The 55764-nt window shown below is 68.8% G+C and carries 55 protein-coding genes (2 of these 55 running past the window's edge); 22 read left to right on the top strand and 33 right to left on the bottom strand.

Translation table 11 applies throughout. The features are described 5' to 3' along the window. From DBV35_RS05725 to DBV35_RS05770, 10 genes are all read right to left on the bottom strand, one after another. Positions 1-966, bottom strand: the 5' portion of a protein-coding gene (locus DBV35_RS05725) for an ABC transporter permease (protein ID WP_108659241.1). The gene continues 150 nt to the left of window position 1, outside the view; 966 of the gene's 1116 nt are visible here — the first part of the coding sequence; it begins with the start codon at positions 964-966; its stop codon lies beyond the left edge, outside the window. Continuing rightward, positions 959-1882: an oligopeptide ABC transporter permease OppB gene (gene oppB, locus DBV35_RS05730; RefSeq protein ID WP_108659242.1), complete on the bottom strand. Its 924-nt coding sequence runs from the start codon at positions 1880-1882 to the stop codon at positions 959-961. The genes DBV35_RS05725 and oppB overlap by 8 nt, the downstream gene beginning before the upstream one ends. Positions 1883-1929: 47 nt before the next feature. Continuing rightward, positions 1930-3519 (bottom strand): peptide ABC transporter substrate-binding protein, encoded by a 1590-nt coding sequence (locus DBV35_RS05735; protein WP_108659243.1) that lies wholly within the window; start codon positions 3517-3519, stop codon positions 1930-1932. Between the two features lie 184 nt (positions 3520-3703). Then, positions 3704-5263, bottom strand: coding sequence for an EAL domain-containing protein (locus tag DBV35_RS05740; protein WP_157961591.1), 1560 nt, complete (start codon positions 5261-5263; stop codon positions 3704-3706). A gap of 421 nt (positions 5264-5684) precedes the next feature. Beyond that, positions 5685-6542: a bifunctional methylenetetrahydrofolate dehydrogenase/methenyltetrahydrofolate cyclohydrolase FolD gene (folD, locus tag DBV35_RS05745; protein WP_108660572.1), complete on the bottom strand. Its 858-nt coding sequence runs from the start codon at positions 6540-6542 to the stop codon at positions 5685-5687. 16 nt (positions 6543-6558) lie between these two features. Then, positions 6559-7407, bottom strand: coding sequence for a formyltetrahydrofolate deformylase (purU, locus tag DBV35_RS05750; RefSeq protein ID WP_108659245.1), 849 nt, complete (start codon positions 7405-7407; stop codon positions 6559-6561). A 140-nt stretch (positions 7408-7547) separates the two neighbouring features. Beyond that, positions 7548-8390 (bottom strand): ABC transporter permease, encoded by an 843-nt coding sequence (locus DBV35_RS05755; RefSeq protein WP_425428443.1) that lies wholly within the window; start codon positions 8388-8390, stop codon positions 7548-7550. Continuing rightward, entirely contained in the window at positions 8380-9150 is a 771-nt protein-coding gene (locus tag DBV35_RS05760) for an ABC transporter ATP-binding protein (RefSeq protein ID WP_108659246.1), read from the bottom strand. Before DBV35_RS05760 ends, DBV35_RS05755 begins: the two co-directional genes overlap by 11 nt. 3 nt (positions 9151-9153) lie before the next feature. Beyond that, entirely contained in the window at positions 9154-10188 is a 1035-nt protein-coding gene (locus DBV35_RS05765; RefSeq protein ID WP_108659247.1) for an ABC transporter substrate-binding protein, read from the bottom strand. 328 nt (positions 10189-10516) lie between these two features. Next, entirely contained in the window at positions 10517-11554 is a 1038-nt protein-coding gene (locus DBV35_RS05770; RefSeq protein WP_108659248.1) for a trans-3-hydroxy-L-proline dehydratase, read from the bottom strand. 183 nt (positions 11555-11737) lie between these two features. On the opposite strand from DBV35_RS05770, the gene DBV35_RS05775 reads away from it, so the two are divergent. Further along, positions 11738-12892 carry an MFS transporter gene (locus DBV35_RS05775; protein WP_108659249.1) on the top strand — a complete coding sequence of 385 codons (1155 nt, stop codon included), beginning with the start codon at positions 11738-11740 and terminating at the stop codon, positions 12890-12892. A 12-nt stretch (positions 12893-12904) separates the two neighbouring features. On the opposite strand, the gene DBV35_RS05780 is transcribed toward DBV35_RS05775, so the two are convergent. The 6 genes from DBV35_RS05780 to DBV35_RS05805 form a co-directional block, all read right to left on the bottom strand. Then, on the bottom strand, positions 12905-13618 hold the full coding sequence (locus DBV35_RS05780) for an amino acid ABC transporter ATP-binding protein (protein ID WP_108659250.1): 714 nt from the start codon (positions 13616-13618) through the stop codon (positions 12905-12907). Between the two features lie 10 nt (positions 13619-13628). After that, positions 13629-14720 (bottom strand): amino acid ABC transporter permease, encoded by a 1092-nt coding sequence (locus DBV35_RS05785; protein ID WP_205648479.1) that lies wholly within the window; start codon positions 14718-14720, stop codon positions 13629-13631. A 13-nt stretch (positions 14721-14733) separates the two neighbouring features. Beyond that, complete coding sequence (locus tag DBV35_RS05790) at positions 14734-15204, bottom strand: GNAT family N-acetyltransferase (protein WP_108659251.1); 471 nt, start codon at positions 15202-15204, stop codon at positions 14734-14736. Between the two features lie 70 nt (positions 15205-15274). After that, positions 15275-16408 carry an amino acid ABC transporter permease gene (locus DBV35_RS05795; RefSeq protein ID WP_108659252.1) on the bottom strand — a complete coding sequence of 378 codons (1134 nt, stop codon included), beginning with the start codon at positions 16406-16408 and terminating at the stop codon, positions 15275-15277. A gap of 20 nt (positions 16409-16428) precedes the next feature. After that, the gene (locus DBV35_RS05800; RefSeq protein WP_108659253.1) at positions 16429-17457 is read right to left on the bottom strand and encodes a transporter substrate-binding domain-containing protein; all 1029 of its coding nucleotides are present in this window, start codon (positions 17455-17457) and stop codon (positions 16429-16431) included. 38 nt (positions 17458-17495) lie between these two features. Further along, the gene (locus DBV35_RS05805; protein ID WP_108659254.1) at positions 17496-18413 is read right to left on the bottom strand and encodes an aminotransferase class IV; all 918 of its coding nucleotides are present in this window, start codon (positions 18411-18413) and stop codon (positions 17496-17498) included. Between the two features lie 199 nt (positions 18414-18612). Here DBV35_RS05805 and DBV35_RS05810 point away from each other — a divergent pair, with 199 nt between their 5' ends. From DBV35_RS05810 to DBV35_RS05820, 3 genes are all read left to right on the top strand, one after another. Next, entirely contained in the window at positions 18613-19863 is a 1251-nt protein-coding gene (locus tag DBV35_RS05810; RefSeq protein ID WP_108660575.1) for an NAD(P)/FAD-dependent oxidoreductase, read from the top strand. A 2-nt stretch (positions 19864-19865) separates the two neighbouring features. Then, positions 19866-20402 carry a DUF1697 domain-containing protein gene (locus DBV35_RS05815; protein WP_108659255.1) on the top strand — a complete coding sequence of 179 codons (537 nt, stop codon included), beginning with the start codon at positions 19866-19868 and terminating at the stop codon, positions 20400-20402. A gap of 75 nt (positions 20403-20477) precedes the next feature. After that, positions 20478-20747: a spike base protein, RCAP_Rcc01079 family gene (locus DBV35_RS05820; protein ID WP_108659256.1), complete on the top strand. Its 270-nt coding sequence runs from the start codon at positions 20478-20480 to the stop codon at positions 20745-20747. 44 nt (positions 20748-20791) lie between these two features. On the opposite strand, the gene DBV35_RS05825 is transcribed toward DBV35_RS05820, so the two are convergent. The 4 genes from DBV35_RS05825 to DBV35_RS05840 form a co-directional block, all read right to left on the bottom strand. Continuing rightward, entirely contained in the window at positions 20792-23092 is a 2301-nt protein-coding gene (locus DBV35_RS05825; RefSeq protein WP_108659257.1) for a xanthine dehydrogenase family protein molybdopterin-binding subunit, read from the bottom strand. Next, positions 23089-23574, bottom strand: a complete 486-nt coding sequence (locus DBV35_RS05830) for a (2Fe-2S)-binding protein (protein WP_108659258.1) — start codon at positions 23572-23574, stop codon at positions 23089-23091. Before DBV35_RS05830 ends, DBV35_RS05825 begins: the two co-directional genes overlap by 4 nt. A gap of 34 nt (positions 23575-23608) precedes the next feature. Continuing rightward, a complete protein-coding gene (locus DBV35_RS05835) occupies positions 23609-24466 on the bottom strand; it encodes an FAD binding domain-containing protein (protein ID WP_170134879.1) in 858 nt (285 codons plus the stop codon). Positions 24467-24614: 148 nt separating this feature from the next. After that, a complete protein-coding gene (locus DBV35_RS05840; protein ID WP_108659260.1) occupies positions 24615-25712 on the bottom strand; it encodes a GTP cyclohydrolase II in 1098 nt (365 codons plus the stop codon). Positions 25713-25937: 225 nt separating this feature from the next. On the opposite strand from DBV35_RS05840, the gene DBV35_RS05845 reads away from it, so the two are divergent. Further along, complete coding sequence (locus DBV35_RS05845) at positions 25938-27227, top strand: CaiB/BaiF CoA transferase family protein (protein ID WP_281262217.1); 1290 nt, start codon at positions 25938-25940, stop codon at positions 27225-27227. Continuing rightward, positions 27224-28837 carry a thiamine pyrophosphate-binding protein gene (locus DBV35_RS05850; protein WP_342752349.1) on the top strand — a complete coding sequence of 538 codons (1614 nt, stop codon included), beginning with the start codon at positions 27224-27226 and terminating at the stop codon, positions 28835-28837. The genes DBV35_RS05845 and DBV35_RS05850 overlap by 4 nt, the downstream gene beginning before the upstream one ends. 9 nt (positions 28838-28846) lie before the next feature. Here the strand turns inward: DBV35_RS05850 and DBV35_RS05855 are convergent, their stop codons facing one another. After that, positions 28847-29344 (bottom strand): DUF302 domain-containing protein, encoded by a 498-nt coding sequence (locus DBV35_RS05855; RefSeq protein ID WP_108659261.1) that lies wholly within the window; start codon positions 29342-29344, stop codon positions 28847-28849. Positions 29345-29425: 81 nt separating this feature from the next. Continuing rightward, positions 29426-30631, bottom strand: a complete 1206-nt coding sequence (locus DBV35_RS05860) for a YeeE/YedE family protein (RefSeq protein WP_108659262.1) — start codon at positions 30629-30631, stop codon at positions 29426-29428. Positions 30632-30808: 177 nt separating this feature from the next. Between DBV35_RS05860 and DBV35_RS05865 the strand changes: the two genes are divergently transcribed. The 4 genes from DBV35_RS05865 to DBV35_RS05880 all read left to right on the top strand — a co-directional run bounded on the left by DBV35_RS05865 (position 30809) and on the right by DBV35_RS05880 (position 34908). After that, positions 30809-32161, top strand: a complete 1353-nt coding sequence (locus DBV35_RS05865) for a tetratricopeptide repeat protein (protein ID WP_108659263.1) — start codon at positions 30809-30811, stop codon at positions 32159-32161. Positions 32162-32380: 219 nt separating this feature from the next. Then, the gene (locus DBV35_RS05870; protein WP_108659264.1) at positions 32381-33616 is read left to right on the top strand and encodes an OpgC family protein; all 1236 of its coding nucleotides are present in this window, start codon (positions 32381-32383) and stop codon (positions 33614-33616) included. 115 nt (positions 33617-33731) lie between these two features. Continuing rightward, positions 33732-34520: a 5'/3'-nucleotidase SurE gene (gene surE / locus DBV35_RS05875; RefSeq protein WP_108659265.1), complete on the top strand. Its 789-nt coding sequence runs from the start codon at positions 33732-33734 to the stop codon at positions 34518-34520. Positions 34521-34614: 94 nt separating this feature from the next. Beyond that, complete coding sequence (locus DBV35_RS05880; RefSeq protein WP_108659266.1) at positions 34615-34908, top strand: hypothetical protein; 294 nt, start codon at positions 34615-34617, stop codon at positions 34906-34908. Positions 34909-34926: 18 nt separating this feature from the next. Here DBV35_RS05880 and DBV35_RS05885 read toward each other — a convergent pair whose 3' ends face one another. The 4 genes from DBV35_RS05885 to DBV35_RS05900 form a co-directional block, all read right to left on the bottom strand. Continuing rightward, on the bottom strand, positions 34927-36009 hold the full coding sequence (locus DBV35_RS05885) for a tryptophan 2,3-dioxygenase family protein (protein ID WP_108659267.1): 1083 nt from the start codon (positions 36007-36009) through the stop codon (positions 34927-34929). Beyond that, positions 36006-38168 carry an anthranilate synthase component I gene (locus tag DBV35_RS05890; RefSeq protein WP_108659268.1) on the bottom strand — a complete coding sequence of 721 codons (2163 nt, stop codon included), beginning with the start codon at positions 38166-38168 and terminating at the stop codon, positions 36006-36008. The genes DBV35_RS05885 and DBV35_RS05890 overlap by 4 nt, the downstream gene beginning before the upstream one ends. 125 nt (positions 38169-38293) lie before the next feature. Beyond that, positions 38294-39148, bottom strand: coding sequence for a hypothetical protein (locus tag DBV35_RS05895; RefSeq protein WP_108659269.1), 855 nt, complete (start codon positions 39146-39148; stop codon positions 38294-38296). Between the two features lie 166 nt (positions 39149-39314). Further along, positions 39315-40586, bottom strand: a complete 1272-nt coding sequence (locus DBV35_RS05900; protein ID WP_108659270.1) for a YcaO-like family protein — start codon at positions 40584-40586, stop codon at positions 39315-39317. On the opposite strand from DBV35_RS05900, the gene DBV35_RS05905 reads away from it, so the two are divergent. Continuing rightward, the gene (locus DBV35_RS05905) at positions 40579-40980 is read left to right on the top strand and encodes a hypothetical protein (RefSeq protein ID WP_205648481.1); all 402 of its coding nucleotides are present in this window, start codon (positions 40579-40581) and stop codon (positions 40978-40980) included. The two genes, DBV35_RS05900 and DBV35_RS05905, sit on opposite strands and share 8 nt — an antisense overlap. Positions 40981-41017: 37 nt before the next feature. Here DBV35_RS05905 and DBV35_RS05910 read toward each other — a convergent pair whose 3' ends face one another. After that, entirely contained in the window at positions 41018-42880 is a 1863-nt protein-coding gene (locus DBV35_RS05910; RefSeq protein WP_157961593.1) for a bacterial transcriptional activator domain-containing protein, read from the bottom strand. A gap of 436 nt (positions 42881-43316) precedes the next feature. Here DBV35_RS05910 and DBV35_RS05915 point away from each other — a divergent pair, with 436 nt between their 5' ends. From DBV35_RS05915 to DBV35_RS05930, 4 genes are all read left to right on the top strand, one after another. Next, positions 43317-43568: a hypothetical protein gene (locus tag DBV35_RS05915; RefSeq protein ID WP_108659273.1), complete on the top strand. Its 252-nt coding sequence runs from the start codon at positions 43317-43319 to the stop codon at positions 43566-43568. Positions 43569-43766: 198 nt separating this feature from the next. Further along, positions 43767-44165, top strand: a complete 399-nt coding sequence (locus DBV35_RS05920) for a helix-turn-helix domain-containing protein (protein WP_108659274.1) — start codon at positions 43767-43769, stop codon at positions 44163-44165. 277 nt (positions 44166-44442) lie between these two features. Continuing rightward, complete coding sequence (locus tag DBV35_RS05925; protein ID WP_108659275.1) at positions 44443-44982, top strand: sigma-70 family RNA polymerase sigma factor; 540 nt, start codon at positions 44443-44445, stop codon at positions 44980-44982. Next, positions 44979-45674: an anti-sigma factor gene (locus tag DBV35_RS05930; protein WP_157961594.1), complete on the top strand. Its 696-nt coding sequence runs from the start codon at positions 44979-44981 to the stop codon at positions 45672-45674. The genes DBV35_RS05925 and DBV35_RS05930 overlap by 4 nt, the downstream gene beginning before the upstream one ends. 4 nt (positions 45675-45678) lie before the next feature. Here the strand turns inward: DBV35_RS05930 and DBV35_RS05935 are convergent, their stop codons facing one another. Continuing rightward, a complete protein-coding gene (locus tag DBV35_RS05935) occupies positions 45679-46440 on the bottom strand; it encodes a DUF502 domain-containing protein (RefSeq protein WP_108659277.1) in 762 nt (253 codons plus the stop codon). A gap of 239 nt (positions 46441-46679) precedes the next feature. Between DBV35_RS05935 and DBV35_RS05940 the strand changes: the two genes are divergently transcribed. Both DBV35_RS05940 and DBV35_RS05945 read left to right on the top strand, forming a co-directional pair. Beyond that, entirely contained in the window at positions 46680-47099 is a 420-nt protein-coding gene (locus tag DBV35_RS05940; protein WP_108659278.1) for an NADH:ubiquinone oxidoreductase subunit NDUFA12, read from the top strand. A 123-nt stretch (positions 47100-47222) separates the two neighbouring features. Continuing rightward, positions 47223-47621 (top strand): (R)-mandelonitrile lyase, encoded by a 399-nt coding sequence (locus DBV35_RS05945; RefSeq protein ID WP_108659279.1) that lies wholly within the window; start codon positions 47223-47225, stop codon positions 47619-47621. A gap of 68 nt (positions 47622-47689) precedes the next feature. On the opposite strand, the gene DBV35_RS05950 is transcribed toward DBV35_RS05945, so the two are convergent. From DBV35_RS05950 to DBV35_RS05970, 5 genes are all read right to left on the bottom strand, one after another. Beyond that, entirely contained in the window at positions 47690-48559 is an 870-nt protein-coding gene (locus tag DBV35_RS05950; protein ID WP_108659280.1) for an NAD(P)-dependent oxidoreductase, read from the bottom strand. 98 nt (positions 48560-48657) lie between these two features. Beyond that, on the bottom strand, positions 48658-49800 hold the full coding sequence (locus DBV35_RS05955; RefSeq protein WP_108659281.1) for a trans-sulfuration enzyme family protein: 1143 nt from the start codon (positions 49798-49800) through the stop codon (positions 48658-48660). Continuing rightward, the gene (locus DBV35_RS05960) at positions 49797-50543 is read right to left on the bottom strand and encodes an ABC transporter permease (RefSeq protein WP_108659282.1); all 747 of its coding nucleotides are present in this window, start codon (positions 50541-50543) and stop codon (positions 49797-49799) included. Before DBV35_RS05960 ends, DBV35_RS05955 begins: the two co-directional genes overlap by 4 nt. Further along, positions 50540-51250, bottom strand: a complete 711-nt coding sequence (locus DBV35_RS05965; RefSeq protein WP_108659283.1) for an ABC transporter permease — start codon at positions 51248-51250, stop codon at positions 50540-50542. The genes DBV35_RS05960 and DBV35_RS05965 overlap by 4 nt, the downstream gene beginning before the upstream one ends. 79 nt (positions 51251-51329) lie before the next feature. Next, entirely contained in the window at positions 51330-52100 is a 771-nt protein-coding gene (locus tag DBV35_RS05970) for a transporter substrate-binding domain-containing protein (RefSeq protein WP_108659284.1), read from the bottom strand. 281 nt (positions 52101-52381) lie between these two features. Here DBV35_RS05970 and rplU point away from each other — a divergent pair, with 281 nt between their 5' ends. From rplU to DBV35_RS05995, 5 genes are all read left to right on the top strand, one after another. After that, on the top strand, positions 52382-52699 hold the full coding sequence (rplU, locus tag DBV35_RS05975) for a 50S ribosomal protein L21 (protein ID WP_108659285.1): 318 nt from the start codon (positions 52382-52384) through the stop codon (positions 52697-52699). A gap of 22 nt (positions 52700-52721) precedes the next feature. Beyond that, on the top strand, positions 52722-53009 hold the full coding sequence (gene rpmA, locus DBV35_RS05980; protein WP_108659286.1) for a 50S ribosomal protein L27: 288 nt from the start codon (positions 52722-52724) through the stop codon (positions 53007-53009). A gap of 355 nt (positions 53010-53364) precedes the next feature. Then, a complete protein-coding gene (gene obgE / locus DBV35_RS05985) occupies positions 53365-54405 on the top strand; it encodes a GTPase ObgE (protein WP_108659287.1) in 1041 nt (346 codons plus the stop codon). Next, entirely contained in the window at positions 54393-55556 is a 1164-nt protein-coding gene (proB, locus tag DBV35_RS05990; RefSeq protein WP_108659288.1) for a glutamate 5-kinase, read from the top strand. Before obgE ends, proB begins: the two co-directional genes overlap by 13 nt. Beyond that, positions 55553-55764: the start of a glutamate-5-semialdehyde dehydrogenase gene (locus DBV35_RS05995; RefSeq protein WP_108659289.1), read on the top strand. Its footprint extends 1072 nt past the window's final position; the window shows 212 of its 1284 coding nt (coding positions 1-212); the start codon lies at positions 55553-55555; its stop codon lies off the right edge, out of view. Before proB ends, DBV35_RS05995 begins: the two co-directional genes overlap by 4 nt.

Consider the following 55764-nt stretch of genomic DNA (forward strand, 5'->3'; position numbering starts at 1 on the left):
GCTCGTCAGCGGCTCCTGCACGCCGAGCCCGAGGAAGGAGAGGAAGCTCTCGAGGAGGATCACCTTCGGGACGAGCAGCGTCATGAAGATGATCACCGGCCCCATCACGTTCGGGATGATGTGTCGACGCACGATCGCGGCGGGGCGCACGCCGAGCCCCTCGGCCGCGCGCACGAACTCGCGCCGGCGCAGCGACAGGGTCTGCCCGCGCACGATGCGCGCCATGTCGAGCCACTCGACCGCGCCGACCGCGATGAACATCAAGACCACGTTCCGCCCGAAGAAGACGACGAGCAGGATCACGAAGAAGATGAAGGGGAGCGAATAGAGGATGTCGACGACGCGCATCATCATGCTGTCGACACGGCCGCCGATGAAGCCGGCCGTCGCCCCGTAGAGGAGCCCGATGACGAGCGCGACCCCCGTAGCGAGCGCGCCGATGAGGAGCGAGATGCGGATCGAGACGAGGATGCGGGCGGCGAGGTCGCGCCCGTTGGAGTCCGTGCCGAAGATGAAGCGCAGCCGCGTGACGTCCGCCTCGATGGTGGCGGTGAGCTCGTCTGCGCCGATATTGGCGAGACGGGCGTTGGAGAACAGATCCGAGCGGTCGAGATAGCGGGTGATGCGCGGATCGATCGCGCGGGTGGAGGCGATGTCGACGAAGACGGTCCCGCCCTCGACGCGCGCGTCCTCCACGGTGACGCGTGCGCGGGCGAGCGCGCGCTCGATGCCGGGGACGATGGTGTCGGCGCGCGGGTAGGGGGTGAGGCTCGCTGGCACCTTCACGTAGTTCGAATAGACGGTCGCATAGTCGTGCGGCCACACCATCGGGCCGAAGATGCCGGCGAGGATGTAGAGGACGAGGACGACGAGGCTCGCCATCGCCGCGCGGTTGCGGCGCAGGCGCCTGAGCGCCATCGCCCAGAGCGAGCGGCGCGCGACGGGGATTGTGGTCGCGTCAGTCATAGCGCACGCGCGGGTCGATCGCGGCATAGAGGAGGTCGACCACGAGATTAAAGACCACCACGAAGACCGCGATGATGACGACCGTCCCCATCACCAGCGTGTAGTCGCGGTTGAGCGCGCCCTGGACGAAATAGCGGCCGACACCTGGGATGCCGAAGATCGTCTCCACCACCACCGACCCGGTGAGGAGGGCGGCCGCCGCCGGTCCCAGATAGGAGACGACCGGCAGCGAGGCGCCGCGCAGCGAATGGACGATCACGACGAGCCGCGCCGGCAGTCCGTAGGCGCGCGCCGTGCGCACATGGTCGGACCGCAGCGCCTCCAGCATCGCGCCGCGGATGAGGCGCGCGATGACGGCGATCTGCGGCAGGGCAAGCGTGATGACCGGCAGGATCATGTGCGCCGGGCTCGCCCCGTCCCAACCGCCCGCCGGCAGGAGGTTCAGCCAGACGCCGAAGGCGAGCGAGAGCACGGGCGCGACGACGAAGTTCGGGATGGTGATGCCGAAGGTCGCGACCGCGACGACGAGATAGTCGATCGGCGAATTCTGCTTCAGCGCCGCGATGATGCCGAGCGTGCCGCCGACGAGAAGGGCGAGGAGGAGGGCGCACCCGCCGAGGAGCATCGAGATCGGTAGTCCCGCCGCCAACAATTCGCCGACGGTGAAGTCACGATAGACGAAGCTCGGCCCGAGATCGCCGCGCATGAGATTGCCGAGATAGATCACGTATTGCTCGTAGACCGGCCGGTCGAGGTGGAAGGCCTTGCTGATGTTCGCCATCACCGTCGGCTCCAGCACCCGCTCGCGGTCGAACGGCCCCCCCGGCGCGATGCGCATCAGGAAGAAGGCGAGCGTGATGATGACGAAGATCGTCGGGATCGCGCCGAGGAGGCGCCGGAGGGCGTAGGCGAGCATCGGGGCGGGGCCGAAGGCTGCGGGCGGGCTGGCCCGCAGCCATCCTCTCACTCAGAGAGGCTGAGGAAGCGCGTCGGGTGGACGTGGCGCACATTGTCCACCCAGCCCCGGACCTTCGGCGAGACGAGGGCGGTGGAGGAGTAGAAGAGGAGCGGCACCTGCGGCAGGTCGCGCAGGAAGAGCGCCTCCGCCTCGGCGAGGATTTGCGCGCGGGCGGCGAGGTCCTTCTCCGCCGCCGCCTTCTCCATCAGCGCGTCATATTCGGGGCTCTTGTAGATCCCGTAGTTGAAGCCGTCATTGTCGGAGATGTTGAGGAAGAGGAAGTTCTGCGGGTCGGAATAGTCGCCGATCCATCCCGCGCGGGCGACGTCGTGGGTCTTCTCGTCCCGCAGCATCGCATAGTGGGCCGGCAGGTCACGCGCGTTGAAGGTCGCGTTGACGCCGAGCGGCTTCCACATGTCCGCGATCGCCGTCGCCGCGTTCCGGTGGTTCTCCGAGTTGTTGTAGGAGATCTCGAGCTCGATCGGGTTGTCCGGCCCGAAGCCCGCCTCGGTCATGAGCTCGATCGCCTTGTCCTCGCGGTCGAGCATGGAATCGTTGGCATAGGGCAGCGTCGGCCCTTCCTCGACATAGTTCGAGATGCCCGGCGGGACGAGCGCGTAGGCGGGCAGCATGGTGCCGGCGAAGATCTCCTCGGCGAGGAACTCGCGGTCGATCGCCATCGACAGCGCCTGGCGCACGTTCACATTGTCGAGCGGGGGATGGGTGGTGTTCAGCGCATAATAGTAGACGCCGAGATAGGGCACGACGTGGACCTGGTCGCCGAGCCGTTCGCGCAGCGAGGCGATCTGCTCGCTTGGCAGGTCGTGGCAGGAGTGGACCTCGCCGGCCTCGAAGCGGCGCACGCACGTCGCCCGCTCCTCGATCGGCAGGAATTCGACGCGGTCGATCGCGACGCTGTCGGCATCGTGGAAGGTCGGGCTCTTTTCGGCGACGAGCTTGTCGTTCGGGGTGAAGGAGACGAGCCTGTAGGGGCCGTTCGACACGATGTTCTGCGGCGAGACGAAGGCGGCGCCGAATTCCTCCACCGCCGGCGGATAGACCGGCAGCGCGGTCTGGTGCGTCAGCAACTCCAGGAAATATGGGGTGGGGGAGGCGAGCGTGATCTCGAGCGTCTTGTCGTCGACCGCCTTCACGCCGAGCGCGTCGGGCTGCATCTCGCCCTTGTTGATCGCCTCGGCGTTGAGGATCGGATAGAGGATGTTGGCGTATTTCGCGCCGGTCTCCGGGTTCATGATGCGGCGCAGGGAGTAGACGAAATCCTCCGCCGTCACGGGCTCCCCGTTCGACCATTTCGCGTCGTCGCGGAAGTTGAAGGTGTAGACGGTGCCGTCGTCGGAGAGCGTCCAGCTCTCGGCGACGCCGGGGGCGACCTTCGCGCTCGCATCGTCGATGACGAGGCCCTCATAGAGGTCGCGCAGGATGCGGGCTTCCACGACGGTCGACGTCTTGTGCTGGTCGAGCGTCTCGGGATCGCCGTCATTGCCGCGCACATAGGTCGTCTGCGCGAAGGCCGTGCCGGCCGTTGCCAAAATCAAGGCGCCTGCGAGAAGCGTCGTCCGCACATCCGTCATCATTCGCGAGTGGCCCATCGCCAATCCCTCCTTGAAGCCGCGCGGGCGGGGAGAGCGGGTTACGCGCCTAAGTGCTTGACACACATCGCGAATAGCAGGCGGCCTCGGTCCCGGTATCCTCGTCCTGTCGGGCTAAGGAGGCACACAATCGCAGGAGGTCGTCAACGGCCCGCGAATATCGGAGCGGTCAGCCGGCGTGCGACAAATCCAGCGCCGCCGTGCGCTCCACCGCGACGCCCCGGCCCCAGTCGCTGGTGGCGAGCCAGTCGGCGAGGCCCTGCGCCGGCATCGCGTCGGCGAACACCCATCCCTGTCCGCACTGGGCGCCGTGGCGCACGACGTAGGCGATCTGCTCCTCCGTCTCGAGCCCCTCGACGATCACGTCGAGCCCCAGCACCTTCGCGAGGTCGATGATCTGGGTGACGATGATGCTGCGCACCGACCCGGTGCCGATCATCTCCGTGAAGCTCTTGTCGATCTTCAGATAGTCGACCGGATGGTCGCGCAGATAGCCGAGATTGGAATAGCCGATGCCGAAATCGTCGATCGCCACCTTGTGGCCGGCGGCGCGGGCGCGGGTCAGCGTGCGCGTGAGGGCGGTGTTGTCGCCCGCCGTGTGCTCGGTCAGTTCGATCGTGACCTGGCGGGGCGCGATGCCGGCGGCGCCGAGCTGGGCGTGGAGCTCGTCGAGAAAGGTCTCGCGCGAGAGGTCCGTCGCGGAGAAGTTGATCGAGACGCGGAACCCGTCGCGCTGGTGCAGGATTTCGCCGAGCTCGTCGATGACATGCCGCACGACGAGCCGCGTCAGCTCACCGATGAAGCCGTTGGCCTCCGCCGCCTCCACCGCGACCTGCGGGGATTGGGGGACGCCGTGATCGTTCCAGCGCAGCAGCGCCTCGCAGCCGATGACGGTGCCTTCCACGAAGTTCACCTGCGGCTGATAGTGGACCTTCAGTTCGTCGCGCCGGATCGCCTTGCGCAGGCGCACCTTGAGCTGGCGGCCGCGCGCGTCGACCGCGACGAAGATAAGGCCCGACCCGATCGCCCCGAAGAGGGTGATGATCACGAGGAGGGGCCGCTCGCCGTCGAGAAGGACCGGCGCCGAGATCGCGTAGACCGGGCACAGGACCGACATCGGGTCGCATTCCTTGGCGAGGAACCAGTCGCCCGCGCGCACCATGTCGGTCGGCTCACGAATGAGGGTGCCGAGCCGGTCCGCCGTGAAGGGGCCCGACGTCTCGCTTGCGAAAAGGATCTGATCGTCCTTCTGGCCGACGAAAAGGAGCGTCGACTTGTAGACCCCGTGCATCAATTCGGTGAAGCGACGCTGGTCGAGGATGATGCTGGTGCGCTCGGTCGCGAGGATCAGCGCGCCGTCCCGCCCGGAGATCGAGAGCGGGGAATCGATGTACCAGCGGATACCGAAATCGTCCGTGTAGTCGGGTGCGCTCACCGGCACGGGCCGCGACAGCGCCCCGGTCAGCGTCGCGCACTGGAGGTGCCCGTCCTCAAGGCGCCCGATGCTCTTCACCTCGCTGGAATCGAAGACCAGCCGCCGCAGATAGGTGAGATCGTCCGCCGAGCAGGGCGTCGACTGCGAGTTCGCGGCGAGGGAGAGGGTGCGCAGCGCATTGGAGAGGTGGTCGAAGGTCCCCTGCGCAGCCTGGTGCAGCGTCGCCTGCATCGCCCGCTGATCGCGCTGCAGAAGGAGAAGGCTTGCGACCTGATGCGCAAGAAAACCGCCCATCGCGGCGCAGATCAGAAGCACAGTCGGACGGAAGCCACGGAGTTTATTAAGCAATGGATCACCAGGCTTCGCGAGGCGGTAGAGTCTCAAAACAATTCGACGCGACGGTCACAGCATACGCGCCAAGCGTCGATACCACCTCAACTCGATGTACATATCGCTTAAAGAGCATTTGTCCAAGAACTATTTTGGACAAGTCCGGACAGGTTTCTAATCTGCGTTTTTGAGAAGAATAGTTCCAAAGACTACTGCTTCTCAAATATCATACTTTATTGCGATCGAGCTTTCCGAACAGCCGAGACTGGAAATGCCCCGGCTTTTGCGCGCGGGCCGGGGTCGAAATGGAAGGCTGTTCGCGTGTTGAAGGAATCCTCTATGCGAACGAAGTGTGTCGTTATATTTCAATCCGGCCTGGATTCTGTCAAATTTTTTGCGCAGCGCGTCGCGCCGCGTCGAGAGTGTTCCGCATCAGCATCGCGATCGTCATCGGCCCGACGCCGCCCGGAACCGGGGTGATCGCGCCGGCATGGCCGGCCTCGTCGAAGGCCACGTCGCCGACGAGGCGCGAGCCCGACGCCTTCGTCGCGTCCGGGATGCGGTTGATGCCGATATCGATCACCGTCGCGCCCGGCTTGATCGCGCCCCCCTTCAGCATCTGCGGCCGGCCGACCGCCGCCGCGAGGATGTCCGCCCCCCGGCACACCGCGTCGAGGTCCTTCGTGCGGCTGTGGGCGATCGTCACCGTCGCGTTCGCCTGGGTGAGGAGGAGCGCGAGCGGCAGGCCGACGAGGCGCGAGCGGCCGACGACCACCGCGTTCAGCCCCGACAGGTCCGTCCCGCGCACCGTGCCGATGAGGTGCATCGAGCCGAGCGGCGTGCAGGGCACGATCGCGGCCGGATCCCCCACCGCGAGGCGCCCGGCGTTCACGACATGAAGCCCGTCGACGTCCTTGTCGGGGTCGATCGCGGCGATCACCGCGGCGGGGTCGAGATGGCGCGGAAGGGGGAGCTGGACGAGAATGCCGTGGATCGCGGGATCGGCGTTCAGCGCCGCGACGAGGGCGAGGAGCGCCTCCATGCTGGTGTCGGCCGGCAGCGTGTGCTGGACGGAGTGGAAGCCGCAGCGCTCGGCCGTGCGCGACTTGTTGCGCACATAGACCGCGCTCGCCGGATCGTCGCCAACGAGGACCACGGCAAGGCCCGGCACGAACGATGCCGCCGCGACTTCGGCGCCGATCGCCTCGGTGATCTTCGCCGCCTCCGCCTTGCCGTCGATCAGCGTGGGGCCGGCGTGTTCACTTGAAGACAATGGTCCGATCTCCGTTCAACAGGATGCGCCGCTCGAGGTGGTAGCGCACGGCGCGCGCGAGGACGCGGCTCTCGATGTCCCGGCCGGCGGCGACGAGGTCGTCCGGCGTCATGGTGTGGTCCACCCGCTCGGTGTCCTGCTCGATGATCGGCCCCTCATCGAGGTCGGGCGTCACATAGTGCGCCGTCGCACCGATGAGCTTTACCCCGCGCGCGTGCGCCTGGTGGTAGGGCATCGCGCCCTTGAAGCTCGGCAGGAAGGAGTGGTGGATGTTGATGACGCGCCCTTCGAGGCGCTTGGAGAGCTGGTCCGACAGGATCTGCATGTAGCGGGCGAGGATGATGAGCTCGACCCCCTCGCGCTCCACGAGGTCGAGCATCGCCGCCTCCTGCTCTGCCTTCGTCTCGGGGGTGATCGGCAGGTGGTGGAAGGGGATCCCCTCGCTCTCCACCCGCGTGCGCCAGTCCTCATGGTTGGAGGCGACGCCGACGAGGGCCATCGGAAGCTGCCCGATCCGCCAGCGATAGAGGAGGTCGTTGAGGCAGTGCCCGGTCTTGGAGACCATCACGAGGACGCGCGGGCGCGTCGCAAGGTCGGTGATCTCCGCGTCCATGTCGTAGGCGAGGAGGGTCGGGCGGAAGCCGGTGCGGAAGCGGTCCGGTGTCATGCCGTCGGGGGCCTGGAAGTGGACGCGCATGAAGAAGCGGCCGGAGGCGCGGTCGTAATATTGCGCGCTCTCCAGGATGTTGCAGTCCTGCGCGGCCATCGAGGAGCCGACCGCGCCGACGATGCCTTTGCGGTCGATGCAGGAAAGGGTGAGGACGAGTTCGGGCACGGTGTGATCTGGGTCTGAGAGGGCGCGGGGATGGTGGCGGTGCGCGACGTGCCGCGCGCCGCACCGGGGACGGGACACGCTCTAGACCAGATCGGCGCCGGTGAGAATTGCCCCCGCGCCGATCGTCCCCGCGCGGGGCCTCAGGTGCGCCAGTCGAGGAGCTTGCGCTCGGCCCGTCCGATCAGCCAGCCGACGAGGAGGCCGATCACCGACAGCATCGCGACGCCCGCGACGAGCTGGTCGAGGGCGAAGAGGGAGCCGGCCATCAGGATATAGGCGCCGAGCCCGTATTCCGCGCCGATCATCTCCGCCGCGATGAGGAGGATGATCGCGATCGAGGCCGAGATGCGCGCCCCCGACAGGATCGCCGGCAGCGCCCCCGGCAGGATGATCTTGCGCACGATCGACCACCAGGAGAGGCCGAAGGACTGGCCCATGCGGATGAGGCCCCGGTCGACATTGTCGACCCCGCTATAGGTGGCGATGACGGTGGGGAAGAAGGTGCCAAAGAGAAGGGTCGCGACCTTCGAGCCCTCGCCGATCCCGAACCAGATGATGAAGAGCGGCAGGAGCGCGATCTTCGGGATCGGGAAGAAGGCGGAGACGAGGGGGGAGAGGCCGGCGCGGGCGACCGAGAAGAGGCCGATTGCGAGACCGACGGTGACCCCGAGAAGCGTGCCGAACGTCCAGCCGAGGACGAGGCGGTAGAGGGAGGCGGAGAGGTGGCGCCAGAGCATCCCGGTTTCGACGAGATCGCCGAGCGCCCCGATTGCCTCCGACGGAGCGGGGAGCGCGATCGGGCTGATGAAGCCGGAGCGCGAGCCGAGCTCCCACAGGAGGATCAGCGTCAGGAAGACCAGCGGGCCGACATACCAGATCGGCTTGTGGCGGAAGCCGCCGCCGCGGAAGGGGACGGGCCGGCGCCCGTCCGCCTCGCGCGCGTCGTCGCGGACGCGTGCGCCCCTGTCGGCGTCAGTCAGCACGGACGAGCTCCCGGTCGGCGGCGCGCGCCTCGTCGCGCATCAGCTGCCACAGATGGCGCTGCGTGGTCTCGAGCTCGGCGAGCCGCCCCGGGCGCTCGGCGAGCGGCATGTCGATCTCGACCACCTCGCGGATCCGCCCCGGCCGGCGCGACAGGACGACGATGCGGTGGCCGAGCCGCACGGCCTCGGCAAGATTGTGCGTCACGTAGCAGGCCGAGAAGCGCTCCCGGCTCCATAGCTCGACGAGATCGTCCATCAGGAGCTCGCGCGTCTGGCTGTCGAGGGCCGACAACGGCTCGTCCATCAGCATCACCGCCGGGCGCACCGCGAGCGCGCGCGCGATCGCAACGCGCTGCTTCATCCCGCCGGAGAGCTGGCGCGGCCAGGCGGTGCGGAATTCGGTGAGCTTGGTGCGGGCGAGGACGTCGTCGACGATCTCCCGCGTCAGCGTCGCGCCGAGCGCATGGTCCTCGAGGACGAGGCGCACATTCCCCTCGACCGAGCGCCACGGCAGGAGCGCGAAATCCTGGAACACATAGGTGAGGGGGTTCAGCGAGCCTTCCGGCGCCTCCCCCTCGATCATCACCGCCCCGGAGGTGGGGCGCTCCAGCCCGCCGAGGAAGCGCAGCAATGTGGACTTGCCGCAGCCCGACGGGCCGATCACCGTCACGATCTCGCCCGAGCCGATGGTGATGTCGATGTCCGACATCACCTCCGTCGCCCCATAATGGTGCGAGATGCGCTCGGCGATCAGCTTCATCGCTCAGTCGGTCTCGACGAAGCTGGTGTCGACGAGCTGTTCCATCGTGGCGTCAGCCGGAACGAGCTTCTCCGACTTGAACCAGGCGAGCTGGTCCTCGACGCTCGCGACGTTGAGGCTCGCCCCCGGATTGATGCGCATCGCGCCGGCGCGGATACGCGGATCGGCCTTCTCGAGCGGCTGATCGTTGTAGACATATTGGTGGATCATCGCGACGATCGCGGCCGTGTCCGCCTCGCTCATCGTCTTGTCGACGAGGGCGGCATTGTAGTCATCGATCCCCTTGGAGAGGCCGGCGAGGAAGCGCTCCACGAGGTCGCGCTTCTCCTCGACATTGCGCGTCGAAGTGAACACCGTCGTCACCTGGTAGCCGGGGATGTAGTCGGCGACCTTGCCGATCTCGACGACTTCGGGCCCGCGCGTCAGCGCATCGGCGATGTTCGGCACGATCGACCAGGCGTCGATCTGGCCCGACTTCAGCGCCGCGATCACGGCCGGCACCTTCTGGAGCGGCACGATGTGGAGCGAGGCACGGTCGAAGCCCGCCCCGTCGGCGATCTTGTGGGCCATGTAGTGGAAGGAGGAGCCTGCGGTCGTCACCCCGAAGCGGCGGCCGGCGAGCGCCTTCGGCTCGGTCACACCGGCGTCATGGGCGGCCTTGGAGACGATGATCTTCTGCCCCTCGACGTCGTCGGTCTCCATCAGTGCGCCGCCGATCACCTTCACCGCGCCCTTCTGGGCGAGGCTGACGAGGCCGCCGGAGATCGCCGTCATGCCGAAATCGATGTCGCCGGAGGCGATCGCCACCGCCATCGGCTGCGCGGCCTGGAAGCTCACGAATTCGACGTCGATATCCTGGTCGGCGAAATAGTTCTTGCCGGCCGCGATGATGGAGGGGGAGTGCGAGGTGAGGCTGAGGATGCCGACCTTGACCTTGTCGGCCGCGAGGGCCCCGGTGGCGCCGCCCGCGACGAGGGCGAGCGCGACGGCGCCCGCACCCACGGCCTTCAGCATCGCCCGCTTGGAGCTTGCGATCATGGTCTCCTCCCTGAATGTCCTGTCATGCCGTCTCGGCGGCTTGTTGAATGTCTTACTGAATTCGAGGGGTTGCCGATAGCCGAGGGGGCCGCGTCGCCGCAACCCCTTCCGCCCGCTCCCCTCCCGTTCCACTGGAGAGTCGGGCCCTGTCATGTTCTCCGGGTCGTTCCACCGGAGCCGTCATGCGACCGCGACGGGCCGCGAGGCCCGCGCCGTCACCCGAAGGGCCGGAACGAGAGTGGAGGAGGGCGCAGCCCTTGACGGTGCGGGTCTCGCGGCCCAGCCTCGCCGCATGATGGACCCGGTCGCCGCGGGCACACGCCGCCGCTCATCGCGGCATCGCGGGCCATGTGTCGGTGAGGCGGTAGCCGCGCGGCCAGGGGTCCGACGGGTCGAGCATGTGCTGGTGGATCCCGGTGATCCAACCGCGCCCGGAGACCGTCGGGCGGATCGCGGGGCGGTCGCCGACGCGCGTCTCGGCCGCGATGCGCCCCTCGAAGGTGGAGCCGATGATCGATGTCGTGACGAGGCGATCGCCGGCGGCCATCGTGCCGCGCGCGTGAAGGCGGGCCATGTGGGCCGAGAGGGCGGTGCCGGTCGGCGAACGGTCGATCTTGCCGGGGCGGATCGCGATCGCGTTGGTGAGGGTAAAGGCGCCGTCTTCGGCGCGGCCGATGGGGCCGGTCAGCGCGCAGAAGGAGATGTGGCGCCAGGCCGGATTGTCCGGGTGGTGGAAGCCGAGCTGCTCGGTCGCGGCGGCGGTGATGCGCACGCCCGTCTCGGCGAGGTCGCGCGCCTCGTCGGCGCCGAGCGTGAAGCCGAGCGGGGCCGCGTCGACCATCACGAAGCTGTCCCCGCCATAGGCGGTGTCGACCTGAAGCGTGCCGAGCCCCGCCACCTCCAGCGTGGCGCCGAGGCGGTCGGCGAAGGAGGGCACGTTGGTGAGGGTGATGCGCTCGGCCTTCCCCTCGCGGCACTCGGCGACGATCTCGACGAGGCCGCCCGGCGCTTCCAGCGTCAGCCGGGTCTGCGGCTCCTCCATCGCGACGATGCCGGTGTCGAGGAGGACTGTCGCGACGCAGATCGTGTTCGAGCCCGACATCGGCGGCGTGTCCTCGGGCTCCATGATGATGAACCCCATCGCCGCGCGCGGGTCCTTCGGCGGCACGAGGAGGTTCACATGGCGGAAGACGCCGCCGCGCGGCTCGTTGAGGACGAAATCGCGCAACGTCCCGTCACGGGCGATGAAGTCGCGCTGGGCCCACAGCGTGTCGCCGGGCGGCGGCGCGACGCCGCCGACGATGACGTCCCCGACCTCGCCCTCCGCGTGGCAGCTCACCACGTGGATCGTCTTTTGCGCGCGCATCGCTCACTCCCGCTGCCGCCGGTGGCCCTGCCACCTTGAGGTCACGCCCGGCGCGCCGGTCAACCGACGGCTGGGGCGCCGCGGGTCGAATCCGGTGGTCCGGACAAATTCGCGGTCGGTTTCGGTTGATGTGCGCCCGCGCTCCTGCCAACTCTCTCACTTCGCTGTCCTTTGTCGACCTCCATGCCGCACTCACTTCAACGCGCCCAGACGATGGCGCTCTTCGCCGCCGTCCTCGTCGTCGGGGCGAACGCCTTCATCCTCAGTCCGATCCTGTCCGAGGTGGCGGGGAGCCTCGCGACCGAGCCGCACCGCATCGCCTGGTCGATCTCGTCATTCGGCGCGGCGACGGCGCTCTCCTCGCTCTTCCTGTCCTTCCTCGTCGACCGGACGGGGGCGCGCGTCTCGCTGACCGCTGCGGCGCTGCTTCTGGCATTCGCCCAGCTCGTCAGCGCCGCGAGCTGGAACTGGATGAGCCTTGCCGGCGCACAGGCGCTCGCCGGCATCTCGGTCGGCGTCCTCCTGCCGGGCGCGTACGCGACGACGGCCGCGACGGCGCCGACGGGCCGCGAGGCTGCGCGGCTCGGCTTCGTGCTGACGGGGTGGGCGATCTCGCTCGTCCTCGCGGTGCCGGCGGCGGCGCTCGTCACGGACTATTTCGGCTGGCGCGTCGTCTTTGCGGCGCTGGCCGCCATCTCGGCGCTGGTCGCGGCGGGGCTGTGGCGCGTGATGCCGGGCGGCTCGGTCGGCGCTGCGGTGCGCACCAACCCGCTCCACGTTCTGCGCATTCCGGGCGTCGCGTTCCTGCTCGCGATCGTCTTCGTCTTCATGACCGCCTTCTACGGCACCTTCTCCTTTTTCGGCGAAGGCATGCGCCGCGCCTTCGACCTGTCGGCGAAGGGGACGGGCCTCTTCGTCCTCGCCTACGGGATCGGCTTCGGCGGGGCCGGGCTCGTGATCGGCCGCCTCTCGGTGCGCATCTCGCGCCTCTACATGGTCGCGGTGTTCGGGGCGATCGCGACGGCCTATTTCGCCTGGCGCTTCGCGCTGGAGGCGGTGCCGGCGGCGCTCGTCGCCTCGACCGCGTGGGGCTTCATGAACCAGTTCGGCCTCAACACGCTCCTCGTCTCGCTAAACCTGCGGGCCGCGCACGCGCGCGGGGCGGTGATGGGCCTGAACAGCGCGATCGCCTACTCGGCCGTCTTCGTCGGCCCGATCCTGATGGGCGAAGTCTTCGCCGTGGCGGGCTTCACCGGCGTCACCACCCTCGCGGGCCTCTTCGTGACGATGGTCGCCATCGGCGTCTTCATCGCCGGGCGGACGGGGCCGAAGGCGTAGCGGGGCGGCGGCTCAGAGGATCTTCGCCAGGAACTGGCGGCTTTCCGGCGTCGCGGGCGCGTCGAAGAAGGTGTCCGGCGGGGCTGTCTCGACGATGCGGCCCTCGCTCATGAACACGATCCGGTCCGCCACCTGGCGCGCGAAGCCCATCTCGTGGGTGACGCACACCATCGTCATCCCCTCCCGCGCGAGGGCGCGCATCGCGTCGAGCACCTCGCCGATCATCTCCGGATCGAGGGCGGAGGTCGGCTCGTCGAACAGCATGATGCGCGGGGCCATCGTGAGCGCGCGCGCGATGGCGACGCGCTGGCGCTGGCCGCCGGAGAGCTCGTCCGGATATTTCTGCGCGTGATCCTCCATGTGGAGGCGCACGAGCTGTTCGCGCGCGAGGCGCTCGGCCTCCGCCCGGTCTAGGCCGCGCACGCGCATCGGCGCGATCGCGCAGTTCCGCAGGACGTTCATATGGGCGAAGAGGTTGAAGGACTGGAACACCATCCCGACCTCGCGCCGCACCTCGTCGATCGCGTCGATATCGTCGCTGAGCTCCACCCCCTCAACGAAGATGCGGCCGCCATCGTGGGTATCGAGCCCGTTGATGCAGCGGATGAGGGTCGACTTGCCGGAGCCGGACGGCCCGCACACGACCACCACCTCGCCCTCGGCGACGGTGAGCGAGACGTCCTTCAGCGCCTTGAAGCCGCCGAACGATTTGGAGACGCGCTCCATGCGGATCGCCTCAGCCACGGGTGAGCCTCGCGCGCCGCTCCAGATACGCGCCATAGCGCGAGAGGCCGAAGACGAAGACGAAATAGACGAGGGCGACGAAGACGTAGACCTCGACATAATAGGCGGCCCACTCGCCCCGCCCGACGGCGGCGCTCGCCGAGGCGGTGATCTCGAAGAAGCCGATGATGGTGACGATCGAGGTCTCCTTGAAGGTGATCACCACCTGGTTGATCGTCGCCGGCAGGCTCGCGCGGAAGGCCTGCGGGAGCACGATGTCGAAGACGCGCGAGCGGTAGCGCATCCCGAGCGCGGCGGCCGCCTCCTCCTGGCCGGTCGGCAGCGCCTGGATGCCGGCGCGGATGATCTCGGCCTGGTAGCAGGCATAGAAGAGCGCGAAGGCGACGATCACGCGGCTCAGCTTGTCGCCTTCGGCCCAGTCGGGGACGACGAAGGGCGCGACGACGGCCGCCGTGAAGAGGATCGTGAGGAGGGGGAGCGAGCGGACCGTATCGATGAGGAGGGCGGTAAGGAAGCGCACGACCGGGAGGTCCGAGCGCCGGGCGAGCGCCAACCCGACCGCGAGCGGCATCCCGATCACGAACACCGCGGCGAAGATGAACACGGTGAGGGAGAGGCCGCCCCACTTCTCGGTGGTGACGAGGGGGAGGCCGAAGACGCCGCCGCGCATCAGGAGGACGAAGAGCGCGAAGCCGCCGAGCCAGAGGGCCGGGAGCGTCTTCACGCCCCAGAAGCGCGGGATGCAGGAGAGGATCATCGTCGCGACGATGACGAGGCAGGCGAGCGCGGAGCGCCACTGCTCCTCGAACGGGTAGAGGCCGAAGAGGATCAGCCGCCCGCGCGCGTCGATCACCGCCCAGCACGCCCCCTCCGCGCCCTGGCAGAGCGCGCCGTCGGCGGTGCGCCAGACCGCGCGCAGGATCGCCCAGTCGAAGAGGGTGACGACGAGCCAGAACGTGAAGGCGAGCGCGGCGAGGGTGATGATCGTGTCGAGGACGCTCGCGAAGAGGCGCCGGCGCGCCCAGTCGATCGGGCCGGGCTTCGGCGGCGGGGCGAGGTCGGGGAGGGGGTGCGCCATCGTCATGGCGCGCCTCGTCTCAGGCGTCGAGGTCCTTCGCCATCGGGTAGCCGATGAGGGAATCCTCCATCACCTGCGGCTGCCCCTCGTCGTGCCAGCCGGCGGCCGAGTAGAAGCGGTGCGCGGTGACGGTGCTCGTCAACCGTGCGCACGTCGTCCCTTTCTGGCGCAGCGCCTCTTCCATGCGGCGCAGCAGTGCCTTGCTGTGGCCTTTGAACCGGTATTCGGGGGCGACATAGTTGAGATAGATCCGCCCCTCGCCGCAGGCGCCGACGCCGGCGACCTCGTCCCCCTCGCGCGAGACGAAGACGGTCGTCTTGGGGTTGGCGATCCAGGAGAGGGCCTGGTCGTGCGTCTTGCCGCCGGCCCAGCGGGCGATGAGGTCGCTGTTGTCGTGATGGTCCGCCGCGCAGAGGTCACTGATCGAGTCGCGCAGGACCCGCGCGACCGCGCTGGCATCGGCGAAGGTGGCCTCTTCAACGCGTGGCATCGCGGCTCCTCGCACTTCGGACTGGAAGAGCCGCGATCATACCACAATGCGGTCCCATCCCGGCCCGTCATCAGGTGCGGCCCTTGAGCGCGATGCGGGCATTGAGGACGTTGAGCGCCGTCCCCATGACCGTGTTGATGAGGAGAAAGCCGGCCATGAGGAGAAGAAGCAATTCGATCGTCTGGCCACTCTGGTTGATCGACGTTGAGACGACCATGAAATAGTCCGGGAAGCCGATCGCGATGCCGAGCGTCGTCGCTTTCATCAGCCAGATATACTGGTTCGACAGCGCCGGGAGGATGGCGCGGACCGCGAGCGGGATCCGCACGAAGCGGTTCACCTGGCCGGACTTGAGGCCGAGCGCCTCGGCCGCCTCGATCCGGCCGGGGTCGATCGCGAGGAAGCCGGCGCGCACGATCTCGCCCACATAGGCCCCGCCGAAGACGATGAGGCCGAAAAGGAGCGCGGTGAATTCGGGCTTGATGTCGAACCCGCCGACGAAGCGCAGGCCCTTCAATTCCGGCAGCGAGAAGGTGGGCATTCCGGGCGTGCGGAAGGTGAGGAGGCAGGCGAGGAAGAGGATGAGATAGAGCGCGAGCGCGCCCGCCGCGGCCTTCAGGGGCCCGGCATGGTCCGCGATCCGCACCGCGGCCATGAACACACCCACCGCGCCCACGATGAGGATCGCGAGATCGGCCGGCGAGAGGTCGAAGGCGGGCAGGATCAGGCCGCGATTGGTGAGGTAGACGACGCCGCCGAGATCGATCGCCTCGCGCGGCGAGGGCAGGTGCGTGAGGAGCGCGTACCAGAACACCACCTGCAGGATCAGCGGCACGTTGCGGAAGGTCTCCACGAAGACCGTGCCGATGAGGTTCAGCATGAAGTTCGAGGAGATGCGGGCAAGGCCGACGAGCACCCCCACCACCGTCGCGCCGAGGATGCCGAGCACGCCGACGAGGAGCGTGTTGAGGAAGCCGGCGAGCAGCATCTGCGCATAGGTCGACCGGTCGGTCACGTCGATCAGCGCGAAGTTGATCGGCCACCCGGTCGACCGCTCCAGGAAGCCGAAGCCCGTCGCGATGCCCTGGTTGAGGAGGTTGGCGCGGCCCGTCAGCACCACCGTCAGGACGATGACGATGGTGGCGAGGAGGGCGACCGCCTGGATCAGCCGTCCCCTGGTCTTGCGATGTCGGAGGAGCCGCACGGTGCGCCTGGCGCCCGTCCTCAGTCGAGCACGAGGGTGTAGAGGAGGCCCCCGTCAAACCAGAGCTTGTTCTTGCCGCGCGGCAGCTTGTAGGGTGAGCCCTCGCCGACGGTGCGCTCGTAGATCTCGGCGTAGTTCCCGACCGCCTTGATCACGTTGTAGGCCCAGTCGTCGGAGAGGCCGAGGCGCTCGCCATAGCCCGGCGACACGCCGAGGAAGCGCTCCACCGACGGAGAGGGCGGATTGGCGCGCACCTCGTCCACGTTCGCCTGGGTGATGCCGTTCTCCTCGGCGAAGAGGAGCGAGTTCACCATCCAGTTGATGACGTCGATGAAGTTGTCGTCGCCCTGGCGCGCGGCGATGGATTCGGGCTCCAGCGTCAGCACCTCCTCGAGGATCACCCATTCGTCGGGGTTGGGGGCGTTGAAGCGCGTCGCGGCGAGGAAGGGGCCGAACCCGGCGAGCACGTCGCACCGGCCGGCATAGAGGGCCGCGCGGAGCTCCTCGCCCTTCTCGAAGGTGAGGCTCTCATAGGAGATGCCCCTGGCGCCCATATAGTCGGCGACGATGCGCTCGATCGAGGAGCCGGCATTGATGCAGAAGACGCCGCCCTCGAGATCGGCCACCGTCTCCGCGCCGAGCTCCTTGCGCGTCAGGATCAGCGTCGGGCCGATGAAGTAGGGCCGCGCGAACTGGAGGCCGAGCTCGGTGTCGCGGCTCATCGTCCAGCCCGTCACCTTGATGATGACGTCGACATCGCCCGACTGGAGCGCCGGGAAGCGCTGCGCGAAGGAGACGGGGATCACCTGCACCGCGTCCGGCGAGCCGAGGATCGCGGTCGCGAGCGCCTTGCAGAACTCGATGTCGAAGCCGGACCAGCGGCCCTGATCGTCGACCTCGGCGAAGCCGAGATAGGAGCCGTTGTGCCCGGTGCACAGGAGCGACCCGCGATCCATGATCTGCTTCACGGTCGGACCGGGGTCGGCGGCGAGCGCCGGCGCAAGCGTCAGGCCGAGCGCTGCGGCTGCGGCGAGAATGGGTCTCAACATGGGTCGTCTCCTCGTGGGCTTTTGGGCTGCCGGTGCGGTCAGGTTCCCGCGCAGTGGCGGGCGATCAGGTCGCGATAGAGGGCGCTGATGCGCTGCGTCATCGGCCCCGGCGCGTTCTTCAGGGGACGGTGATCGATCGTGCCGACCGGGGTGAGTCCGCCGAACGAGCCCGTCATGAAGGCCTCGTCCGCGCCGTAGGTGTCGACGAGGGAATAGTTGCGCTCGAACACCGGGATGTCGTTCTCGCGGCAGAGCGAGATGACGTGGCCGCGCGTGATGCCGTTCATGCAATAGTCGCCGGTGGAGGTCCAAACCTCGCCCTTGCGCACGATGAAGAAGTTGCAGGCGTTCGTGGTGTTCACGAAGCCGAACGGGTCGAACATCAGTGCCTCGTCCGCGCCGGCCTTCTCGGCGGCGATGCAGGCGAGGATGCAGTTCAGCTTGGAGTGGGAGTTAAGCTTGGCGTCCTGCGTGAGCGGGAGCCCGCGATGGTGCGCGACGCTCGCAAGGCGGATCGGGCGCGGGATCGAGGGCTTCGAGTGCTCCATGATGATCGCGATCGTGGGGCCGGACTGGGAGAAGGCGGGGTGCTGGAAAGGTTTCACCTTCACGCCCCGCGTCACCATCAGCCGGGCGTGGCAGTCGGTGGTCATCCCGTTCGCGGCGGCGGTGTCGGCGAGCGCCTGCGTCAGCTCCTCGCGCGTCTTGCCGATGTCGAGATCGAGGGCGAGCGAGGCCTCGAACAGGCGGTCGAGATGCGCATCGAGAAAGGCCCACACGCCATTGTGGAGGCGCACGCCCTCCCAGATACCGTCGCCGAGCATGAAGCCGGAATCATAGATCGACACGACCGCTTCTGCCTTGGGGACAATTCGGCCGTTCACGTAGAGCTTGAGGTCGGCGTTGCGGGCGTCTTCGACGGCTTGGTGCGTGCTGATCGCGGTGTCGGTCGTCACGGGTGCGCCTTTTCGACTGAGGCGGTGGAAGGGAACACGCGCATGACTTTCTCCGACGCTTCGAATAGGGCTCGAATGTGACGCCACTCGAGCCGGGGATGCAAGGCACGGACCTGTGGCGGTCGCCGAATTCCTTTCGGCGCGCAGAATGCATGCATCCGCTCGACGTGGCGCTCCGGTGGGCTATTGGGGTCTCTTCATGACCGATGTTGACGTAATCGTTCTTGGCGCGGGAATGGTGGGTATCTCCACCGCGCTTCATCTTCTCGACCGAGGCCGTTCCGTCGCCCTCATCGACCGCCGGGAGCCGGCGGAGGAGACCTCCTACGGCAATGCCGGGCTGATCCAGTCCGAGGCCGTCATCCCCTACGCGCTGCCGCACGACATCAAGGCGATTCTCGGCGTTCTCACCGACACCAGCACCGCCGCGCGCATGCATTGGAAGGCGCTGCCGAAGATCGCGCCGTGGCTCATCGCCTATGCCCGCCAGTCGACCAAGGGCGCGATCGCGCGCACGGCGGCGGCGAACGTGCCGCTCGTGCGGCGCGCGCTTCCCGAGCACAAATCGCTGCTGGAGCGGGCGGACGCGACCGACCATCTGCGCGGCGGCGGCTATATCCGCATCTATCGCACCGGCGCGGAGATGGAGCACACCATCAAGGTCGACGAGATGGTGCGCGAGCGCTACGGCGTGCCGTTCGAGGTCTGGGACCGGGATCGCCTGCGCAAGGAAGAGCCGTTCCTGTCGAACTCGCTCGCCGGCGCGATTCACATGACCGAGCCGATGAGCGTCGACGACCCGTCCGAGGTCGGGAAGGCCTACGCCGCGCTCTTCCAGAGCGAGGGCGGGCGCTTCATCAAGGGCGATGCGATGACCCTCGTCCAGGACGGCACGGGCTGGCGCGTCACGGGTGCGGACGGGCCGGTGGCGGCGAAGGACGTCGTCGTGGCGCTCGGCCCGTGGTCGGGCGATCTCCTCGACGCGTTCGGCGTCCACGTCCCGCTCGGCGTCAAGCGCGGCTATCACATGCACTACAGCGTGATGGGCAATGCCGTCCTCAACCACCTTTTCGTCGACGAGGCGAACGGCTTCGTGCTGACGCCGAACAAGCGCGGCTATCGCCTGACGACGGGCGCGGAATTCACCTCGCGCGACGCCCCGCCGACCCCGGTGCAGCTTGAGCGGGCGGAGCCGAAGGCGCGGGCGCTCTTCCCCCTCGGCGACCGCCTGCAGCCGACGCCCTGGATGGGGGCGCGCCCGTCCTTGCCGGACCTGTTGCCGATGATCGGCAAGGTGCCGCGCCTGCCGGGCCTCTGGGCGAATTTCGGCCACCACCATCTCGGCTTCACGCTCGGCCCGGCGACGGGGCGGCTTCTGGCCGAAATGATCACCGGCGAGGCGACCTACACCGACCCCTCGCCCTATCGCGTCGACCGGCGCTTCCGCTAGCGATGGCGACCTTCATCGTCCTTCTGCGCGGCATCAATGTCGGCGGGCGCGGGACGCTGGCGATGAAGGATTTCCGCGCCCTCCTCGAAGGCCTCTCCTATGAGGGCGTCGCGACCTACATCCAGAGCGGCAACGCCGTCTTCGCCGCGAAGGGGAAGGCGGCGGCCGTCGAGCGCGCGGTGGGCGAGGCGATCGAGGCCGCGCACGGGTTCCGGCCCGATGTGATCGCGATGGAGCTCGGCGCGTTCGCGAAGGCGGCGGCGGCAAACCCCTATGGCGAGACGGATCCCGGCCGCGTCCACGCCTTCTTCCTCGCCGAGAAACCCAAAAACCCGGACCTTGCGGCGCTGGCGGCGCTCGCGGCGGGGGACGAGGCGTTCACGCTGACCGACCGGGTGTTCTTCCTGCATGCGCCGGGCGGGATCGGCCGCTCGAAGCTCGCCGCGAAGGCGGAGCGCGCGCTCGGCGTACCGACCACCGCGCGCAACATGAAGACCGTCGCGGCGATCCTCGCCCTTGCCGAGGGCGTTCCCGGCTGAAGGCGGCGACTTATCCCCGGCCTGGGCCGCGATGGTAGCGTTTGCGCGGTTCAGATGGGCAGGCGGGGACAGACGATGCCAGCGGAAGATCCTTTTAAATATCACCAGCGGAGCACCTCATCTCCGGCGATCGACGCGTTTGCGGTGACGCCGAATGACGGGGCCGACCTCACGATCGCGGCGCGCGCGCTCTATGTCGGCGGCGCGGGCGACCTCAATGTCGTGACGCTCGGCGGCACCACGGTGCTCTTCTCCGGCGTTTCGGGCGGTGCGGTGCTGCCGTGCGGCGTCTCGCGCGTGCTCGCGACGGACACGACGGCGACGGGGATCGTCGGCCTCGTCTGAGGCTCAGAAAGCGATCACCCCCGCTCGATGGAGCGGGGGAAATTCTAGCGCGCTTTGCCGGCCTTGCGGATGTGGGCCATCACTTTCGCGGGGGAGATCGGCAGGGCGGTGACGAAGCCCGGTGCGCCGAGCGCTTCGTCAACGGCAGCGGCGATGGCGGCGCCCATGCCCGTCATCCCGCAATCGGCCGCGCCCTTGATGCCGAGCGGGTTGAGCGGGCTCGGCGCGCTCTCGCTCAGCATGATCTCGATCTCCGGCAGGTCGGCGACGCCCGGCATCAGATAGTCGCCGAGGCTGATCCGCTTCGGATCGCCGGTCTCGGTGACCTCGAACCCGGTATAGAGGGCGTTGGCGATGCCCTCCGCCGCGCCGGCCGCGATCTCGCTCTCCATGAGCGCCGGATTGATGGCGTTCCCGACCTCGACCGCCACGAAGGCGCGCGGAACGCGGATCATCCCGGTCTGCCGGTCGATCTCCACCACCGCGACATGAAGGCCGTAGGGGAAGGTGAAGCCGACGCCCTCGGCCCACCCTTCGGCGACGAGCCCGCGCCCGGCGCGCCCGCCGAGCTCGCCGCCCGGCTCCAGCGCGGCGGCGACGTCGCCGAGGCTGAGAGCGTTCCCGAAATGGCGGTCGGCATAGCGGATGCGGCCGGACTGGATCGTCAGCCGGTCGCCGGGGTCTTCGAGCAGCGCCTGCGCGGCTTCGAGGATCGTGTCGCGCAGCTGTTCGGCCGCGAACTGGGTCGCGGTGATGACGGTCTCGTCGGACGGGACGAGGGGGCCGGACACCGGGTGGACGATGCGGCTCGTCTCCCCCGCCGTGACGCGCACCGTCTCGTAGTCGACGCCGACGATGTCGGCGATGATCTGGGCGAGGACGGTCCGGAGGCCGCCATTGAGGTCGGCGGCGGCGGTGACCGCCTCGATCGCGCCGGTCCGGTCGACGGTGAGCGTGACGTGCTCGCTCGCCGTCCCGCCCGCGACGTCGACGAAGACGGCCGTGCCGACGCCGACGAGCTCGCCCTTGTCGCGTCGATCCTCGGCGCGGCGGCGGATGAGGTCGAGCGAGACCTGGCGGCCCGCCTGGTCGACGAGGTCGCGATAGTTGCCAGAATCGTAGATCACCGGCTGGCCGGCGATGGTGAGGTGCCGGTCGGCCGGCATCTCGGTGCGCTCCAGCATGTTGCGGCGGCGCAGTTCCAGCGGGTCGATGCCGGTGCTGGCGGCGATGGCGTCCATCAGCCGCTCGCGGATGAAGGCGGCCTCCATGCGCCCGGCCGCGCGCATCGGGCCGGCGGGCGGGCGGTTGGTGATGCGCATGTGCGCGATCGCGCGCAGCGCCTTCATCCGGTAGGGGCCGGGCAGCATCGCGGTCAGCAATTCGGCGGGCAGCGTCCCGCACGGGCGGACATAGGCGCCCTGGTCGAGAAAGAGGTCGACATCGAGGCCGACGAGGGTGCCGTTCGCGGCGACGGCGGCGCGCGCCTTGGCGCTGATGCCGCGCCCCTGGTCGGCGGCGAGGAGGTTCTCGCGCCGGTCCTCGACCCAGTGGACCGGGCGCTGGAGGGCGTGCGCGGCGCGGGCGACGAGGATGTCCTCCACCGACGGCGCGTCGCGGCCGCCATTGCCGGCGGCGCTCGGCACGTGGACCGCGACGGCGGCGCGGGTCCGGCCGAGCGCGTCGGCGAGCGCGTCGCGGTAGGCGGCCGGGACCTTCGCCGCGACCCACACGTCGAGCACGTCGCGCGCCGGATCCCAGGCGGCGACGATGCTGCGCGGCTCGATCGGGACGGCGCCGTCGCGGGCGAGCTCGATGTTGATGTTCACGACGTGCGCTGCGCTCTGGAAGGCGCTGCCGAGGTCGCCGAAGGCCTTGCGCACCGTCGCCGCCTCGCTGGAGCGGAGCTGGTCGGTGAGGCCGGCGGCGGGGGCCGAGATCGCGAGCGAGGGCTCCATCGCCTCGATGTCGAGGACGATGAGCTCGGCCGCGTCGTCGGCCGCGCCCGCGCTGTCGGCGAACACGGCGGCAACCGGCTCGCCCACAAAGCGGACCGTCTCGCGCGCGAGGATCGGCTGGAGATAGGGGACGAGCGTCGAGGGGAGGGTGCGGGTGCCGGCCGGCGCGATGCCGGCGAGATCCTCCGCCGTCCAGATGGCGCGCACGCCCGGCACGGCGTGGGCGGCGCCGGTGTCGACCTGACGCAGCCGCCCGAGCGCCACCGGCGCGCGCACGACGCGCATGTGGAGCTGACCGGAGAGCGCGATGTCGGCGGCGAACCGCCCCCGCCCTGTGACACGCGCGAGTTCGTCGAGCCGCGCGAGCGAGCGTCCGGTATGCTTCATGACGGCTTCGACCGCATGGAGGCCTGCGCCGCCTTCATCGCCCGCACCACGCCATGATAGCCGGTGCAGCGGCAGACATTGGCGCCGAGGAGGCGCACGAGCGCGTCCTCGTCCATGTCCGGATCGCGCGTGAGGGCGCCGGCGGCGAGCATCAGGAGGCCGGGCGTGCAGTAGCCGCAGCCGGTCGCGTGATGGTCGATCAGCGCCTGCTGGAGCGGGTGGAGCCGCTCGCCGTCCGCGAGGCCCTCGATCGTCGTGATCCGCGCGCCGGACGCCTGCACCGCGAACATCAGGCAGGCGCGCACCGGCGCGCCGTCGAGGAGGATGGTGCACGCCCCGCACGCGCCTTCGCCGCAGTCCACATGGGTGCCGGTGAGCTGGCAGGCCTCGCGCAGCGCGTCGACCAGCGTGGTGCGCGGCTCGACCGTGAGCGTGCGGTCCTCGCCGTTGATCTCGAGGGTGATGTCCATCGTCGTCGTCATGCAGCGCGCGTGCCGCGCCGGGCCGGGCGGCGGCTCATTTGAGGGAGCTTTCGAGCGCGCGGAAGACGACGGCGCGGGTCAGCTCGCGCCGATAGTCGGCGTCGGCGTGGATGTCGCTGATCGGGTCGACGCTCTCGGCGATGGAGTCGGCGATATCGCGGAAGACGCTGCGCGAGGGGGCGCAATCCTCGAGCGCGCGCTCGGCCTTCTCGAAGCGGCGCGGCGTCGCCTCGACCCCGCCGACGCCGAGCCGGACCTTCGTCATCTCGTCCTCGTCTCGGTCATAGACGACGAGGCAGGAGGCGAGCGCGTAGTCGCCGGTGCGCCGGCTCACCTCGGCGAAGCCGTGGCGCGTCGTGGGGGTGAGGAGGGGGATCTGCACCTCGACGAGCATCTCGTCGTCGGCGATCGTCGTCGACAGCATGCTGTCGAAGAAGCTCGCGGCGGTGATGTTGCGCACGCCGCGCCGGTCGGACCGGACGAGCATCTCGGCCCCGAGGACGACGGTCGCGAGGCACCACTCGGCGGCGGGGTCCGCGTGGGCGAGGGCGCCGCAGAAGGTGCCGCGAAGCTGGATGGGCAGCGGGCCGACATGGCCCGCGAGTTCGGCGAGGAGGGGGCCGAGGGCGCCGCCGGTCTCGATCCGGGCGAAATCGGCGTGGCGCATCAGCGGGGGGATGCGCAGGCGCCCGGCAGAGAAGCCGGCCTTGCCGGCTTGCGGCAGGCGGTTGAGGTCGATGAGGATCGCCGGTCGCGCGAGGCGCGAGACGATCGCCGGCACGAGGCTTTGCCCCCCGGCAAGAAGGCGCGCCTCGTCTCCGTGTTCCGCGAGGAGGCGCACGGCCTCGTCGATCGAGCCCGGAGCCCGATACTCGAATGACGCTGCCTTCACCTTTTTCCTCGCTCGCGCATGCGCGAAACTGTGCGCAAACGCGGCGAGGGCGTGCAAGCCGCCGCAACGCCGCGACCGCGAGGCTTCACAGTTATCGACTTATTCCCCGCCCGATCCGCCATTCTCGGGCCGGAACGGGCGGCCGAGCTCAAAGGCGGTGGCCGCTGCGGTGGCGCTTCGTCGCGAGATAGTTGGCGTTCTGCGGCGTGACCGGACCGATGAGCGGCACCGGCGTCACCGAGACGCCGAACGATTCGAGCCCGGCCGCCTTCGCCGGGTTGTTCGTCATCAGCCGCACCTTGCCGAGGCCGAGATGCGACAGGACGACCGCCGCCGCCGCGTAGTCGCGCTCGTCGTCATGGTAGCCGAGGGCGATGTTGGCATCGACGGTGTCGAGCCCGGAATCCTGAAGCGAGTAGGCGCGCAGCTTGTTGACGAGGCCGATCCCGCGCCCCTCCTGGGCCGTGTAGAGGAGGACGCCGCCGTCGCTCGCGATCCGCTCCAGCGCGAGGCGGAGCTGGGCGCCGCAATCGCATTTCAGCGAGCCGAAGATGTCTCCGGTGACGCAGGAGGAGTGGACGCGCACCAGCGTGCCCGGCCGCGCATCACCGACCGCGACCGCGCTGACGCACCCGCCGATCGCGTTGCGGAAGGCGGTGACGTTGGCGGTGGCACCGGCCGCGAGCGGCACCGGCGCGCTCGCGACGGGCACATAGGTCGCGGCGAGGGTGCGGCGGAAGGAGAGGACATCGGCGGCGGCGACGGAGAGCGTCCCGGCCGGCGCGCTCGCGGCGTCGCCCACGGTCATCGCGGGCAGGCGCTCGGCGAGCTTGGCAAGCTCGGTCGCCGCGTTCGCGAGATCGCCGCCCTCGATCACCTCGGCGATCGAGAGGTCGGGCGTGCAGGCGGTGGCGATCAAGGTCAGCGTCGCGGGGTCCGCGCCGGTCACGCGCACGAAGGCCGGCCCGTCGGCGATGCCGACGAAGGTGGCGCGTGCGGCCGAGAGGGCGAGCGTGTCGCCGACGATCGGCCCGCCATCGAGCGGGGAGACGAGGATCTGACGGTCACCGTCGACGAGCACGACCGGACGCCCGGCTCCGATTTCGCCGACACAGCGGTGTGCGGCAATGAAACCCGCGCTCGCCACAGCGTCGACCACCGCCTCGCTCACCATGGCGCCGCCTCCGAGAGGGGAGACGGACCCGGCGCCGTGATGGCCGCAATCGTGGACGCTGTGGGTCGGCATGGTCTGAAATTCTTTCTCGGGGTCTCGATCCGCTTGCTCATGGTTCTGCCGTGGGGCTCAGCGCCGAAGATGCGTGGTCGCCCGTTGGCGGACGGTTGAGCCCACTTGACATGGCCTTCAAATCGCGGCGAGGCAAGCCGAGTAGGACATGACAGCCCCGCGCGCGCCCTTGCCGGGCCGGGCGGAGCCATTATCATCCGTGCCTCCGACGTGCTGGAGTTCCCCTTGGACAACGTCACCTCCGCCCCTTCTCCGTCCACGGGGCCGCTCGCCGGTCTCCTCGTGCTCGACATGTCCCGCATCCTCGCCGGACCCACGGCGACGCAGCTCCTTGGCGATCTCGGCGCCGAGATCGTCAAGATCGAGCGGTCCGGGGTCGGCGATGACACGCGCCGCTGGGGCCCGCCCTTCCTGAAGGACGCAGAGGGCAAGGACACCGCCGAAAGTGCGTACTACGTCGCCGCCAATCGCAACAAGCGTTCCCTTGCGCTCGACCTCGCCAAGCCCGAGGGACAGGAGATCTGCCGCCTGATCGCGGCGAAGGCGGATTTCGCGATCGAGAATTTCAAGGTCGGCGGGGCTGCGCGCCTCGGGCTCGACTATCCGGCGCTGTCGGCGATCAATCCGCGCATCATCTACGCCTCCATCACCGGCTTCGGGCAGACGGGCCCGCTCGCGAGCCGCGCCGGCTATGATTTCATGGCGCAGGGCCGCGGCGGCATCATGAGCGTGACCGGCGAGCGGGACGACAAGGGCGGCACGCCGCAGAAGGTCGGCGTCGGCATCGCGGACGTGATGACGGGCATGTACGCGACGGTCGCGATGCTCGCCGCGCTCCAGGCGCGCCACATCACCGGGCGCGGCCAATATATCGACGTGTCGCTGTTCGACAGCCAGCTCGCCTGGCTCGTGAATCAAGGCACGACCCACCTCATGACCGGCGAGGTTCCGACCCGCCTCGGCAACGGCCACCCGACGATCGTCCCCTACAACGCCTTCGAGGCGAAGGACGGGATGTTCATCCTCGCGATCGGCAATGACAGCCAGTTCGCGAAATTCTGCGCCGCGGCGGGCGAGCCGGAACTCGCCGCCGACCCGCGCTTCGCCACCAACTCGGCGCGGGTGAGAAACCGCGACGCGGTGGAGGAGAACGTCAACCGGCTGACGCGGCTGAAGACCTCGGCCGAATGGTCGGCGATCCTCGACCCGCTCGCGGTCCCGACCGGGCCGATCAACAACATCGCGCAGGCCTTCGCCGAGCCGCAGGCCGCGGCGCGCGGGGCGCGGGTCAGCCAGCCGCACCCGATCTCGGCGACCGGCACGGTCGAGACGATCGGCAACCCGATCAAATTCTCCGACACGCAGGTGACCTACCGCCGGCCGCCGCCGATGGTCGGCCAGCATTCGCGCGAGGTGCTGCGCGAGATCCTCGGCTTCGACGATGCGCGCATCGACGCGCTCGCCGAGAGCGGCGCCGTGGATCTCGGCCGCAGCGAGCGCGAGGCGGTGGCGTGAGCCTGCGCAACGCCGACATCATCGCCCAGAAGCTCGCCGCGACGGGCGCCTCCCACGCCTTCGGCCTGCCGGGCGGCGAGGTCCTGACGCTGATGGACGCGCTCGCGCGGGCCGGCATCCGCTTCACGCTGACGAAGCACGAGAATGTCGCCGGCTTCATGGCCGAGGGGACGTGGCACGCGACCGGCGCGCCCGGCATCCTCGTCGCGACCATCGGACCGGGTGTCGCGAACGCGGTGAACGTGATCGCCAACGCCTACCAGGACCGCGTGCCGCTGATCGTGTTGACCGGCTGCGTGGATGATGCGGACGCCGACACCTACACCCATCAGGTGTTCGACCACGGGGCGCTGCTCTCGACCATCGTGAAGGGCACGTTCAAGGCGAACGGCGGCAGCCTCAACCAGGTGATGGACAAGGCGCTGATGCTCGCCACCACCGGCCAGCCGGGGCCCGTCCACATCGACGTGCCGATCGCGGTGGCGGAGGCGGCGGCAACGGTGGAGGTCACGGCGCCCGCCCCGATCGGCGCCGGCTTTCGCCCCGTGAACGGGCCGGAGATGCAGCGCGCCCGCCGCTGGATCGCGGAGGCGGAGCGCCCGCTCGTGATCGCCGGGGTCGACGCGGTGAACGACGACGCGGCGGCGGCGATCCAGAAATTCGTCCTGCGTGCCGGTGCCTCGCTGATCACGACCTACAAGGCGAAGGGCCTCCTCAACGAGGACGACAAGCTCTCCCTCGGCGGGGCGGGTCTCTCGCCGCGCGCCGACCGCGAGCTCCTGCCGCTCCTCGCGGAGGCCGACTGCATCATTCTCGCCGGCTACGACCCGATCGAGATGCGCATCAACTGGCGCAATCCCTGGCCGGCCGACGCGCGGGTCATCGACATCACGCCGGTCGTGCGCACGCACGGGATGCACGATGTCGCGGTGACGCTGTTCGGCGGAGTGGCGGCGACGCTGGAGGATCTCGTCGACGGGGTCCACACGCCGCCGACGTGGCCCGGCAACGAGCCGCAGCGCCTGAAGGCGAAGATGCGGGAGATGTTCGCGCCCGAGGCGGAGGGGTGGGGGCCGTCGACCGTCTTCCACACGATGCGCGACGTGCTCCCGCGCGAGGCGGTGGTCACGGCCGACAGCGGCGCGCACCGCATTCTCCTCAGCCAGGTCTGGCGCTGCTTCACCCCGCGCACGATGCTGCAATCCTCCGCGCTCTGCACGATGGGCTGCGCCGTGCCGCTCGCGGCCGGGCACAAGCTCGCCAAGCCCGAGGTGCCCTCGGTCGCCTTCGTCGGCGATGCGGGGCTCGAGATGACGCTCGGCGATCTCGCGACGATCCGCGATCTCGACCTGTCGCTGCCGATCGTGGTGCTGATCGACGAGAGCCTCTCGCTGATCGAGTTGAAGCAGCGCGGCCAGCAGCTCGGCAATCTCGGCGTCGATTTCGCCGGGACCGACTTTCCGGCCGTCGCCGCCGCGCTCGGCGGTCACGGGGTGTGGATCGACGACGAGGCGACGCTGCGGGCCGAGGCGGAGGCCGCGCTCGAGCGGCCGACCTTCACGCTGCTGTGCGCCCGGATCGGCCGCCGCGCCTATGACGGGAAGTTCTGAGGCCGCCCGTCAGGGCGCTGTCGCCGCGTCCGCGATCGCGGCGAAGATCGTGTCGAGCTGGCCGGCGGCGGTCTTGAGCGACTCGCCGCCCTCTGCGGCATAGGGCGCGAAGACGGCGCTCGGCAGCTTGTAGGCGAGGGTGGCGGTGCCGTCCGCCTCCTCCATCACCATGAAGCGGATCGGGGCCTCGATCATCGCCGCCGGCGCGGCGCGGATGATCGTGACGGCGAAGTCGTTGCGGAAGACGCCGACGACGCGGTTGCCCGGAATGGTCTCCCCGCGCGAGGCCGCCATCTCGGTCGGTCCCGCCTCTGTGACGATGCCCATCTTCTGACCCGCCACCGCCGCCTTGAGGTCGGCGAGGAGGGTCGCGTACGGCTTCTCCGTCTCCACGACGCGCCACCCGTCCGGCGCGCCGAGCACGGTGTCGGCCGACGCGATCGCCGGGGCGAGGGAGAGGGCGAGGGTGAGGCTGAGGCTGAGGAGAAGGGCGATGAGGGTTCGCATGGCGCGCGCTCCTGTCCGTTAGGCTCGGAAGGCTAACGCGCGGCGGGCGGGCCGGACCACCGCGTCCGGCCTCACCTCATCTCACGATTGCGTGCCGAGGGCGGCGCGCGTGGCGGGGACGGGTGCGCGCGGCGGGTCCATGCCGATCGCCTCGCGCACGCGCACGCCGACGATGCTGCCGAGGAAGGCGAACAGGAACCAGCCCCAGCCGTGGAGGCTCCCCGAGGCGATCCCGGAGAGGAGCGCGCCGATATTGCAGCCGAACGCGATGCGCGCGCCGTAGCCCATCAGGAAGCCGCCGATGATGGCCGTCACGACGTCGCGGGCCGAGAGGTTCAGCTTCGGCGCGAAGCGGCCCGCGAGCGCCGCCGCGAGGCAGGCGCCGACGATGAGGCCGAGATTCATGACCGACGTGCCGCTCGCGAGGATCGAGGCCTCGACCTGGCCCATCGCGTAGGTCCAGTAGGGCCAGTCGACGATCGGCACACCGACGGCGTTCGCAATCTGCGCGCCCCACAGCGTGAGGCCGGAGGTGATCCCCCAGGGCCGGCCGAGGATGATGAGGGTGAGGACGCCGACGATGGTGAGCCCGATCGCCCCCGCCGTCAGCGACCACGGCCCGTAGAGGACCGAGCCCATCGCCTTGCCGTTGTCGAGGTCGCCATGACGCTCGCGCTCGATACGGGCGATCACGACATAGAGGATCGCGAGGGCCGCGAGGGTGAGCGCGATCGCCCCGATGGGCCCGAGCGGGGTGGAGGCGAAGCCGACCGGGGGCAGCGCCGGGAGGGACTGCCAGAAGTCCCAGTTGTAGGTCGCCGCGAGGCCGCCCGCGATGAAGAATGCGAGGGTGATCAGCATCCGCGTCGACCCGCCGCCGACGGTGAAGAGCGTGCCCGACCCGCAGCCGCCGCCGAGCTGCATCCCGAAGCCGAAGATGAAGGAGCCGGCGATCACCGCGAGGCCGAAGGGAAACACGAACCCGCCCGCCGCGATGCCGACCGCGCTGCCATATTGGATGATCGGGATCGCGAACACCGTCGTCATCGCGACGAGGACGAGCTGCATCCGGAGGCCGCCGCTGCGCCGCTCACGAATGAAGCGGCGCCAGCCGGCCGTGAAGCCGAAGGAGGCGTGATAGAGCGCGACCCCCGCGAGACCGCCGACGAGCGTCGCGAGGCCGAGCTTCGGTTCCTCCGTCACCGCCGACAGGATGGCGATCAGGAGGAGGACACATCCGGCGGCGATGGCGAGACGTATCTGGGGTGTGTCGCCGGTGGAAGGCATGGCGCGAACTCCAAGGGGTGGGGCGTTCATGTGGGGTTGTTTCCGCTCCGCCCATCATCAAGCGCCTGTGAGAAAGCGTCAGCTGACAAGCTCGCGGCCGAGGCGCACTTCATTAGCTGGCGCTGTCGCGCTTTTCGCCCGAACGGGCGATGCGTGCAATCGACGGAGAGTTGTTGGATGTATTTCCGGTCAGATCCGCCCGTCCCGAGTTCCCTCGCCCATGCCGACACCGCCTGGTGCGAATTCGTGTCGGCCTTCATGGCCCACTCCGCCACGATCCCCGAGCGGGTGAAGGCGTTGAGCGTCGCCGCGCCCGCCTCCGCCTCGGTGATGGCGGCGAAGGGGCTCGTCTTCCTCCTCCTCGGCCGGCGCGAGGCGGCTGAGGATGCCCGCGCGCTGTCGCGGGCGGCCGATGCCGCGCTCGACCCGTCCGACCCGCACGAGCGTCTCCTCGTGACGGCGCTGCGCGAATGGGTGGCGGGGCGGCCCTCACAGGCCGCCGCCGCGTGCGACGCGATCCTGGAGCACTACCCGGCCGACGGGTTCGCGATGAAGATGGCCCAGGCCATCCGCTTCCTCTACGGCGACAGCCAGGGGATGCTCCGCTCGGCCGCTTCGGCGATCGGCGCGTTCGGGAGCGACCATCCCCACGCCGGCTACGCCTCCGGCTGCTTCGCCTTTGCCTCGGAAGAGTTCGGCGACTATGCGGGCGCGGAGGCGGCCGGCCGCCGCGCGCTCGAGCTCGCCCCCGACGACGCGTGGGCGCTCCACGCGGTCGCCCATGTCCACGAGATGCGCGGCCACGCCGAGAAGGGCCGTCAGTGGCTCGCGGATCGCGGCGCGGTCTTCGCCGGGTGCAACAATTTCCGGAACCATGTCTGGTGGCACTACGCGCTGTTCGAGCTGGAGCTCGGCAATATCGAGCGCGTCCTCGCCCTCTATGACGCCGAGATCCGGCGCGAGCAGACCGACGATTATCGCGACATCGCGAACGCCGTCTCGCTCCTCGCCCGGCTCGAGGCGGACGGGATCGATGTCGGCCCGCGCTGGGACGAGTTGTCCGTCCACGCCGAGCGGCGGATCGACGATGCCTGCATCGTCTTTGCCGACCTCCATTATCTCCTGGCACTCCTCAGCACCGGCCGTCACGCGGCGGCCGACCGTCTGATCGAACGCCTCGCCCATTCCGGCGACGGATCGGAGTTCGGCGCGGTCGCGGTGGAGGCGGGGCGGCCGACGGCGGGCGGGCTCGCCGCGCTCGCGCGCGGCCGCCATGACGAGGCGCTGCGCGGCCTTCTCGGCGCGCGCGCCATGCTGAAGCGGATCGGCGGCAGCCACGCCCAGCGCGACGTCTTCGAGCGGCTGACGATCGAGGCGGCGCTCCGGGCGGGGCGGGCCGAGCAGGCCCGCGCGCTCATCGAGGAGCGGGCCGAGCGGCGCGGCGCTTGGGACCGGTTCGGCCTGGAGCGGCTCGTGCGGTGCGGGGCGCGGCATATTGACGGTCCGCCCGCGATCGCCCCGGCCTTCTGAGACGGAGCGCTACGGCACATGGTCGCAAGAACGCGGGACGGGCGGGCGGTTGTGCGTTGGTTCATGGAACGCGGGCCAGCCTTTGCGACGAGCCGGGCGCCGTCTGCGTCGGCTGTCGAAATCGCGCCCGCCGTCTCGCCTTTCATGGACGATCAGGCTATGCGCGGCCTGTTCGGAGGATAAGATGCCGTTTCAGAAAATTCGAGCGATCATCGGGGCATGAACGTTCAAGCTCCCGCCCGCCGCCCACGGGATCTGCGGCTCGATTTCTTCCGTGGGCTCGGGATGTTCATCATCTTCATCGCGCACGTTCCGTTCAACTACTGGAACGACTGGATCCCGGCGCGTTTCGGCGCGTCGGACGCGACGGAGATCTTCGTCTTCTGCTCCGGCATGGCCTCGGCGATCGCCTTCGGTGCGATCTTCCGCGACCGCTCCTTCTGGCTCGGCGCCGCGCGCACGGCCCATCGCGTGTGGCAGGTCTACTGGGCGCACATCGCGCTCTTCATGGTCACGGTGGCGATGCTCGCCTGGTTCGACCAGTGGACGCCGGAGAATTATTACACCAACCGCCTCTATGTGCGGCCGTTCTTCGAAATGACGGGCGACCACATACTCGGCCTGATGACGCTCCAATACGTCCCGAACTATTTCGACATCCTGCCGATGTACATGGTCATCCTGGTGATGATGCCGTTCATCGCCTATCTCGGCCTGCGCAACCGGTGGCTCGCCTTCGCCGCGATCGGCCTCATCTGGTTCCTCGCGCAGTTCGACATCCTCCAGTTCAGCGCCGAGGTGCGGCCGGACGAGGAGCGCGAGTGGTTCTTCAACCCGTTCGGCTGGCAGCTCGTCTTCTTCACCGGCTTCGCGTTCATGATGGGCTGGCTGAAGGCGCCGCCGATCAAGGCCGGGCTCGTCCTCCTCGCGATCGCCGTGCTCGCGCTCAACGTCGTCGTCGCCTCGCGCTTCGGGTGGGACAATCTCTCCTGGGTGATCCCGTTGCGCGACGTGACCTGGAAGCTCTTCGAGAAGACCGATTTCGGCCTGATGCGCTACGTCCACTTCCTGGCGCTCGCCTATCTCGCCTACGCGCTGGTGGGCGACGGGGGGCGTCGCCTCGCGGGGGCGGGGGTGTGGGGCCGTTTCGTCCACATCGTGCGCAAGGTCGGCCAGCAGTCGCTCGCCGTGTTCCTGTCGAGCATGGTGCTCGCCCAGTTCTTCGGAATGGTGCTCGACCTCACCGGGCGCACGACGCTGACGGTCTCGCTCGTGAACCTCACCGGCTTCGCGTTGCTGGTCGCGGTCGCCTACCTCGTCGCCTGGTTCAAGAAGCAGCCCTGGCGCGCCCCTCCGCCGGCCGCGCGCCACGCCCCGCCGGTTGAGGCGCAGACGCCCGCGCCCGGCCGCCCGCATGGGGCGAGCGTCGCCGAGCGGGTGCGCGAGCCCGCCTGAGCGACCCCGGCGGCTTGTCCCCCGTCCGGGCTCGGGGTAGAGCGGGGGGAGGCGCCGAACGCGCCTCCCGCTTCGATCCGCGCCCGTCCGGCGCACCCACCTCAATCAGGTCGCCATGCGAATTCTCATCACCAATGACGATGGCGCGCGCGCCGACGGGATCAAACTCCTCGAGGAGATCGCGCTCAGCTTCACCGACGATGTGTGGGTCGTGGCGCCCGAGTTCGACCAGTCCGGCGTCAGCCACGCGATCAGCCTGCACGAGCCGCTGCGCGTCCATCAGGCCGGCGAGAAGCGCTATTTCGTGAAGGGCACGCCGGCCGATTGCGTCGTCCTCGCGGTCGAGCACCTGATGGACAGGAAGCCAGACCTCGTCCTCTCCGGCGTCAATCGCGGCGGCAACATGGCCGACTCGATCGCCTATTCGGGCACCGTCGGCGCGGCGATGACGGCGCTCGCGGTGGGCGTGCCGGCGATTGCGCTCAGCCAGATGTTCCGCGGCGTCGACATCCACTGGGAAACCGCGCGCACCTTCGCAAAGCCGCTCATCGAGCGTCTCCTCGCGATCGAGTGGCCGCGCCCGGTGGCCCCCAACATCAACTTCCCGGCCTGCCCGCCGGAAGAGGTGACGGGCGTCTCGATCTGCCGGCCGGGGCACGGCCTCATCGAGGGCGTCAACGTCACCGAGCGGGTCGATGTGCGTGGCGGCTCCTACTATTGGCTCCAGTTCCGCCGCGCGAAGGAGGTCGTCGAGGATCGCGAGTGCGATTACGGCCAGCTCCTGGAGAACAAGATCACCATCACCCCGCTGCGGCCGGACCGGCATTCCGAAGGCGACTGGGAGGATTTCCGCGCCGAATATGCCGATGCGCTCGCGGTCGCCCCGCTCCCGAAGCTCGGCTGACGGAAGGGCGGCGCGTCCGCCCCACCCGCGACATTTTGCGCCGCACCCGGTCTCGGGCTAACCTTCCCGCGTCAGATGATGACGGGAGGTCTCGATGGGGCGTTGCTGTGTCATCCACGTTGTCGCGGCGGTGCTGGTCTTCGCTGGTGCCACGGCCTCGGCCGTCGCCGAACCCGGCCAGATCGTCGCCGGCCGCTTCGTACCGCCCGCGCCGAAGAGCGGCTACTCCTATCCGGACTGCTATTGCCGGGACAGCGGCGGCCAGCGCGTGGAACTCGGCGAGCGGGCCTGCCTCAAGATCGGCCCGCGCGAGGTGATGGCGCGCTGCGACATGTCCCAGAATATCCCGATCTGGCGCACCGAGCAGGAAGGCTGCCCGGTCAGCTAGAGCCGACGGGGGCGCGCCTCAGGCGCTCTCGGGCGTCGCGTAGACGAAGCCCATGCGCCGCTCGATCTCGGGCGGGATCGGCGGCAGCGAGTCGCGCGGGATGAGGTAGGTCGACAGGCGGAAAAGGTCGGCGAAGACGCGGTGCTCGCGCGCCGTGCGGGCGAGATATTCGTGTCCCGACGAACCGCCCGTCCCGGACCGCATCCCGATCATCCGCTCCACCATCAGCGCGTGGCGCGTGCGCCAGAGCGCCATCGCCTCGTCGATGTCCATCAGCGAGGAGAGGAGGGAGGCCGGCATGTGGAGGGCCGGCTTGTCGCGATAGACGGTGATGAAAAGCGCGGCCTCCACGGCCTTGCCCGACATCGTCCATCCGGCCTTGGGATCGGGCTCGAAGATCGCCTCGAACGCCTTCGCGGCCCGTTCGATCGCGGCCGCCTCGTCGACCTGGTCGACATTGTCGGCGAAGTCGCGCTCGCGCCGCAGCATCGCCATCACCGCCTCGCGATAGGCGCTGCGGAAGGCGTAGCGCTCGCCGGTCACGAAGGGCGTGCGCACGAGCCAGGCTTCGAGCTGGTCGCGCAGCGTCGGGGCCGCCTCGGCGGCGTGGTAGGCGGTGCGCTCGGCCTCGCTCATGTCGGCGTCGACGGTCTTCCCCTCATAGAGAAGCCGCCGCGCGCTGCCGAGGCCGAGCCGCGTCTCGACGAGGCGGAACTGGAGCGACTGGAAGCCGGAGGAGGTGGAGAGGAGCCCCCGGAAGTCGAGGAAGTCCTGCGGGGTCATCGTCTCGAGGACGTCGATCTGCTGGACGCCGAGCTTCAGGATCTGCGTGATCCGGCGCAGCGCATGGACCATCCGGCCGAGGCGCCAGTCGTCGACCGGGCTCTCGGCGAAGTCGGCCTGCACGCGGTCGAGCTCGTGCAGGATCTGCTTGAACCAGAGCTCGTAGGTCTGGTGGACGATGATGAAGAGGAGTTCGTCGTGCGCGTCGACGCCGAGGCGCGCGCTCTCCGGCCGCTGCGCGCCGAGGATCTCGTCGAGCGCCAGATAGCTCGAATAGGTGATCTCGCCGGGCCCGGCCGGCTTGACGCCTCGCCTCATGCTGCCGCCTCGCTGGACGCCGGGGGCGCGAGAAGCGCGCCGACCGCATTCTCGATGATGTGGATGCCGACATTGCCGCCGAGCGACATGATGCTCTCGGGGTGGAACTGGACGGCGAGCATCGGGGCGTGGCGATGCTCGATCGCCATGATCGCGCCGTCGTCGCTGCGCGCGGTGACGCGGAAGGCGGCGGGGAGGTGCGCGGGGTCGGCGACCAGCGAGTGGTAGCGGCCGACGACGAACGGCCCGTCATGCCCCGCGAAGAGCTTGGAGTTCTTCTCCACCGTGAGGGGGGAGGGCTTGCCGTGCATCGGGATGTCGAGCTGGGAGAGACGCCCGCCGGCCGCCTCCACCATCGCCTGCAGGCCGAGGCAGACGCCGAAGATCGGGAGCCCGGCCGCCTCGGCGAGGCGGATCGAGCCGGTGCAGTCGAAGTCGGACGGGGTGCCGGGGCCGGGGGAGAGGACGATGAGGTCCGGCCCGAAGCGGTCGAGCATCGCCCGCGTCAGCGGCGCGCGCACGGTGGTGATCTCGAGCCCGGCCCGGCGCAGATAGCCGCCGAGCGTGTGGACGAAGCTGTCGTCATGGTCGACGAGGAGGGCGCGCTTGCCGGCGCCCGGCAGCGGCGGCTTCACCGTCGCGACGTCCGCCTTGCCGGCGCCGCGGATCGCGGCCCGCATCGCGGACGCCTTGAGGACGGTCTCGCGCTCCTCCTCGGCAGCGTCGGAATCGGCGAGCACGGTCGCGCCCGCCCGCACCTCGGCGACGCCGTCGCGGATGTGGACCGTGCGCAGCGTCAGCCCGGTGTTGAGGTCGCCGTTGAAATGGACGAGGCCGACCGCGCCGCCATACCAGGCGCGGGGGCTCCTCTCATGCGCCTCGATGAAGGCCATCGCCCGGCGCTTCGGCGCGCCCGTCACGGTGACGGCCCAGGCGTGGGAGAGGAAGGCGTCCAGCGCATCGCGCCCGTCGAGGAGCGTGCCCTCGATATGGTCCACCGTGTGGATCAGGCGCGAGTACATCTCGATCTGCCGCCGGCCGAGCACGCGCACCGACGCCGGCTCGCACACGCGGCTCTTGTCGTTGCGGTCGACGTCGGAGCACATCGTCAGCTCCGTCTCGTCCTTCTTGGAGTTGAGGAGCTTGCGCACCTGCGCCTCGTCCTCGATCGCGTCGCGACCGCGGGCGATGGTGCCGGAGATCGGGCACGTCTCGACGCGCCGGCCGGTGACGCGCACGAACATCTCCGGCGACGCGCCGACGAGATATTCGCACTGTCCGAGATTGATGAAGAAGCCGTAGGGGGACGGGTTGATCGCAGAGAGGCGGCGCATGATCTGCGACGGCGTCCCGCTCAGCGGGTCGCGGAAGGTCTGGCTCGGCACAACCTCGAAGAGGTCGCCCCGCGCGAAATGCGGGAAGGCCTTGCGCACCGTCTCTGCATATTCGCCGGGCTCGTGGTCGTCGCTCGCGTGGTTGCGGGCGACCGGCATCGGCGCCGGCTGCGGCACGCGGGCGATCCCCTCGCTGGTCTCGCCGGCGAAGGCGAACTCGTAGGAGGCGACGGTCGCGCGCTTGGAATAGTGGTCGACGGCGAGGATCTCGTCCGGAAGATAGAGGACGAGGTCGCGCTGGCTTTCGGGCCGTTCGAGGTGCAGTTCGATCGGGTCGAACTGGAAGGCGAGGTCGTAGCCGAACGCGCCGGCGAGGCCGAGCTGGCCGTCCGCCTCGCTGGCGAAAAAGTCGCGCATGACGCGGAGAGCGGTGAAGGCGGAGGGCCGGCGGCTGCGGTCCTCCTCGGTGAGGAGGCTGTCGTCGGGCTCCGGCACCTCGGTGACGATCGCCTCGCCCTCGTGGCGCACGGAGAGGCCCGCCCCCTCGAACGCGGCCTTCGCGGCGGCGAGCAGCGGTGCGCCGCGCGCGTTGAGGGCGCGCACGGTCACGACGCGCCCGCGCGCCTCCAGCGCCAGCGGCGGGTCGGCGAGGGCGAAATCCCAGCGGGTGTAGCGGCCCGGAAACTCATAGCTCGACGAGAAGACGCAGCCGCGCTCGCGATCCAGCCGGTCGATCCAGCGCGACAGGGCACCTTCATAATCGATGCCGCGATCGGTGCGGGTGACGTGAACGCCCCCTGCGGTTTCGAATGATTGTGTGCTCATGCCGGGTCCGTCGTTGCGCTCGCGGTCCGGCCAATCATGCCGCGACCCCGAGATTTCGGGGACGCTGGCGCGGTGGGCCGGGGCTGTCAACGCTAGATATTGGACGACGGGCCCGTCCGCGAGGGTCAGAGCTTCGGGATGAGGATGTCGAGGATCGCCTTTTGCGTCGCCGCGTCGCCGTGCGCGGCCTCGACATTGGCATAAGCGAGGCCGTTCGCGACGGCGTAGTGGGAGAGCGAGCAGTCGGTGTTCGAAAGGTCCACTGTCTCGACGAGCACGTTGACGCCGGCCGCGTTCAGCGCCTCGGTGAGGCGGCGGGTGCGCCCGTCATTCGGCCCGCCCCGGCTCGCGAGGATCACCATCGCGTCCTCGCTCGCAAGGCCGCCGGAGGCGTTCGGCGCCGGGAAGGCGGTGGCGCCGGCATAGGGCGCGCGGATCGAGATCGAGCCCGACCCGCCGCTTTTGGCCGAGCCGCGCGCGTTGGTGTGGAGGGCGATCACGGGGCGGCCGCCGGGCGCGAGCATCGCCTTCACGAATTGCGGGCTGCGGCCGGGCTTGCCGCAGTTCAGCGACCCGGCGTCGAAATTGCGGTTGGGGTCGATGCGTCCGTTGAAGCGCCGCCCACCGGTCTCCACCACGCTCACCGCCCCGCCATAGCGGCCGAGCGCGTAGGCGGCGGTCTGGAGCGCGGCGTTCTCGTCGTCGTGCGGGAGGACGAAGAGGGGGCCGGAGCGGCCGCTGTCGAAGGTCTGGATGGTCCAGCTCTCGCCGCCTTCGATGAAGGTGGTCTCGCGCGCGCAGGTGCCTGCGAAAGCGGCGAGCGAGTCGTCCCGGTCGCCGAGGTCGGCGGCGGTGCGGCACCCGCTGGCGGCGACGAGGCTCGGCGGGCCGCCATCGTCGCCTCCGGTGCAGGCGGCGACGAGCATCGTCGCGGCGAGACCCATCGCGGCGCTTGCGAGGCGCATGATGTGTCGGGTCATCCAACTCTCCTATATGCGCCCGCACGGGTCGGGCCGGCGCGCCCGCGCCGGATTGGATTTGTGCGCGGCCGGCGGCCGGCCCGCGTCCGGACGCGTGTCGCTACCACCGGCGGCGACGCCTGAACAGCGCGACCCGGCATCGCGCGTGCTGAGCCGCCCGCGCGTGTCAGATCACGAACGGGACCGGGTTGAGATCGGCCTCCGGAGTCGCCATTTCGCGCATTCCGAGTGCGACCGGCACGTCATAGAGGCGGCCCGGTCCGAAGCGTGGGAGCCAGTCGCGAAGGTGAGGCGAGACAGCCTTCGCCGCCGGCACGCCCAGTTCCGGCCGGGTGACGTTCGCAATATAAATGTCGATCCCGGCCCGGTCGAAGAAGGTCTTCAGCGCATCAAATGAGATGGCGGGACCCAACGCGGCAGTTCCATCACCGGAAAGAAAACCACTAGCCAGAGCATTCGTCTCCGCCGACCATTGGAGAAGGGAGGGTATCGGCGGTGGCTCGTCCCAGTCTTGCGCGGCAGCCATTTGGGCAAGAGCGATTTCGCCCTGGAGCATCTCGAGCGTTGCGGAGCGGATCGCGTCGGCCGGGTCGAGCGCGGCGGCGGCCCCGATTGCGGGTCCCGAACCGTCCGGTTCAGCCGACAGACAGACGATTGCGGGTATCGGCAGGTCGGTTGCAATGCTGAGATGCCACGCAACACGCTTGCGTTGGCGCAACCAAAGCGCGAGAGGTTGTGGGAGTGCGTTGTTCACCGCCGCCTCTGAGATCCGCGGCGGCGTGAGCCGATTGTACCACCAGATGGCAACTGCGTCCCGCTCCACGAGTTCGAGGACGGCGTGGGACGTGGCGCCTGCGAACGTATCGCGGACAGCCGCGCCGCTCGATGACGAAAAGATGGGGGGAAGGCCGAGTCGCTCGTCTTCCCCCAGCAAAACGCTGCTTGCAGGCAGCCTGGCCGCGGTGCCGCGGGTGAGGTGGTGGGCTTTAACCCACAACTCATCCACTCCTTTTCCACAATTATAACGTGCAGTAAACCGCATGTTTGCACGAATTTCGCGCAGCTGTTCTGCACTATATTGCCAGAGATCTTCAGGTGTCACCGCGTCCTCCACCGCGGGATAATTTCGCGTCAAGCGGGTGTCTTCGTCCCCTGACGTGAAGAGACTCGCGCGCTCAATCGCCTCGCAAACGGCCGAAAATTTTGCCGCCTGTCCGGAAACGCCTCGTCCCGCCGCCGCACGCCATGCGGTCATCCAGACCGGGTCTTCGGGTTGATTCGCCGCAAAAGCGATGAAGAAGTAGGCAGGGCAGTTGTGGATAACAGTTTGAAGTATTCGCAAGTGGAGCTCTTTCCCATCGTCCAAATGCAGTGGTACTTCTACGTCACCGCCGGGCGAGATCCGGACGTCGATTGAATAAAGCGGGGCTTTGATCATGTTCTACGAAGCTAAGATCGACTGCGATGCCTTTGATGTGTCTGAACATCTTGAAGGTTTGGTTAAGCGCGATTTGAGGGGCAAGCAGATGGCTCGTATCGGTGTGAAGCGTTCGGCGATCCCGCAGATCGGCAAAGCGTTCGGCGAAGCCGCCAACGACCCCGCGAAGCGCGAAGCCTTCCGCAATGACCCGATCGCCTACCTGCAGTCCGCCGGCGTGTCCGCCGACGAGCTCGAAGGCCTCAACATCGTCCTGCACGAGGACGACGACAACACGGTGCATGTGGTTCTGCCGCAGGTCGTGGACGCCGGGCGTCTGCGCGCGAACGACCACGAATACCTGAAGATGCTGGGCACGATGGCGGTTCTCGGCTGCCACCGCCCGCTGAGCTAAGCCGACCCGCGATCAGCCCCTGGTGGCGCGGCCGGACCTAGATGGTCGGGCCGCCCACCTGGACGGTCGGGCCACCCACCTGGACGGTTGGGCTGCCCACCTGGACGCCGGCAAGCTCGAGAGAGTTGAACAGACGCCGTCGGGTCGCCTGATCCCGCGTCATGTTCGACCAGACGATCCAGCGCGAAAGCGCGTCACCGTCGACCGTCGCAAACGGTTGATTGCGGCGCACTTCGCGCTCGAACGAGACTCGGGCGGTTGAGGCGGAGACCAGGTCCCCGCGCTCCTGATGCGCCGCGATGGCGAGCAGGGACGAGTGGACGTTCTCCGGCGCACGGCGAAGATGGGTCACGCATTGCTCGAGGTCGCCCGCGAGGTACGCGATATTCGCCAGGTACCCGTGGAACCAAGGCGGAATGTAGCGGCCGGCCAGGTTCAGCGCCTGGTTGGAGAGGCTCCGTGCGCGCTCGATCTGACCGCAATAGGCGTTGGCCTCTGCGGCGGCGATGAGCGTGCGACTCGAATAGGGATTCAGCGCCAGCGCGTCGTCGAACGCGAGCAGCGCACGGTCATGGTCGTTGGATTGAACGCGCAGCCAGCCGAGAATCACGTGGTTGAACGGCTCGAGATCGTCCAGTCGAAGGGCGTGATCGATGCAGTCGCGCGCGCGGTCGAGCCCGGTGTTCGCATTCGTCGTCCCGATCGGAACCATGAGCCGCTGGATCATCAGGATCGAGCTGATCGAGGAGTGGACGAGGCTGAGCTGCCGTCCCTGCTCGTCGCCGGCGAGATCCTCGAGGATTGCGAGCGCCTGCCGGTCGGAGGAGTGGGTCCACTGGGTGAGGAGCTTGTAGGCTTCGAGCCAGCGGCCGAAGACCGACCCGCGCGTCGCCCCCTTGTCGTTCAGGATGTCCTGCTCGAGGCTGTTGACCGCGGACGCGATCATGACCTCGGCCTGGTTGCGGTCGGCGAGCGCCTCATAGTCGAGACGCACGCACGAGACCGTGTCCTGCCGCCGCGCATTCACGCAGCGCAGATAAATCGACTTCGCCGCCGGCTCGTCCCACAGGAGCAGGCGATAATCGTGGTCGACGGCGTCGCTCAGCTTCACCCGGCTGATGAGGCTCGCGCTCGTCTCCGCCTCGGGCTCCTTGTCGCGCTCGAAGCAGCGCATCGAGCGGAAGCGCGCGAGCTGGAACATGACCTCGGAGTGGGCGAACGAGAAGAGGTCCGGCGTCGGCCGCATGCCGTTGGGGCGGACGAGAGCGACGGTCGGCCGTTCGCGATGCGCTTCGATGGAGACGTCGCGCGGACCGTCCCAGGCGGAGCGCTGCGGCGGCTGGGCCTGGAGCGTTGGCGCGAGGGGGAACGATTGCGGAGTGGGCGCCGGCTGGGACGCGCTGAGCGAGCTCACGAAATCGGCGAGAGCGCGCGGCACGTTCACGTCGAGCTCGGCGAGCGCCGCGCCATAGTTGCGGAAGCGCTTCGTCGCGGCGGCGGTGTCGCCATGGACGGCGAGCGTGCGCACGAGCGTCTCGTTCGCCTCGGTATCGGTCGGCTCGATGCGCACGATGAGTTCGCAGAGCGCGATGACCAATCCGGGCGGCACGTCCTTGCCGCGCATGTCCTTCAACCGGTCGGACAGGTGGCGGTGGGTGACGCCGACCATGTCGGAACGGAAAGTGGAGACCCATTCGTCGAAGGACGGATCGCCGAGCTCGAGCCCGTGCAGCGGGTCGCCGCGCCAAAGGGCGAGCGCCTCGCGATAGGCGCGTTCGGTGCCGGTGTTGAGGCAGTGATTGAAGAGGGCGAGGTCCGACTGGGCGGGATCGCCCGCGAACCAGACGTGCGCCCGGTCCTTGCCCAGAAGGGGCTTGGCGGTCGACATCGCCGTGAGCATGGACAAAGCCTTGCGCAGCGACGCGCGCGCAAGTTCTGTCTCCGAATTGCTCCAGAGCAAGCCGCTCAGGCGCGCGCGCTCGATCCGGCGGTTCGCATGAGCCGCCAGAAAAATGCACAACGCTGCCGCCTTACGCGTCGGGAACTCCAGGCCCCGCCCGTTCACCATAATGCATGGCGCACCAAGCAGCTTGACCTGCAGATCATTGCGGCCGGTCGTCACAAGGCACCCTCCACTCCGTGACGTGGTCAAACTCTCTTTCGCATATTCTGCCGTCAACGGGATAGAAATTTACGCGTGGTTGTAGCGTGAGGGCGCATTGGCCGAGTTGAGTGTGGCCCGCGATCCTACATCAGGTCTACATTTCACGATGAAATCACGCTGACACATTATTGCTGGGCTGTCACTCATCGTTCCCGCACGGATCGAGGAATATATGACGGCCCCGATTGCCGACCTGCGTTTCATTAGGATGGAATCCCTTGATATGGGCGACCGAGAAGTCCTCGGCCGCCTCATCGCGTATGCGCGCTCCGAAGCCGAGCGGGCAGGCGAGGGATTGTGCTCTGAGCTTCTTTCCGCCGCACTTTTGGCGCTGAACGGCAGATCTGCCGCGGCCTCGCCGGATTTTGAACACGATCCGGACATCCTGCGTTGGCCGACCGAGATGCGACATTTTGTCGCTTAACGACGCCTCGGGCCCTCTTGCGGCCTCTCGTTCCGCCGTGTGCGGGGCCGAAGCGCTGATGTGCAACGTCGCTGGCGGTCTCTTCGCCGTGACCGATTCGATGGATCGGTGCTCGTCGGATTGGAAGAGGGCAGGTTTATCTCGCGAAGCCGAGATGCCTAAATGCCGCTGGCAGCAAACAGATTGTCGTAAGCCGCTATGACACATTCGGCCACTTTCGAGACATCCCATGAGCCGGCCGACGCGTTCCTGGCGACGGTCGGGCAACGCGTGCGCCAGCGCCGCAACATGAACCGCATCTCCCGGCGGGTGCTGTCGGAGCGCAGCGGAATATCCGAGCGTTTCCTCGCCGAGCTCGAATACGGGAAGGGCAACATCTCGATCGTCCGCCTGAAGGCGATCGCCGATGCCCTCGACGTCGCGCTCGAGGACCTGGTGCGCGAAACACCGTGCGACCGCCCCGCGCGGCCCGCCCCGAATGACTGGCGCGCCCATCCCGGCGCCATCGCGGATCTCTTCCGCCATGCCGGGGCGAGCGAGCAGGAGGCGGTCGTGAAGCTGCTGGTCTCCGCCATGCGGGGCCGTCGCGTCGCCTGAGACGCACCGCCCCGCCGTCGTGATGCGCGCGGGCGTGCCGGACCGCAGTGTGCCGCCTGTTGAGACGCGGTTCCTATTGCCCGCTGCCCTCACGCCGGGCCCCGCGCCCACGTTCCCCGCGCGCGGGACGTTCGCGACACCTCGGGCGACCTTCCTCGCAGCGTCAATCCCCGCCCACCGCACGACTTTTTTCCGTGAATGGGCCCCGTGCAATTGTCTCACGCATCACGCGCCGCTATCCATGCCGACGCGCGAACGCTGACGGGCGGAGACATTGATGGCCGAGGCCGACCTCGAAGACCTCCTCGCCAAGACGGCGCTCGGCGACCGCCGCGCCTTCCGCCGCCTCTATGAGCGATCGAGCGGGCGGCTCTTCGCGGTGTGCGTGCGCATCCTCCATGACCGGGCCGAGGCCGAGGACGTCGTGCAGGACGCCTATGTCAAAATCTGGCGCTACGCGGAGCGTTTTTCGGCATCTCGCGCCCGCGCGATGACCTGGATGATCGCCATCGCGCGCAATCTCGCGATCGACAAATTGCGCGCCAGGAAGACCCCCGTCGCCGCGCTGGAGCTTGCCGAGAAGGTCGCCGACAACGCGATGCGGCCCGACGAGCGGGCGATGGCCTCGTCCGAGGCGAAGCGGCTGATCGCCTGCATCAAGTCGCTCGAGGATCAGGATGCGCGGCTCGTGCGCATCGCGTATTTTGGCGGCGTGACCTACGCCGCATTGGCGGAGAGGGACGGCACGCCCCTCGGCACGGTGAAAAGTCGAATGAGACGGGCGCTCTCGATGTTGCGAGGATGTCTTTCCCAATGAGCATGGCTGAGGACAGCGACGACATCCAGGCGCTCGAATATGCGCTCGGCCTTCTCGACGAAGACGCCCGCCGCGCGTTCGAGGCCGCGCTTCTCGACGATCGCGAGCTGGCCACCAAGGTCTGGGCCTGGGAGGATCAGCTCCTCCCGCTCGCCGAGGCGGTGAAGCCGCGCCCGCTCGGGCCGCGCGTCCTGCGCGAGGTGGAGCGGCGGATCTTCGGCAAGGAGGTCGAGGAGCGCCGGGCCGACAAGCGCGCCATCAGCTTCTGGCGCCGCTCCTTCTCCCTCGCGAGCGTCGTGGCTCTCATCGCGCTTGGCGCGATCGCCACCATCGCGCTGCGGCCGGAGCTGGTGGTCGAGCCGCAGCCCCAATGGGTCGCCGCGATCATCTACGAGAACGGCTCGGTCACGCTCGCGCGACTGCGCGAGGACGGGACGCTCGTCGCGGAGGCGGCGCGCCCGCTCACCGGCAACGGGAGCCAGGAATTGTGGATCGTGCCGGCCGGCGGCCCGCCGCTGTCGCTGGGGCTGATGCCGGAGGAAGCGTCCGGCGAGATGCACCTCACCCGCGAGGCCGACCTGCAGTTCGCGCCGGGGTCGGAGCTGCGCATCACGCTGGAGCCGGTGGGCGGCTCGCCGACGGGCGCGCCGACCGGCCCGCTCGTCGCCTCCGGACCGCTGTCCTACATCTGATCCGTCAGGGGACGTCGTGGTCGGCGATCGGGGGGACGAGCACAGGCGGCTTGCCCTCCGGCTGGATCACCTGGGCCGGTCCCTTCTTGGCCTTGCGGATGGCGCCCATATAGTCCGGTGCCGTCACCCCCATTGAGACATAGATGTTGGTGAGCCCCTCGACGCCGAAGGCGGCCGGGCGCACCCACTCCTGCGGCAGGAAGAAGAGGCCGCCGCCGAAGGGGACGGGCGCCGTCGGCACCATCACGATGCGATAGACGTGCCCCTCGATCTCCACCGGCTCGTCTGAGGGCATCAGGCCGAGGACGGCGGTGCGCCGCTCGTCCGAGAAGAAGCACCAGACCGGGCTCATCGATTTCACGTCCACATCGTCGCGCCGCTCCAGGAGCTGCACGAAACGGGTGATCGTCTTGTAGATCGTGCCGACGAGGGGGATGCGCCCCACCGTCTCGTTGAAGAATGTGTTCCAGATGTTCCGGAGGCGCGACTGGACGACGAGGCCGATCACGTAGAGGCCGGCAAGGGCGATCGCCGCGCCGATGACGTAGGCGAAATTTTCGTTGAGGACGGCGCCGACGCTCGCGAGGAGGGCGCCGATCGTGCTGTCGGGGCCGAGATAGTAGCGCACATAGTCCGCGACCCAGCCGATCAGCATGAAGGTCAGGATGATCGGCAGGACGGCGAGGAGGCCGGTGATCATCGGCCGGATGATCGCGATCAGCGGCCGCAGCCAGCTCCGCTTCTCCGGCGGGGGTGTCGTCGACATGGCATCCTGGTCCTTCGCGTCTGTCGGTCAGGCGCCCCCGAGAATCGGGGGATGCTCGCGAAAGGCAAGCCGAAGGCCGACTTTTCCCGCCTGTTTCGCGCGGATTTGCGCATTTTGGGGCGGCTGCGGCGCGCCGCTGGGGATCGCCGGCGCCGGGCTGAAATCGCGCTGTCCATGGGCATGGCCGAGCGGGCCGAATTGCTTTACTTCCGATGGCCGAGTGACTACGGGTTTTGGCCATGGCACAGACTTTCCGCGACCGCTTCATCCAGGTCTTCTCGTGGTGGCAGGGCACCACCTTCGGGACGTCGTTCACCACGTGGCTGCGCGGTGAATTCGTCGGGGAAGACGAGTACGGCAACCGCTATTTCCGCAGCAAAGACGGCAAGATCGACCCCGTCCTCGGGTTCGAGAGGCGCTGGGTCATCTACAAGGGCGTGGCCGATTCCACCATGATCCCGCCCGGCTGGTACGGGTGGATGCATCACCTGCGCGACGTGGCGCCGGTGAACGACACCTACCGCCCGAAAGAATGGCAGAAGCCGCACCAGCCGAACCTGACCGGCACCCCGCAGGCCCACCGCCCGCTCGGCTCGATCCTGCGCCCCGATCCCGAGGCGAAGATCTCCGCCGGCTACGACGCCTGGTCACCCGAATAGAGACGCGCGCCGCCGCCGGCCGCGCCATCGGCGCCTGATCCGGCGGACGGCTCGACTTCGGCCCCGCGCCACGCCTCCGCCCGGAGGCGCGCAGAGAGGGCCAACACGAGGAGACGTGCCATCATGAAGATTGTCCGCAGCGGCGAAGTCCCGTCCGTCAAGGCGTCGCCCCAGAGTTTCACCGGCACCGTCTGGCAGATCCCGATCATCCGGGCCGAGGATCCGGCCCGCGTCGGCGCCGCGATGGTGACGTTCCTGCCCGGCGCGCGCACCAATTGGCACCATCACCCGCTCGGCCAGACGCTGCTCGTCACGAGCGGGCTCGGCTGGTTCCAGACCGAGGGCCAGGAGAAGATCGAGATCCGCCCCGGCGACACGATCTGGATCCCGCCCGGAGAGAAGCACTGGCACGGCGCGACGGACACGGTGATGATGTCCCACATCGCGATCCACGAGCGCGAAGGCAGCGACCACGTCACCTGGCTGGAGCCGGTGACCGACGAGCAATATCTCGGCAAGTAACCGCCGAAGCCCTCCGCAGAAACGAAAACGCCGCCCCGTGGGCGGCGTTTTGCATTTGGCGTGAGGCCTTACTTGTCCTGCAGGCGCATCAGGAGGCTCGACGTGTCGTAGCGTCCGCCGCCCATCTTCTGCACGTCGCCATAGAACTGGTCGACGAGGGCGGTGACGGGCATCCGCGAGCCGTTGCGCCGCGCCTCGGCGAGGACGATCGCGAGGTCCTTGCGCATCCAGTCCACCGCGAAGCCGAACGCGTACTCGTCCGCGTCCATCGTCTTCCAGCGGTTCTCCATCTGCCAGGACTGCGCGGCGCCCTTGGAGATCACGCTGATCACCTTCTCGACGTCGAGCCCGGCCGACTTGCAGAAATGGATCGCCTCGGCGAGGCCCTGGACGAGGCCGGCGATGCAGGTCTGGTTCGCCATCTTGGTGAGCTGGCCCGCGCCCGTCTCACCCATGAGGCCGACCATCTTGGCGTAGCAGTCGATGACGGGCTTGGCGCGGTCGAAGACGTCCGACTTGCCGCCGACCATGACGGTGAGCTGCCCGTTCTCGGCGCCGGCCTGGCCGCCGGAGACCGGGGCGTCCAGAAACTCGAAGCCGGCCGCGGCGGCCGCCGCGCCGAGCTCGCGCGCGACCTCGGCCGACGCGGTCGTGTTGTCGACGAACACCGCGCCCGGCTTCATGCCCTTGAACGCGCCCGTCTCGCCGATCGTGACCTCGCGCAGGTCGTCGTCATTGCCGACGCAGCAGAACACGAAGTCCTGGCCCTCGGCGGCCTCGCGCGGGGTCGCCTTGAAGGACCCGCCGTGCTCGGCGGCCCACTTCTCGGCCTTGGCCGCGGTGCGGTTGAAGACGGTCACCGTGTGCCCGCCCTTCTTGAGGTGGCCGGCCATCGGGTAGCCCATGACGCCAAGACCCAGAAATGCGACGTTTGCCATCGTCTGCTCCTCTCATTGTGGGGACGTGTTAGCCCGCCAGAGCGCGCTTGTCAGGCGGTCGCGGCGAAGGATGCGGGGGATGGCGCGCGGGGGCGCCTTTAGGGGAGGGCGGCGAGCGCCTGCTCGAGGTCGGCGACGATGTCCTCCACCGCCTCAATGCCGACCGAGAGGCGCAGGAGGGCGGGGGGCATCCCGGTCGAGGGCGGCTCGATCGAATGGCGGTGCTCGATGAGCGTCTCCACCCCGCCGAGCGAGGTCGCGCGCTTCACGAGCGTCAGCCAGCCCGCGACGCGCAGCGCCTCCTCCGCGCCGCCCTTCACCTCGAAGGAGAGGAGGCCGCCGAAGCCGCCGTCCATCTGCGCGGCGGCGACGTTGTGGCCGGGATGATCGGGAAGGCCCGGATAGCGCACGCGGGTGATCTTCGGGTGCGCGGCGAGGACGTGGGCGATGTGGAGGGCCGAGCGGCACTGGGCGGCGACGCGCAGGTGCAGCGTGCGCATCCCGCGCGTCAGGAGATAGGCGTCGAAGGGGCTGAGCGTCGCGCCTTCGGCCGAGCGCGCCGCGGCCGCCATCTCGAACACCTCCCTCCGCTCGCCGCCGCCGACGAGGACGCCGGCCAGAACATCCGAATGGCCGTTCAGCCCCTTGGTGGCGGAGTGGACGACGATGTCGGCGCCATGCTCCAGCGGGCGGGTCAGGATCGGCGTCGCCGCGGTGGAATCGACCGCGAGGACGGCGCCGGCCCGGTGGGCGATCGCCGCCGCGTCCGCGATCGGCACGACGTCGAGCCACGGGTTCGACGGCGTCTCGATGATGACGAGGCGGGGGCGGCAGGTGGCGCACGCGGTCTCGAGGCTCGCCAAATCGTTCGGATCGAACCAGCCGACGGGAATGCCCTCGCCGGCAAGGCGCGTCGCGAGCGAGCCGGTGCCGTAATAGGTGCCGCGCTGGACGACGATCGGCCCCTTCGCCCCGCGCATCAGCGCCGCGAGCGCGGCGATGCCCGAGGCGTAGAGGCGCGCGGTCGCGTCGCCGCCGCCCTCGAGCGCGGCGATGACCGCCTCGGCCTCGCGCACCGTCGCGTTGTGGTCGCGCCGGTAGAGGTCGGTGGTCGGCAGCGCGTAGTTCGCGTCGCGGGCGAATGTGGTCGACAGGTCGATCGGGCCGACGATGCCGCCGGTCTCAGGGTTCGACTGTCCGGCGGCCTGGGCCGCGATCGTGGCACGCTGCCAGTTGCTCATGTGCTCATGACGGGCTGACCCGCGGGGTCGGGCGCCTTTTCCTTGCGTTTCGGATCGAGATGACGCGTGAGGCGCCGTTCGAGCACGTCCCAGACCCGGCGCAGCGTCTCCACCAGCATAAGGTAAAGCGCGGCCGCATAGAAATAGACGTCGAAACGGAAGGTGTCGGAATAGGCGAGGCGGGTCTCGCCGAGGAGGTCGTAGACGGTCACGACCGAGGCGACGGCCGAGCCCTTGATCATGAGGATGATCTCGTTGCCGAAGGGGCGCAGCGCGAGGAGCGCCGCCTGCGGCAGCACGACGCGATAGAAGGCGATGCGCTTGCCGATGCCGAGCGCCGCCGCCCCCTCCCACTGCCCCTTCGGGATCGCCTGGACCGCGCCGCGGAAGATCTCCGCCTGATAGGCCGCGGTGTTCAGCGTGAAGGCGAGGAGGCAGCAATTGAACGGGTCGCGCAGGAAGGACCAGAGGCCGAGCGCGCGCCAGAAGCTCGCGAACTGGCCGAGACCGTAATAGATGAGGAAGAGCTGGGCGAGGAGCGGCGTGCCGCGGAAGAGGGCGATGTAGAACCACGCGAAGGAGCGCAGCCCCCAGCTCTTCGACATCCGCGCCCAGCAGATCAGGCTGCCGACGATGATGCCGAGCCCGACCGACCAGAAGACGAGCTGCAGCGTGACGAAGAAGCCGTCGAGGAGGTCGTCGCCATAGCGGGCGAGGAGGGGCGGCAAATAGTCCGTGATCATCGGGCGTATCCTCGGCTGTAGCGCGCTTCGAGGAGCGCCAGGACGGCCATCGAGATCATCGAGATGACAAAGTAGATCCCGATCGCCACGGCGAAGAAGAAGAACGGCTCCTTCGTGCTGCCGACGGCGATGAAGGTGCGGCGCAGGAGGTCGGGCAGCGCGATCACCGAGACGAGAGCGGTGTCCTTCAGGAGGACGAGCCAGAGATTGCCGAGGCCGGGGAGGGCGAGGCGCAGCACCTGCGGGATCAGGATCTTGCGCAGGATCGCCCAGCGGCCGAGCCCCAGCGCCTCCGCCGCCTCCACCTGCCCTTTGTTGATGCCGTTCAGCGCGCCCATGAACACTTCGGAGGCGAACGAGGCCTGGACTGCGCCGAGCGCCATGACGCCCGCGAGGAAGGCGGAGATCTCGATGTGGACCTCGGTCACGAAGGAGAGGACCCAGGAGATCGCCATCGACAGGCCGTAATAGACGATGAAGAGCGTGATGAGCTCGGGCAGGCCCTTGAAGATCGTGGCGAACACGGTCGCCGGGATCTTGAAGCGCCGGTCGCCGGAGCGGCGCATCAGCGCGAGGGTGAAGCCGGCGAGGAGGGCGACCGGCGCCGTGGTGAAGGCCAGGAGGAGGGTGATGCGGAGCCCCGCGGCGAGCTCGTCGCCCCATCCGTCCGGCCCGAAGCGGAGCAGTCCGATCAGGCTGTCATCCATGAGCGGGCTTTCGCGTGGAGAGGTCAGGAAAGGAAGTGGGATCGCGGGGCGGTCTCATCGTCCGCCCCGCGCAAGCGCATCAATCGCCGTAGACGTCGAACGCGAAGTGCTTGTCGTTGATCTCTTTGTACTTGCCGTTCGCGCGGATGGCGGCGATGGCGGCGTTGAGCTTTTCCTTCAGCTCGGTGTCCTCCTCGCGCACGGCGATGCCGGCGCCGGGGCCGTGGATCTCGTCGTCATTCTTGAGGGTCGCGAGGATCTTGCAGCAGGCCCCGTCCTCCGAATCGATCCAGGAGGAGAGCACGACCGAATCGTCGATCGCCGCGTCGATGCGGCCCGACTTCAGGTCGAGCTTGTACTCTTCGGGCGTGCCGTAGCGGCGCAGCTCGGTGTCCGGGTAGATCTTCTCGGCGTAGTTCGCGTGCGTTGTGGACGACTGGGCGCCGAGGATGATGTCGGCCATCGATTCAGGCGAGGCGTCGGTGAGAGGAGAATCCTTCGGCACGGCGATGGCCGGCGGGGTGTTGTAGTACTTGTTGGTGAAGTCGACGATCTCGTCGCGAGCGGGCGTCATCGACATGGACGCGATGATCGCGTCGAACTTGTTGGCGAGGAGCGCGGGGATGATGCCATCCCAATCCTGCGTCACAAACGTGCATTCGGCGTTCATCTCTTCGCAGAGCGCATTCGCGATATCGATATCGAACCCGACGAGATTGCCCGCCGAGTCGAAATAGTTGAACGGGGGATAGGCTCCCTCCGTCCCGATGCGAAGCTTCATCTTTTCCTGCGCATGGGCGGGCAGCATCGTCACGATAGCCAGCGCTGCTGCGATAATGATGCGGTTCATGGAACCACTCCTCTCCTGCTCTTCCAGTTGGCATCTTCACGGTTCGGGGGCCCTATGCAAGCGTCGCGCCGCGCGCAAGCCTGGCCTTCGCCCGAAAGCGGACGTTTTGTCGGATGGTGCTTGACTTCCGGGGTCCGCGCTCGTAACTCCCAGCGCTCAGGATTAAGAACCGCTGCCCGAAGCGCGTCGGCACGGCCGGCGCGCTTGTCGTTGCAACAAGCGTGGTGACACGTGATTCGCATCGACGTTGAGAGGCAGGCGCATGCGACGACGAGGCGAGGATGTTCGCGGTAATCAAGACGGGTGGCAAGCAGTACAAGGTTGCCGCCGGCGATGAATTGAAGGTGGAGACCGTCGCGGGTGCGGCGGGCGACGCCATTGTGTTTGAAGACGTGTTGATGGTCGGCGAGGGTGACTCGGCGACGATCGGGACCCCCACCGTGGCCGGCGCCACCGTGAAGGCCGAGATCGTCGATCAGGTCCGCGCCAAGAAGGTCATCATTTTCAAGAAGCGCCGCCGGCAGAATTCGCGGCGTCGCAACGGCCACCGTCAGCCCCTGACGCTGGTCCGCATCACCGGCATCGAAGCGTCCGCGTGACACTGACGGAGGAGTAGAGAGCATGGCACATAAAAAGGCAGGCGGTTCCTCCCGCAACGGTCGCGATACCGCTGGTCGTCGTCTCGGCTTCAAGAAGTTCGGTGGCGAGGCTGTCGAGGCCGGCAACATCATCGTGCGTCAGCGCGGCACGCGTTGGCACCCCGGCGACAATGTGGGCATGGGCAAGGATCACACCCTGTTCGCGCTCGTCCCCGGCCACGTGGCGTTCCGCAAGAAGCTCGGCCGCACCTACGTGACGGTCAATCCGGCGACCCCGGAGAGCGACCCGTTGCCGATGGCGGCGGAGTAAGCGCGACAGCGCACGCGATTTCCGGCGCACCCGTCAGGGCCAGCGCCGGACGACGGCTCGAAGCCACGGTCGCGGACCGTGCGAACGCCCCCGGCGGCCGCCGTGCGGCCGGGGTGACGAGCCCTTTCCATATTTTTTCTTATCGGTGCTTCGGCTCCGCCGGTGATCGCGCCGGCCGCACGGTCCTCCGTTCGGCGTTGCGGCGTGCCGGAATTCGTGGCGACCGAGCCTCGGTGGCGTTCCGCTACCGGGGCCTTTCGGTTATGACCGGCAGCGTTCCGGAGCGCATCGGCCGCGCCGCGCGCGGACACGGCGGCGGCCACCTGCGGAGCGGCGAAGTCGTGAGGCGTCGGCCATGAAATTCCTCGACCAGGCTAAGGTCTATGTCCGCTCGGGCAATGGCGGGCCAGGCGCCGTCTCGTTCCGGCGCGAGAAGTTCATCGAGCAGGGTGGACCGGACGGCGGCGATGGCGGCCGTGGCGGCGACGTGTGGGTCGAGGCCGTCGAGGGGCTGAACACGCTCATCGACTTCCGCTACCAGCAGCATTTCCGCGCCGGGCACGGCATCGGCGGCGCCGGGCGCAACAAGACCGGGGCGAGCGGGGACGATGTCGTCCTCAAGGTGCCCGTCGGCACCGTCGTCCTGTCCGAGGAGAAGGACCGCGAGATCGCCGACCTCACGGCGGCCGGCCAGCGCGTGCGGCTTCTGAAGGGCGGCAATGGCGGCTTCGGCAATCTGCGCTTCAAGTCGTCGATCAACCAGGCACCGCGCCACGCCAATCCCGGCCAGAAGGGCGAAGAGTTGGGCATCTGGCTCCGCCTGAAGCTGATCGCGGACGCAGGGCTCGTGGGGCTGCCAAATGCCGGCAAGAGCACGTTCCTCTCTGCCGTCTCCGCCGCGAAGCCGAAGGTCGCCGACTACCCGTTCACGACGCTGCACCCCCATCTGGGGATCGCCGAAATCGACACGCGGCGCCTCGTGATCGCCGACATTCCGGGCCTCATCGAAGGCGCGAGCGAGGGCGTCGGCATCGGCGACCGCTTCCTCGGCCATATCGAGCGCTGCGCTGTCCTCCTTCACCTCGTCGATGCGACGAGCGATGACGTCGTCAACGACTATGTGACGGTCGACACCGAGCTCGCCCTTTATGGCGAGGGTCTCGACGAGAAGCCGCGCATCCTCGCCCTCTCCAAGATCGACGCCGTGCCCGATGCGGACGAGGTCGAGGAGAAGAAGGCCATGCTCGCCGAGGCGACCGGCCGACAGGTCCACACCATCTCCGCTGCGACCGGACGCGGCATGACCGAGATCCTGCGCATCATCGCCGACTATGTGCGCGCCAACCGCGCTGGAGAGGCGGCCGCCGCCACCAAGGAAAAACCATGGCAACCCTGAGCGAGGCCGCCGCCCACGCGACCACGGGTCGCGTGTCGTCGGCGCGGCGGATCGTCGTCAAGCTCGGCTCGGCGCTGATCGTGGGGCGGGACGGGGAGGTGCGGCGCCGCTGGCTCGCGACGCTGTGCGCCGACCTTGCGAAGCTCCACGCCAACGCCGACGTGGTCGTCGTCTCCTCCGGCGCGATCGCGCTCGGCCGCACGCCGATCGGCTATGGCCGGCGGCCGTTGCGGCTCGAAGAGAGCCAGGCCGCGGCCGCGGTCGGGCAGATCGCGCTCGCGGCGGAATGGTCGGCGGCGCTCGGCGCGGAGAATGTGCGCGCCGCGCAGGTCCTCCTCACGCTGCGCGACACCGAGGAGCGGCGCGCCTACCTCAACGCCCGCTCCACCATCGCCGAGCTTCTGCGCGCCCGCGTCGTCCCCGTCATCAACGAGAACGACACGATCGCGACCTCCGAGATCCGCTACGGCGACAATGACCGGCTCGCTGCGCGCGTCGCGGCGATGATCTCGGCCGACTGCCTCGTCCTCCTCTCCGACGTCGACGGCCTCTACACCGCGCCGCCGGCGCAGGACCCGAACGCGACCTTCATCCCCGAGGTCACCCACCTCACGCCCGAGATTTGGGCAATGGCGGGCGATGCCGGGTCGGCGCTGTCGCGCGGCGGCATGAAGACGAAGATCGACGCGGCGCGGATCGCGACCTCTGCGGGCGTCGCAATGGCGATCGCCTCCGGGCACGTCGACCACCCGCTGAAGGCGATCGACGAGGGCGGCCGGGCGACCTGGTTCCACCCGCGCAGCGATCCCGAAACGGCGCGCAAGATCTGGATCTCCGGCTCGCTCCAGGTCACCGGCGCGCTGTGGCTCGATGCCGGGGCGGTGGCGGCCGTCGTCGGTGGGCGCAGCCTTTTGCCGGCGGGCGTGACCCGTGTCGACGGCGAGTTTGCGCGCGGCGACGCCGTGCGCCTCGTCGGTCCGGAGGGGCAGGAGGTCGGGCGCGGCCTTGTTGCCTACGATGCGGCCGACGCCCGCTTGATTGCTGGGCAGAAAACGAAAACTATTGCCGAAAGGATCGGCGCGCGGGCGCGTGCCACGATGGTCCATCGTGACGACATGGCGCTGAACATCGCGCCACCGGAGGCTTTGTGAGCGCCATCTTGCCCCTTTCCCGCGGACCGACGGACGATCCCGTCGCCGTGGTCGCCGAGCTCGGCCGCCGCGCGCGCCTCGCACAGCGCGCCCTCGCGCGCGCGTCGACGGAGGCGAAGCGGGCCGGATTGACCGCGATGGCCGCCGCCATCCGCGCGTCGTCGGCCGAGATCATGGCGGCGAACGAGGCCGACCTCGCCGCGATGGA

Source organism: Acuticoccus kandeliae, from assembly GCF_003073115.1.

Excerpts from the sequence above, each read along its gene's own strand:
- oppB (WP_108659242.1), bottom strand. The coding sequence starts at position 1,882 with ATGCTCGCCTACGCCCTCCGGCGCCTCCTCGGCGCGATCCCGACGATC.
- DBV35_RS05735 (WP_108659243.1), bottom strand. The coding sequence starts at position 3,519 with ATGATGACGGATGTGCGGACGACGCTTCTCGCAGGCGCCTTGATTTTG.
- DBV35_RS05740 (WP_157961591.1), bottom strand. The coding sequence starts at position 5,263 with ATGGGCGGTTTTCTTGCGCATCAGGTCGCAAGCCTTCTCCTTCTGCAG.
- DBV35_RS05760 (WP_108659246.1), bottom strand. The coding sequence starts at position 9,150 with ATGAAGCTGATCGCCGAGCGCATCTCGCACCATTATGGGGCGACGGAG.
- DBV35_RS05765 (WP_108659247.1), bottom strand. The coding sequence starts at position 10,188 with ATGATCGCAAGCTCCAAGCGGGCGATGCTGAAGGCCGTGGGTGCGGGC.
- DBV35_RS05770 (WP_108659248.1), bottom strand. The coding sequence starts at position 11,554 with ATGCGCGCGCAAAAGACGATCCACGTGGTGAGCTGCCACGCGGAGGGC.
- DBV35_RS05775 (WP_108659249.1), top strand. The coding sequence starts at position 11,738 with ATGCCGCACTCACTTCAACGCGCCCAGACGATGGCGCTCTTCGCCGCC.
- DBV35_RS05780 (WP_108659250.1), bottom strand. The coding sequence starts at position 13,618 with ATGGAGCGCGTCTCCAAATCGTTCGGCGGCTTCAAGGCGCTGAAGGAC.
- DBV35_RS05785 (WP_205648479.1), bottom strand. The coding sequence starts at position 14,720 with ATGACGATGGCGCACCCCCTCCCCGACCTCGCCCCGCCGCCGAAGCCC.
- DBV35_RS05790 (WP_108659251.1), bottom strand. The coding sequence starts at position 15,204 with ATGCCACGCGTTGAAGAGGCCACCTTCGCCGATGCCAGCGCGGTCGCG.
- DBV35_RS05800 (WP_108659253.1), bottom strand. The coding sequence starts at position 17,457 with ATGTTGAGACCCATTCTCGCCGCAGCCGCAGCGCTCGGCCTGACGCTT.
- DBV35_RS05810 (WP_108660575.1), top strand. The coding sequence starts at position 18,613 with ATGACCGATGTTGACGTAATCGTTCTTGGCGCGGGAATGGTGGGTATC.
- DBV35_RS05815 (WP_108659255.1), top strand. The coding sequence starts at position 19,866 with ATGGCGACCTTCATCGTCCTTCTGCGCGGCATCAATGTCGGCGGGCGC.
- DBV35_RS05820 (WP_108659256.1), top strand. The coding sequence starts at position 20,478 with ATGCCAGCGGAAGATCCTTTTAAATATCACCAGCGGAGCACCTCATCT.
- DBV35_RS05825 (WP_108659257.1), bottom strand. The coding sequence starts at position 23,092 with ATGAAGCATACCGGACGCTCGCTCGCGCGGCTCGACGAACTCGCGCGT.
- DBV35_RS05830 (WP_108659258.1), bottom strand. The coding sequence starts at position 23,574 with ATGACGACGACGATGGACATCACCCTCGAGATCAACGGCGAGGACCGC.
- DBV35_RS05840 (WP_108659260.1), bottom strand. The coding sequence starts at position 25,712 with ATGCCGACCCACAGCGTCCACGATTGCGGCCATCACGGCGCCGGGTCC.
- DBV35_RS05855 (WP_108659261.1), bottom strand. The coding sequence starts at position 29,344 with ATGCGAACCCTCATCGCCCTTCTCCTCAGCCTCAGCCTCACCCTCGCC.
- DBV35_RS05860 (WP_108659262.1), bottom strand. The coding sequence starts at position 30,631 with ATGCCTTCCACCGGCGACACACCCCAGATACGTCTCGCCATCGCCGCC.
- DBV35_RS05865 (WP_108659263.1), top strand. The coding sequence starts at position 30,809 with ATGTATTTCCGGTCAGATCCGCCCGTCCCGAGTTCCCTCGCCCATGCC.
- DBV35_RS05870 (WP_108659264.1), top strand. The coding sequence starts at position 32,381 with ATGAACGTTCAAGCTCCCGCCCGCCGCCCACGGGATCTGCGGCTCGAT.
- surE (WP_108659265.1), top strand. The coding sequence starts at position 33,732 with ATGCGAATTCTCATCACCAATGACGATGGCGCGCGCGCCGACGGGATC.
- DBV35_RS05880 (WP_108659266.1), top strand. The coding sequence starts at position 34,615 with ATGGGGCGTTGCTGTGTCATCCACGTTGTCGCGGCGGTGCTGGTCTTC.
- DBV35_RS05885 (WP_108659267.1), bottom strand. The coding sequence starts at position 36,009 with ATGAGGCGAGGCGTCAAGCCGGCCGGGCCCGGCGAGATCACCTATTCG.
- DBV35_RS05890 (WP_108659268.1), bottom strand. The coding sequence starts at position 38,168 with ATGAGCACACAATCATTCGAAACCGCAGGGGGCGTTCACGTCACCCGC.
- DBV35_RS05895 (WP_108659269.1), bottom strand. The coding sequence starts at position 39,148 with ATGACCCGACACATCATGCGCCTCGCAAGCGCCGCGATGGGTCTCGCC.
- DBV35_RS05900 (WP_108659270.1), bottom strand. The coding sequence starts at position 40,586 with ATGATCAAAGCCCCGCTTTATTCAATCGACGTCCGGATCTCGCCCGGC.
- DBV35_RS05910 (WP_157961593.1), bottom strand. The coding sequence starts at position 42,880 with ATGCTCACGGCGATGTCGACCGCCAAGCCCCTTCTGGGCAAGGACCGG.
- DBV35_RS05915 (WP_108659273.1), top strand. The coding sequence starts at position 43,317 with ATGACGGCCCCGATTGCCGACCTGCGTTTCATTAGGATGGAATCCCTT.
- DBV35_RS05920 (WP_108659274.1), top strand. The coding sequence starts at position 43,767 with ATGACACATTCGGCCACTTTCGAGACATCCCATGAGCCGGCCGACGCG.
- DBV35_RS05925 (WP_108659275.1), top strand. The coding sequence starts at position 44,443 with ATGGCCGAGGCCGACCTCGAAGACCTCCTCGCCAAGACGGCGCTCGGC.
- DBV35_RS05930 (WP_157961594.1), top strand. The coding sequence starts at position 44,979 with ATGAGCATGGCTGAGGACAGCGACGACATCCAGGCGCTCGAATATGCG.
- DBV35_RS05935 (WP_108659277.1), bottom strand. The coding sequence starts at position 46,440 with ATGTCGACGACACCCCCGCCGGAGAAGCGGAGCTGGCTGCGGCCGCTG.
- DBV35_RS05940 (WP_108659278.1), top strand. The coding sequence starts at position 46,680 with ATGGCACAGACTTTCCGCGACCGCTTCATCCAGGTCTTCTCGTGGTGG.
- DBV35_RS05945 (WP_108659279.1), top strand. The coding sequence starts at position 47,223 with ATGAAGATTGTCCGCAGCGGCGAAGTCCCGTCCGTCAAGGCGTCGCCC.
- DBV35_RS05950 (WP_108659280.1), bottom strand. The coding sequence starts at position 48,559 with ATGGCAAACGTCGCATTTCTGGGTCTTGGCGTCATGGGCTACCCGATG.
- DBV35_RS05955 (WP_108659281.1), bottom strand. The coding sequence starts at position 49,800 with ATGAGCAACTGGCAGCGTGCCACGATCGCGGCCCAGGCCGCCGGACAG.
- DBV35_RS05960 (WP_108659282.1), bottom strand. The coding sequence starts at position 50,543 with ATGATCACGGACTATTTGCCGCCCCTCCTCGCCCGCTATGGCGACGAC.
- DBV35_RS05965 (WP_108659283.1), bottom strand. The coding sequence starts at position 51,250 with ATGGATGACAGCCTGATCGGACTGCTCCGCTTCGGGCCGGACGGATGG.
- DBV35_RS05970 (WP_108659284.1), bottom strand. The coding sequence starts at position 52,100 with ATGAACCGCATCATTATCGCAGCAGCGCTGGCTATCGTGACGATGCTG.
- rplU (WP_108659285.1), top strand. The coding sequence starts at position 52,382 with ATGTTCGCGGTAATCAAGACGGGTGGCAAGCAGTACAAGGTTGCCGCC.
- rpmA (WP_108659286.1), top strand. The coding sequence starts at position 52,722 with ATGGCACATAAAAAGGCAGGCGGTTCCTCCCGCAACGGTCGCGATACC.
- obgE (WP_108659287.1), top strand. The coding sequence starts at position 53,365 with ATGAAATTCCTCGACCAGGCTAAGGTCTATGTCCGCTCGGGCAATGGC.
- proB (WP_108659288.1), top strand. The coding sequence starts at position 54,393 with ATGGCAACCCTGAGCGAGGCCGCCGCCCACGCGACCACGGGTCGCGTG.